Source organism: Leptospira hartskeerlii, assembly GCF_002811475.1.
Classification (GTDB): Bacteria; Spirochaetota; Leptospiria; order Leptospirales; family Leptospiraceae; genus Leptospira_B; species Leptospira_B hartskeerlii.
Genome location: NZ_NPDL01000005.1, coordinates 1 through 52812, shown reverse-complemented (window position 1 = coordinate 52812; position 52812 = coordinate 1). Strand labels below are relative to the sequence as shown.

47 protein-coding genes, 2 tRNA genes and 1 pseudogene are annotated in these 52812 nt (G+C 40.8%); 28 read left to right on the top strand and 22 right to left on the bottom strand.

Annotated features, from left to right (window positions below):
* Positions 1-48: 48 nt before the first annotated feature.
* A pseudogene (locus CH352_RS19150) lies at positions 49-780 on the bottom strand (diguanylate cyclase); the annotation flags it as partial.
* Between the two features lie 199 nt (positions 781-979).
* Here CH352_RS19150 and CH352_RS10260 point away from each other — a divergent pair.
* Positions 980-1052 (top strand) — tRNA-Met (locus CH352_RS10260).
* A gap of 119 nt (positions 1053-1171) precedes the next feature.
* Here the strand turns inward: CH352_RS10260 and proC are convergent.
* Genes proC through CH352_RS10245 form a run of 3 tightly spaced genes read right to left on the bottom strand, consistent with a single transcriptional unit; the run spans position 1172 to position 3308 of the window.
* A complete protein-coding gene (proC, locus tag CH352_RS10255; RefSeq protein ID WP_100707035.1) occupies positions 1172-1951 on the bottom strand; it encodes a pyrroline-5-carboxylate reductase in 780 nt (259 codons plus the stop codon).
* Entirely contained in the window at positions 1948-2613 is a 666-nt protein-coding gene (locus tag CH352_RS10250) for a YggS family pyridoxal phosphate-dependent enzyme (protein WP_100707034.1), read from the bottom strand. The genes proC and CH352_RS10250 overlap by 4 nt, the downstream gene beginning before the upstream one ends.
* A 14-nt stretch (positions 2614-2627) precedes the next feature.
* Positions 2628-3308: a hypothetical protein gene (locus CH352_RS10245; protein WP_243396344.1), complete on the bottom strand. Its 681-nt coding sequence runs from the start codon at positions 3306-3308 to the stop codon at positions 2628-2630.
* 99 nt (positions 3309-3407) lie between these two features.
* Here CH352_RS10245 and CH352_RS10240 point away from each other — a divergent pair, with 99 nt between their 5' ends.
* On the top strand, positions 3408-4148 hold the full coding sequence (locus CH352_RS10240) for a flagellar filament outer layer protein FlaA (protein WP_100707032.1): 741 nt from the start codon (positions 3408-3410) through the stop codon (positions 4146-4148).
* On the opposite strand, the gene CH352_RS10235 is transcribed toward CH352_RS10240, so the two are convergent.
* Positions 4120-4737, bottom strand: a complete 618-nt coding sequence (locus tag CH352_RS10235) for an HAD family hydrolase (RefSeq protein ID WP_100707031.1) — start codon at positions 4735-4737, stop codon at positions 4120-4122. The genes CH352_RS10240 and CH352_RS10235 overlap by 29 nt on opposite strands.
* A gap of 6 nt (positions 4738-4743) precedes the next feature.
* On the opposite strand from CH352_RS10235, the gene CH352_RS10230 reads away from it, so the two are divergent.
* Both CH352_RS10230 and nadE read left to right on the top strand, forming a co-directional pair.
* Positions 4744-5976, top strand: a complete 1233-nt coding sequence (locus CH352_RS10230; protein ID WP_100707030.1) for a 3-deoxy-D-manno-octulosonic acid transferase — start codon at positions 4744-4746, stop codon at positions 5974-5976.
* Positions 5977-6051: 75 nt separating this feature from the next.
* Entirely contained in the window at positions 6052-7941 is a 1890-nt protein-coding gene (gene nadE, locus CH352_RS10225; RefSeq protein ID WP_100707029.1) for an NAD(+) synthase, read from the top strand.
* Here nadE and CH352_RS10220 read toward each other — a convergent pair.
* Complete coding sequence (locus CH352_RS10220; protein ID WP_243396343.1) at positions 7938-8660, bottom strand: LIC_20245 family lipoprotein; 723 nt, start codon at positions 8658-8660, stop codon at positions 7938-7940. The two genes, nadE and CH352_RS10220, sit on opposite strands and share 4 nt — an antisense overlap.
* A 94-nt stretch (positions 8661-8754) precedes the next feature.
* Here CH352_RS10220 and CH352_RS10215 point away from each other — a divergent pair, with 94 nt between their 5' ends.
* The 6 genes from CH352_RS10215 to recJ all read left to right on the top strand — a co-directional run bounded on the left by CH352_RS10215 (position 8755) and on the right by recJ (position 14095).
* Positions 8755-9444, top strand: coding sequence for an LIC11073 family putative lipoprotein (locus CH352_RS10215; RefSeq protein ID WP_100707027.1), 690 nt, complete (start codon positions 8755-8757; stop codon positions 9442-9444).
* On the top strand, positions 9441-10190 hold the full coding sequence (gene rsmI / locus CH352_RS10210; RefSeq protein ID WP_100707026.1) for a 16S rRNA (cytidine(1402)-2'-O)-methyltransferase: 750 nt from the start codon (positions 9441-9443) through the stop codon (positions 10188-10190). The genes CH352_RS10215 and rsmI overlap by 4 nt, the downstream gene beginning before the upstream one ends.
* A 12-nt stretch (positions 10191-10202) precedes the next feature.
* Entirely contained in the window at positions 10203-10526 is a 324-nt protein-coding gene (locus CH352_RS10205) for a flagellar biosynthesis anti-sigma factor FlgM (RefSeq protein ID WP_008592868.1), read from the top strand.
* An 83-nt stretch (positions 10527-10609) separates the two neighbouring features.
* Positions 10610-11779: an iron-containing alcohol dehydrogenase gene (locus CH352_RS10200; protein WP_100707025.1), complete on the top strand. Its 1170-nt coding sequence runs from the start codon at positions 10610-10612 to the stop codon at positions 11777-11779.
* A gap of 73 nt (positions 11780-11852) precedes the next feature.
* Complete coding sequence (locus tag CH352_RS10195) at positions 11853-12173, top strand: bactofilin family protein (protein WP_010515397.1); 321 nt, start codon at positions 11853-11855, stop codon at positions 12171-12173.
* Positions 12174-12175: 2 nt separating this feature from the next.
* Positions 12176-14095, top strand: a complete 1920-nt coding sequence (recJ, locus tag CH352_RS10190) for a single-stranded-DNA-specific exonuclease RecJ (RefSeq protein ID WP_100707024.1) — start codon at positions 12176-12178, stop codon at positions 14093-14095.
* A gap of 5 nt (positions 14096-14100) precedes the next feature.
* Here recJ and pcnB read toward each other — a convergent pair whose 3' ends face one another.
* Complete coding sequence (pcnB, locus tag CH352_RS10185; RefSeq protein ID WP_100707023.1) at positions 14101-15582, bottom strand: polynucleotide adenylyltransferase PcnB; 1482 nt, start codon at positions 15580-15582, stop codon at positions 14101-14103.
* Between the two features lie 59 nt (positions 15583-15641).
* On the opposite strand from pcnB, the gene CH352_RS10180 reads away from it, so the two are divergent.
* A complete protein-coding gene (locus tag CH352_RS10180; RefSeq protein ID WP_100707022.1) occupies positions 15642-16658 on the top strand; it encodes a M23 family metallopeptidase in 1017 nt (338 codons plus the stop codon).
* 72 nt (positions 16659-16730) lie between these two features.
* Complete coding sequence (locus CH352_RS10175) at positions 16731-17693, top strand: prolipoprotein diacylglyceryl transferase (RefSeq protein ID WP_100707021.1); 963 nt, start codon at positions 16731-16733, stop codon at positions 17691-17693.
* Between the two features lie 21 nt (positions 17694-17714).
* On the opposite strand, the gene CH352_RS10170 is transcribed toward CH352_RS10175, so the two are convergent.
* Entirely contained in the window at positions 17715-19091 is a 1377-nt protein-coding gene (locus tag CH352_RS10170; RefSeq protein ID WP_423789703.1) for a cytochrome c biogenesis protein CcdA, read from the bottom strand.
* A 260-nt stretch (positions 19092-19351) separates the two neighbouring features.
* Positions 19352-21268: an alginate export family protein gene (locus CH352_RS10165; RefSeq protein ID WP_100707019.1), complete on the bottom strand. Its 1917-nt coding sequence runs from the start codon at positions 21266-21268 to the stop codon at positions 19352-19354.
* 236 nt (positions 21269-21504) lie between these two features.
* Here CH352_RS10165 and CH352_RS10160 point away from each other — a divergent pair, with 236 nt between their 5' ends.
* Positions 21505-22263 (top strand): hypothetical protein, encoded by a 759-nt coding sequence (locus CH352_RS10160; RefSeq protein ID WP_100707018.1) that lies wholly within the window; start codon positions 21505-21507, stop codon positions 22261-22263.
* 52 nt (positions 22264-22315) lie between these two features.
* Here the strand turns inward: CH352_RS10160 and glnA are convergent, their stop codons facing one another.
* Positions 22316-23737 carry a type I glutamate--ammonia ligase gene (gene glnA, locus CH352_RS10155; RefSeq protein WP_100707017.1) on the bottom strand — a complete coding sequence of 474 codons (1422 nt, stop codon included), beginning with the start codon at positions 23735-23737 and terminating at the stop codon, positions 22316-22318.
* Positions 23738-24056: 319 nt separating this feature from the next.
* Here glnA and CH352_RS10150 point away from each other — a divergent pair, with 319 nt between their 5' ends.
* The 3 genes from CH352_RS10150 to CH352_RS10140 all read left to right on the top strand — a co-directional run bounded on the left by CH352_RS10150 (position 24057) and on the right by CH352_RS10140 (position 25812).
* On the top strand, positions 24057-25304 hold the full coding sequence (locus tag CH352_RS10150; RefSeq protein ID WP_100707016.1) for a hypothetical protein: 1248 nt from the start codon (positions 24057-24059) through the stop codon (positions 25302-25304).
* A gap of 123 nt (positions 25305-25427) precedes the next feature.
* Positions 25428-25501 (top strand) — tRNA-Met (locus CH352_RS10145).
* Between the two features lie 23 nt (positions 25502-25524).
* Positions 25525-25812 carry a Cys-rich protein gene (locus CH352_RS10140; RefSeq protein WP_100707015.1) on the top strand — a complete coding sequence of 96 codons (288 nt, stop codon included), beginning with the start codon at positions 25525-25527 and terminating at the stop codon, positions 25810-25812.
* 2 nt (positions 25813-25814) lie between these two features.
* On the opposite strand, the gene thiH is transcribed toward CH352_RS10140, so the two are convergent.
* From thiH to CH352_RS10125, 3 genes are read right to left on the bottom strand one after another with little or no spacing between them, the layout of a single operon-like run.
* Positions 25815-26951, bottom strand: a complete 1137-nt coding sequence (gene thiH / locus CH352_RS10135) for a 2-iminoacetate synthase ThiH (RefSeq protein WP_100707014.1) — start codon at positions 26949-26951, stop codon at positions 25815-25817.
* Complete coding sequence (locus CH352_RS10130; RefSeq protein WP_100707013.1) at positions 26932-27744, bottom strand: thiazole synthase; 813 nt, start codon at positions 27742-27744, stop codon at positions 26932-26934. The genes thiH and CH352_RS10130 overlap by 20 nt, the downstream gene beginning before the upstream one ends.
* Positions 27745-27753: 9 nt before the next feature.
* Complete coding sequence (locus CH352_RS10125) at positions 27754-30537, bottom strand: chromosome segregation SMC family protein (RefSeq protein ID WP_100707012.1); 2784 nt, start codon at positions 30535-30537, stop codon at positions 27754-27756.
* Positions 30538-30614: 77 nt separating this feature from the next.
* Here CH352_RS10125 and CH352_RS10120 point away from each other — a divergent pair, with 77 nt between their 5' ends.
* From CH352_RS10120 to CH352_RS10080, 9 genes are all read left to right on the top strand, one after another.
* A complete protein-coding gene (locus CH352_RS10120) occupies positions 30615-32438 on the top strand; it encodes a motility associated factor glycosyltransferase family protein (protein WP_100707011.1) in 1824 nt (607 codons plus the stop codon).
* 5 nt (positions 32439-32443) lie between these two features.
* On the top strand, positions 32444-33496 hold the full coding sequence (locus CH352_RS10115) for a serine/threonine protein kinase (protein WP_100707010.1): 1053 nt from the start codon (positions 32444-32446) through the stop codon (positions 33494-33496).
* Positions 33497-33663: 167 nt separating this feature from the next.
* The gene (locus CH352_RS10110) at positions 33664-34344 is read left to right on the top strand and encodes a biliverdin-producing heme oxygenase (protein WP_100707009.1); all 681 of its coding nucleotides are present in this window, start codon (positions 33664-33666) and stop codon (positions 34342-34344) included.
* A gap of 3 nt (positions 34345-34347) precedes the next feature.
* The gene (locus CH352_RS10105; protein ID WP_100707008.1) at positions 34348-35610 is read left to right on the top strand and encodes an MFS transporter; all 1263 of its coding nucleotides are present in this window, start codon (positions 34348-34350) and stop codon (positions 35608-35610) included.
* 325 nt (positions 35611-35935) lie between these two features.
* Complete coding sequence (locus CH352_RS10100; protein ID WP_125169480.1) at positions 35936-37018, top strand: hypothetical protein; 1083 nt, start codon at positions 35936-35938, stop codon at positions 37016-37018.
* An 84-nt stretch (positions 37019-37102) separates the two neighbouring features.
* Positions 37103-38089, top strand: coding sequence for an outer membrane protein assembly factor BamD (locus CH352_RS10095; RefSeq protein ID WP_125169479.1), 987 nt, complete (start codon positions 37103-37105; stop codon positions 38087-38089).
* Between the two features lie 118 nt (positions 38090-38207).
* Positions 38208-38852 carry a hypothetical protein gene (locus CH352_RS10090; protein ID WP_100707005.1) on the top strand — a complete coding sequence of 215 codons (645 nt, stop codon included), beginning with the start codon at positions 38208-38210 and terminating at the stop codon, positions 38850-38852.
* Positions 38853-38956: 104 nt separating this feature from the next.
* Positions 38957-40168 carry an EAL domain-containing protein gene (locus CH352_RS10085; RefSeq protein ID WP_100707004.1) on the top strand — a complete coding sequence of 404 codons (1212 nt, stop codon included), beginning with the start codon at positions 38957-38959 and terminating at the stop codon, positions 40166-40168.
* A 12-nt stretch (positions 40169-40180) separates the two neighbouring features.
* The gene (locus CH352_RS10080) at positions 40181-40402 is read left to right on the top strand and encodes a hypothetical protein (protein WP_100707003.1); all 222 of its coding nucleotides are present in this window, start codon (positions 40181-40183) and stop codon (positions 40400-40402) included.
* On the opposite strand, the gene CH352_RS10075 is transcribed toward CH352_RS10080, so the two are convergent.
* The 7 genes from CH352_RS10075 to CH352_RS10045 all read right to left on the bottom strand — a co-directional run bounded on the left by CH352_RS10075 (position 40399) and on the right by CH352_RS10045 (position 48111).
* A complete protein-coding gene (locus CH352_RS10075; protein ID WP_100707002.1) occupies positions 40399-41331 on the bottom strand; it encodes a DMT family transporter in 933 nt (310 codons plus the stop codon). The two genes, CH352_RS10080 and CH352_RS10075, sit on opposite strands and share 4 nt — an antisense overlap.
* 112 nt (positions 41332-41443) lie before the next feature.
* A complete protein-coding gene (locus CH352_RS10070; protein ID WP_100707304.1) occupies positions 41444-41656 on the bottom strand; it encodes a hypothetical protein in 213 nt (70 codons plus the stop codon).
* 136 nt (positions 41657-41792) lie between these two features.
* Positions 41793-42479: a hypothetical protein gene (locus CH352_RS10065; RefSeq protein WP_100707001.1), complete on the bottom strand. Its 687-nt coding sequence runs from the start codon at positions 42477-42479 to the stop codon at positions 41793-41795.
* Positions 42480-42558: 79 nt separating this feature from the next.
* Positions 42559-43191 (bottom strand): glycerol-3-phosphate 1-O-acyltransferase PlsY, encoded by a 633-nt coding sequence (gene plsY / locus CH352_RS10060; protein ID WP_207766687.1) that lies wholly within the window; start codon positions 43189-43191, stop codon positions 42559-42561.
* Positions 43188-44564: a ribosome biogenesis GTPase Der gene (gene der / locus CH352_RS10055; RefSeq protein ID WP_100707000.1), complete on the bottom strand. Its 1377-nt coding sequence runs from the start codon at positions 44562-44564 to the stop codon at positions 43188-43190. Before der ends, plsY begins: the two co-directional genes overlap by 4 nt.
* On the bottom strand, positions 44565-45047 hold the full coding sequence (gene smpB, locus CH352_RS10050; protein WP_086446672.1) for an SsrA-binding protein: 483 nt from the start codon (positions 45045-45047) through the stop codon (positions 44565-44567).
* 34 nt (positions 45048-45081) lie between these two features.
* Positions 45082-48111, bottom strand: a complete 3030-nt coding sequence (locus CH352_RS10045; RefSeq protein ID WP_100706999.1) for an AAA family ATPase — start codon at positions 48109-48111, stop codon at positions 45082-45084.
* Between the two features lie 176 nt (positions 48112-48287).
* Between CH352_RS10045 and CH352_RS10040 the strand changes: the two genes are divergently transcribed.
* Genes CH352_RS10040 through pdxH form a run of 3 tightly spaced genes read left to right on the top strand, consistent with a single transcriptional unit; the run spans position 48288 to position 50905 of the window.
* On the top strand, positions 48288-49403 hold the full coding sequence (locus CH352_RS10040) for a pyridoxal phosphate-dependent aminotransferase (RefSeq protein ID WP_100706998.1): 1116 nt from the start codon (positions 48288-48290) through the stop codon (positions 49401-49403).
* A 9-nt stretch (positions 49404-49412) separates the two neighbouring features.
* Positions 49413-50258, top strand: coding sequence for a prepilin peptidase (locus CH352_RS10035; protein ID WP_100706997.1), 846 nt, complete (start codon positions 49413-49415; stop codon positions 50256-50258).
* A 5-nt stretch (positions 50259-50263) separates the two neighbouring features.
* Positions 50264-50905: a pyridoxamine 5'-phosphate oxidase gene (gene pdxH, locus CH352_RS10030; RefSeq protein ID WP_100706996.1), complete on the top strand. Its 642-nt coding sequence runs from the start codon at positions 50264-50266 to the stop codon at positions 50903-50905.
* Here pdxH and CH352_RS10025 read toward each other — a convergent pair.
* Positions 50902-52107: a bifunctional 3,4-dihydroxy-2-butanone-4-phosphate synthase/GTP cyclohydrolase II gene (locus CH352_RS10025; protein ID WP_100706995.1), complete on the bottom strand. Its 1206-nt coding sequence runs from the start codon at positions 52105-52107 to the stop codon at positions 50902-50904. The two genes, pdxH and CH352_RS10025, sit on opposite strands and share 4 nt — an antisense overlap.
* A gap of 119 nt (positions 52108-52226) precedes the next feature.
* Positions 52227-52812, bottom strand: a 586-nt coding sequence (locus tag CH352_RS10020; protein WP_100706994.1) for a riboflavin synthase, incomplete at its 5' end; no start/stop codon positions are given.

Sequence of the window (52812 nt, the reverse complement as noted above, 5' to 3'; positions counted from 1 at the left end):
TTCTATTACATTTTTGCGCGTAGATTTTATCTTTCTTGCTTCAACTTAGATCAACACCTGGTCCCCTGCTTGGTGCCCATGAGTATCATTGAACTTTTTGAAGTTGTCCACGTCGGTGAATAGAAGAGCAAGATTCGTTCTCTTTTTACGGCAACGTTCCATTTCTTCTTTGAGCTTGGTCTGGAAATAGTGATGCACTTTCAAACCTGTCATCATATCAACGGTAGCAAGTTCGTACAATCTAGAGTTCTCTACTGCAATTCCTGCAAGAGTAGAAAGAGTGGTGAGGAAGTCTCTGTCTTCTTCCATCCATTCTCCCATGGTAATCTTTTCACCCAAGAGAAGAAGTCCGTTCACTTTTCCTTTTGCATTCAAAGGAATGATCAGGTCTCCGCCGATTCTTCTTAAAAATTCCAGTTCAGGACTTAAACCCATAGACTCCTCTACTTGATCAGGAGTCATAGCTTTAAGTTTGGTTTCTAAAAAAGTAACCAAAGGCGCGTCTGTTTTGATTTTGAATCCTGCATCGTCTTCTGCAAGATCGAATCCTTTAAAGCTAGGTTCTAATTCGAAATAATTGGAGTCAGCTTCCGGTGCTAAAAAGATAGCCGCACTCAAAGTTTGAAGTTGAGCTAAACAAATATTTAAAATAGCATCAATTAGATACTTATAATCCAGTGTGGAATTAAGAGCCTTACTGATCTCGAGAAGTTGTTTCTGATCATAGATCTTCTTCTCATAATATTCGATCATCAATGGATCATTGTCTTTTCCGATCAACTGTGGAATCTCCCAATACAAAATTGAAAAGATAATTTATTTCGCTAATCCGTTTCTTCGCCTACGGACTTTGAACATTTTCCGTGAAGTCGATCCGCGAGAGGTAGTAGCATCAAAAAGCTTTCCTCCGGGAAATCAAACTCTTTTTGCTTTTTCGTTTGACTTTCAGCCTGGGTTAAGGAAACATGGTTTTAGACGCCGCGCGGTGGAGCAGCCGGTAGCTCGTTGGGCTCATAACCCAAAGGTCACAGGTTCGAATCCTGTCCGCGCTAGAGCGTTTTACATCAAATCAATATCCTCAAAAGTAGACAAAGAGACGTTTTATTTCTACCTTTTCTACTCTTTCCTTATAAAAAAGAAACAAATCCTTTTATTTGCTAATCCTTTCTATTTAGTTTCCTAACTCCTTAGAACGTTCAGTTGCTCTTTTCACTGCAGAGATAACAGCAAAGGGAAACTTATTCTTCTCCAACTCTTCCAAACCTGCAATTGTAGTTCCGCCAGGAGAAGTTACTTTATTTTTCAAAACTTCAGGATGAGTATCAGGATTCTTTTCCAATTCTTTTGCAAGTAATTCCGCACCACCTATCACAGTTTGTATGGAAAGCTCTAATGCTTGAGAGTATGTCAAACCGGAGGCAACTCCACCTTCTGCCAAACTTTGGATAAACCGAAGTACATAAGCAGGGCCCGAACCGGAGAGTCCAGTCACAGCATCCAATAGTTCTTCTTTAGAAAGTTCCAAACAATAAGAGATTGGTGAGAAAATCTCCTTTAGACTTTCGTATAGTTCCTTATCTCCGTAGTAACCCAACGCGCCCTTCCCTACGAGAATAGGGAGATTCGGCATGATACGTACTACCTTAGATCCAACAGGAGCAGAAGAAGAAAGTATCTTTGTGTCAATGCCTGCTGCCACAGATAGAATTGCTTTAGGAGCCTCTAAAGATCTAAGAGTTTTAGAAACCTCTGCAGGTTTTATTGCTAAGATAAGAAGATCCGCTTTCTTTTGGAAATTGGACCAATCAGATTCCAAAACCATTCCCTCTGCTTTTTTTGGATCTAGATAAGGATCATAACCGATCACATCAATTTTTCTAGATTGGAGAGAATGATAGATCGCTCCTCCCATATTCCCGCAGCCTATGATACCAATTTTATTATATTTCATGTTCTTTCTCCGAATATTGCGGTTCCGATCCTAAGATAATCGCTACCTTCTTCCAATGCAATCCTGTAATCGCCTGACATTCCCATGGATAACTTTCCTTGGGGGCAAAATTCTTTTCGAAGCTCGGCAATCTCTCTAAACACTTTGCGGGTTTCTTCCGGATCGCCTGAGCTTGGACCCATTGTCATAAAACCTTCTAATATACAGAACTCAGAGCTGAGAGTTTCTTTGTTTCGAAGAAGGCCCAAAACTTCTTCTTTCGAAAATCCTGATTTCGAATCTTCTTTTGTTAGATTGACTTGTAGGAAGTAACGTATCTTCCAGCGGTCCCCGTCCATTCTTCTTTTCAATTCCTCTAGGACTTTTTGCGAACCTACTCCATGAACGAATGAATAAAGTCCTGCATATTTTCGGATGTGAGAAGATTGTACGGGACCTATATGATGTAGTATAAAATCTTTTTCAGGTTTTCCCAAGTCGGAAAATTTTTCGATCCCTTCTTGGACTCTATTTTCGCCGAAATGGATTACTCCTCCGGCAATTGCTTCTTGGACTTTTTCTTTGGGTTGGAATTTAGAAACTGCGATGAGTGTTGGAGTTCCTACAGGTTTTAGGGACTCCAGTTCTTGAATGATCGTTTTATAATTTTCTGAAACTCCCACGACTTTCTAGGAAACTATTCTGACTTGGACTTTTTTTTCAGACCGGAAACTTCCTGTTCCAAGATTTCCACACGTTTACGTAAGGAGATCTTACTCTTCTTTTTAGGTGATCCGTTTTTCATTCCCAATTTTTTTTCTAAACGCCCTACTCTTTTTTCCAAAGAATATATCTTAGCATTTACTGAAGAATGAGCCATTCTTCTTTTCTTAATCTTTTTAGAATGACGTTTTTCTTTTTTGAGTTTAGGACCGTCGTCGTATTCCACTAAACTTTCGTCCCTAATTTTTGTTCTAGGACGATCCATCTCTTCTCTTTTAGGAAGATCAGTAGTTTCAGTAACCTTTGTCTCCGGTTTCTCAGAAGTTTTTGTAGAGAGTGGATCCTTCTTCTCTTTTCCTAAACCTGGCTCATAGTCTTTTGGCAAAGGTTGAGAAGAAGGTTCGGTGACAGTATCCTTAGGTTTGGAAAAATCAGAGTCAAAGTTTTGGTTCGGAGAAGATAGATCTTTTCCGTCAGGTACTTCTTCCGGAGTAAGAATGGTCCGCTCTGGCTGGGACTTCTCCTCTACTTGGACATTTTTGTCCTTATACCAAGCTGCGATCCGATCCCTTTCCACATATAAATAAAATGCAAGAGATCCAAGTAGCAGAATTAGAAGTCCGCTCAGTAGGATTTTGAGAATATCCCGGTTCATAAAATACCTTTTAGAATTATCGGCTTTGAAAACACCGGAATTCGGCAAAAAACCCGGCTTCTTATTAGGAGATCCACAAAATCTACCGAAAGATCTAGAGTGATCCGGACCGTTCTATTCTGCCTTTGCCTAAGTTTATGGATCCTTCCTAAACCGACCTGGGCACCTCCCGTCAAAAGAGACCAAGACGAGGCAAGCAGAGTCCTTCAATTAGAAAAAGTACTAATCGATTGGAAGCATTACAATCTTTTTCTAGTGGATTCTTTCGAAGGAGAAAGACCTTGGGAAGTTTATAGAGGAGTTTCCTTCTTAAATAGGATAGACTATGTTTCTCAGGTCCCGGACTCCCAAGCATTCCTAAAAGAAAGAGAATTATACAAGGCATCTCCCAAAGAAGAATACAGATCCATGATGGTCCAAACATTCTTCGAAAATCCTAAACATGAACATCTGGAGATTAGACCTAAGGAACCGATCCGTCTCCCGATCGGAATTCCAACAAGAGTGTTTTTCTGGGCTTACTCAAATAATCATAACGTGGTTTTAGAATTGGTATTTCATCAGAAAAAATCCAAAGAGATCGTCATTGAATTAGGAGATCTTAAGTTTGATGGTTGGAAAAGAATAGAGACCCAAATTGCAGTTCCCGCAAAAAATATCAGGCTAAACCAATCTCTTAGATTTCCTTTGGAGCTCGTTTCTATCCGGATCAAACCGAATCCTTTCCAACCAAAAGGTGAATTTTATTTTTATATGGATCGTTTAGGAATATTGATCGATAGCAGAGAAGAATCTTATCCTGGAGCAGAGGTCAAAGACAATTGGGGTACTGCTCTGTAAGGAACTCCTTCAGCTCTCCCGGTTTTTTAGGATTAAACTTAAATGCATTCCAGTTCATATAACCAGCGACTTCCACATTGGTCGGATTATCATCTATGAATACATAATCTTTTCCGGGAAAATCAGTCTCTATCCATTGGAAATATTCTTGGGCAGGTTTTCGGACACCCATCTCACAGGAAAAATACAAAGCATCCAAAGAATGCAAAAGTTCTCCTATCTCTGGAAATTTCATAACTTCTTTGTACCAGATCGAATAATTACTAGCGAGAATCACTGAAAAACCTTTGGACCTTAAACTTTTTACGATCTCCAAAGTTTCAGTGATAGGAGTGATCTTGGAAAACATCTTTTCCTTTAGATCCTTAGGATGAGGAAGTCCCTTATCCTTATGAGAATCCAAATAAAATCTCCGGAAAAAATCCTCTTCTTCAATTCTTCCCATTTCGAAATCTAAGAAGGCTTGCTTTTCCCGACCGTTCTTAAAATCTTCCCAATGTTCTCTGGGCAAAAGTTCTTTTAAGGCCAGATGGAATGGGTCCTGGATCAGGGTATCCATTAGGTCGAATACAAAAAGAGGAGATCTCATACCACTATGCTAATAACGTATCGGATTTTGACGATCCTTCTTTGGCCCTGGATTTTCATTTTCTCATTACTCATTCCGGGCGCAAAAAATTTTCTAAAAACCAGAAAGGAAGATAAAAGAAGGATACTCTCCTACCCATTCGCGCCCAAAGCCCAAAAAGTAATTTGGTTACACGCAGCCTCGGTTGGAGAACTGGACCAGTGCAAAGCGCTCGCTTTAGTATATAAGAAGAAGGAGCCGGAAACTTTTCTTCTTCAAAGTGTATTCTCCGATTCGGTTAGAGATTCTAGTCTGGAAGCTTTTCCTGCAGATCTGAAATTTCGTCTTCCTTTAGATTTTCCTTGGAGTTATGATTTTATCTTAGATAAATTTTCACCTCAAGTTTTAGTGTGTATGGCCTGGGATCGCTGGCCTAATTTACTTTTAGCTGCTAAAAGAAGAAGGATCCAAACTATCCTTGCTTCTGCAGTCATCACTCCTCCGAAAGGATTTCTAAAGAGAAAATTCTACAAGGCAGCATTTTCACTATTTGATAAAATTTTAACTTCTCATTCTTCCGGAGAAGAGAAGTTCAAAGAATTACTCGGTAAAAATTTCATCAAGACATTGGGAGATTCCAGATTCGATTCTGTGATCCAAAAAATAGAAACAAGCCAAAGAGAATTTAAAAGACCCAAAAATTATCCATTCTCTCCGGTATTTTTACTCGCCTCCACTTATGAGCCTTGTGAAAAATTGCTTCTTCCTCTTCTGAAAGAACCTTCTCTCAAAAACACTGCGTTTTGGATCTTCCCACATAAAACGGATCCTGCAAGGATCACTCAGTTAGAATCCAAGATCAGATCATTTACTGACGATTATACTTTGTATTCTCATGCTGAGTTTGATTCTATTTCTTCTAGAGTGATCTTATTCGATGTACTCGGGATATTGGCCCATGCATATAGAGCCGCAGATTTTGCATACGTAGGCGGGGCTTTACATAATAGAGTTCATAATGTTCTGGAACCTGCTTACTTCGGACTTCCACTTTTAAGCGGCCCAAGGATCACACATGCTCCGGAGGCAATAGAGCTAAATCATAGAGGCGGACTATTCATTATCCGTACCAAAGAAGAAGTTTTAGAAATACTGCAACTAAGCTCAGAAAGAAGAGAAGCAATTCGTTTTTCAAATCGCCAATTTGTGGAAACAGGCAGAGGAGCCGCAGAAAGGATTTACGAAGAGATTCGAAGATAGGCGGCCTATGTTGGAACTCCTACGTCGACGAAATATCCTTGTCTCTAAGTCCCAATTGAGGATACTAGGAGCGAAATGTCCGTCTATCGTTGCACAGCAGTAAGTTTAAAAACGACCGCCTTAGATTTTAAAGGAAATCGAGAGAAGATCCTGGCTGCAATCCAAGCCAACGAAAATTCTTCTTTGATCCTTTTTCCGGAACTCTGCATTTCAGGCTATGGTTGTGAGGACACTTTTTATTTTCCCTGGGTTTGGGAACAATCCTGGAAAAGTCTTTTGGAGATCGCAAAAGCGACATCCGGCAAAACTGTCATTGTTGGACTTCCATTCTTCCAAAGCCCTTATCTATTCAATGTATCCGCAGTTTTGCAAAATGGTAAAATACTAGGACTCGTCCCAAAACAAAACCTGGCTCAAACTGGAGTACATTACGAAAACAGATGGTTCACAAAAGGAGAAGAATCCAGAAATTATGCGATCACTCCTGACGGATCAGAACTTCCTTTCGGTTCCTTACTTTTTGAAAGTGCAGATTTCAATTTTGGAATTGAGATCTGCGAGGACTCCTGGGTCCAAACAAGACCCGGTCAATATTTGGTAGAAGCTGGAGCGGATCTCATCCTTTCTCCCGGAGCTTCCCACTTTGCTTTGGGAAAACAAGAGATCCGTAAAAAAATGTTCTCGGAGTCTTCTCGCAGTTCTTCCACTGCAATTCTTTATGCAAATTTGGATGGGAACGAATCAGGCCGTCTGATCTTCGAAGGCGGTTGTATGGGGATCGTAGACGGAAATGTAAAACAAGAAGGTCCCAAACTTCATTTTACGGATTTTGAAAGTACACATTTGGATCTAGACTCTACCGAACTTAGATCTAATCGTGCAAGAAATTTTAGATCGTCCGGCACAAGAGAATTTAGATCCAGAGGAAAAGGCCTGCAAAGAATAGAGATACTTCCTCTCAAAACCCAAAAGAATTTTAATAATTCAGTCCAAGTCTACAAATCGGATCTGTTCCAAGATTTCACCAGAGCAACTTCTCTTGGTCTATTTGATTATCTGATCAAATCCAAAACGAAAGGTTATACTTTATCACTTTCAGGAGGAGCGGACAGCGCTGCCTGCGCACTTCTTGTAAAGGCCGGAATTTTATTCTCTGAGAAAGAACTAGGATCCAAATATTTGGAATCCTTAGGCTTAGAGCCTAAAAATCTTCTATTCACTCTTTTCCAAGGAACGGAAAACAACTCGGAACAAACCAAAAATTCTGCAAAACAACTTTCTGAAGAATTAGGTTTTACTCATGCAGAGATCACAGTGGATTCGGAAGTAAAATCCATGTTGGAAAAAATTTCTTCAGTGAAGGGTTTGGTCCCGAATTGGAAAGATCATAATCTTGCACTCCAAAATATACAAGCAAGGGTCAGATCTCCCCTTGTCTGGTTGCTTGCTAACCTGAACGGGCATCTTCTACTTTCCACAGGAAATAGAAGTGAGGCAAGTGTAGGATATACCACAATGGACGGGGACTCTTCCGGATCTGTTGCACCTCTTACAGGTGTGAGTAAAGAATTTGTACTTTCTTGGCTAAAGAATATACACGAAGGAAAAGATATTATTCTTCCTAAGGTAAATGCACTGGAAGGAATTTTAAATTCTAAACCTACCGCCGAACTAAAACCACTTTCCGAAAAACAAGAAGACGAAAAGGACCTAATGCCTTATCCTCTTCTCCAAAAATTAGAAAGGAATTTTGTATTCCTCGGAAAATCTCCTGATAATCTTTTAGAGTCCCAGGAATGGTCCGACGCAAAAGAAGCAGAAGAAGGCAAAAAGAAATTTTTGAAATTATTCTCCGCAAGCCAATGGAAAAGAGAAAGGCTTCCACCTTCTTTTCATTTGGACGAATACGGTTTGGATCCTAAGTCCAGCTTCCGTTTTCCGATCTTGAGCGAGATTTCTTTTTAAAGCCCAGCTTGTTCGTAAGCTCTTTGCTTATCCTTTTGCACTTGTTCCAATTGTTGGATCATAGTTTGTTGGATGGTCTCTAATTTTTTCTCTTGTTCCGGATCTCCGGATCCTTTTTGCAGATCCACCAAATATTTTACGATCTCCAATCTATCCTTGGATTGTTTCTCCATATAATCGTAATATGTTACTGTTTGGTCCTTGGACGCTGTGCGGCTTAAAACTGCTCTAGTCGCTTCGGATACTCTTTGTTCGAAAACTTTTCTTTGTTCTTTTTCCGCTGGGCTCATGCGGCTTGGAAGAAGAGAGTTATTTGGAAACTTCTCCTTTAATTGGGCGAACCTTTCCATCTCTTCGTTTGTGTATGGTTTTCCAGTTTGAGGATTTACTGGGTTATTCGAATCAGCCGCCGGCGCTCCAGGTTTATTTTCGGAAGAAGGTTCCCCCCCTACCTCAGGTTCACGGTATTCCGCTTTACCGGCCTTATAAAAATCAGAATTGGAATCGAACAAGGAAGGATCGGCACCCGTTTTCCCGTTCCCGGAGCTTCCGGAACTAGATCCCATTCCTCCACCAAAAACGCTTGCAAGAGCTTCCGCTTCGCTTTGTTTATTTTTGGAGTCTAATTTGTCGTCATCGGTCCAAAATAAGATCACCAATAAGAAGATGAAGAATACTATAAAAACTACGGAAATTAATAATGTTCGAACTCTAGTCACGATGAGGGAGCCCCATTTTTTTAGTTGTAAGACCACTCCAAGGTCGAATTCTATCCTTGTGGGTTGTAAATTTAGAATCCAACATACCCTAAAGATGGGCAACCTAAAAACCCCTGTCGTTCAGGCGGTTTTATTCTCGTTTTTTTTGTTTTTTGCCTCTTGCGGAACGAATACTGAGGTGACCCAGTCCCCTTTTGTGTTCTTAACTCCGGTTGGAGTTCCCCAGATTTTTTCCATCACTGCTAAATACGACAATATTGATACTCATAAGCCAGAGTACGATCTAAAGTATTATATCACCAATATGGAACCTCAGTTCGTTGGTTATAATCTTTATATCACTTTTGCGATCCCTTCTGCGGGAGAAACTCTAAGTAACGCAAATCTTTATCTAGAAAACGGGGTCCAACCTTCTTTCCCTCAATTGGCGTTCCAGGCCTCTACTTCTAATGTAGTAACTCAAGGAATCGAAAATTACCAGCCATTCTCTCCAGTGCAGATGTTCCAAAAATGTGAGGTTTATACTTTCACGTTAAGAGCATTATTGAATACAGGCATCACTTCTAATATGTCCACTCCGATTACAAGATGTAGTTCTATCTATCCGGACCATTGCGGGACAAACACCAGTTGCAATCCTACTGCTTGCACAGTGGCGAGCTGCTCTACTTCTACACAATCTCTTTGCCCTGTCGGAACCGCTTGTAATCCCTGCACAAAGGGAGTTGCCGCAACAGGTTGCGCTTGCCCTGCGGGTCAATCTCCGCCGGGTTGCAATCTATGAGCGAAGCTCCTGCTTCTAAATTTACCGTCCAACCAGGGGCCGCTTACGTAGTCGCCACTCCCATAGGAAATTTAGAAGATATTACTTTTAGAGCAGTACAAGTGCTCAAGCAGGTAGATATCATCTATTGCGAAAATTCTTCTCATAGCAGAAGGCTTCTACAGACGTACGAAATTTCTACCCAAACTAGGACTCTATATAAAGACCAAGGTGCTGAACCTTATAAAGGGATTATAGAAGATCTGAAATCAGGAAAGACCTTGGCTCTAGTTTCGGATGCAGGAACTCCAGGAGTCTCAGACCCAGGCTCCCAACTGGTTCGGATCTTAAGAGAGGAGAATATTCCAATCGTTCCGATCCCGGGAGCAAGTGCACTTACTTCGATGCTTTCTGTCTCAGGTTGGCAGGTGCAACCTTCTCTCTTCTTAGGTTTTTTATCAGAGAAGAAGGGCAAAAAAAGAAACCAACTCAAGGAATGGGAGAACTTCGAAGGAGTGCTTACCATCTTCGAATCGGTCCATAGGATCAGAGATACTCTTTCTGCGATCAGGGAAATTTTTCCAAATTCTCCTATTCTTTTAGGGAGAGAATTGACCAAAATTCATGAGGAAATCCTGAAAATAGAACCCGCTGAGGACCTGGAATCCCTGAAATTCCCGGAAAAGGGCGAATTTGTAGTATTAATCTATACAAATCCTAAAAAAATGCTTAACGGACGTGTCGGATATGCCGATACTTTAGAGTGAGAGGGAAAACCCATGACTATCGACAAAATAGGCGGCATTGGCGGAGGATCTTACGAGCCACGTAAGTCGACTCCTGTACGCAAATCTGAATCTAAGGAATCATTCGACAATATTTCTATTTCCGACACTGCAAAACAAAAGGCTTCGGAAGCTCGTATCCAAGCGGAAGTGCAAACGATCGCACAAAAGATCGTAGCAAGTCCGGTAGATTCTGAGCGTTCTACCAAGCTGAAAGAAGTGAAGGAAAAACTTAAGAACGGAGATTACGATAATCTCAGCCCTGAGATCTTAAACGCAGTAGCTGATCGTATCGCAGAATCTTTTTTAGGCCGTTAATCCATAATTAAAATCCGGAATTGTTTCCCTTGGATTCCGGATTTTTCATACTTCCTCTCAATTAAAAGGGAGAACGACACACAATGCCGATACTCCCCGACTGGATCAATTTTAGTTTTCCCACCAAAATCCATTTTGAAGTCGATTGCGGCTTTAAAATGGGTAACTTCGTTAAGAATATCGGCAATCGTGCGGTCATTCTCTCCACTCAAAGTGAGTTGGAGAATATGGACGAGTTCTCCATCATCAAAACTTCTTTAGAGAAACATATAGATGGTGTCATTCTCTACGACAATATAGAAAAAGAACCTACATTAAAAGAGTTAGATACTGCCGCCTACTTCGCGAGGATCTCAAACGCAAACTGTATCATAGGTTACGGCTCTTACGAAAGTTTGAATACTGCAAAGTTAGTTGCACTTCTTGCGAATAACGACGCGTTCGCAGAAGATGTTTTTATTCTTAAAAAAAATCTAAGGCTCAAAAAACCTATCCCTCTTATTCTGATCCCTACTCATCCGGTCATGGGATTAGAATGTTCTCCTACTGCTACGGTTTACATGGATGACGATAGGACCGTTCGTTATTTTGCCAACGAGTTCCTTTTTCCTGAGATGGTGATCGCCGATGCTAAGATCAGCAGTTTTATGACTTCCGCAGACGTTGCGAAAGTTGGAGTGGGAATTTTAGCCGCCGCTGTGGATAGTATTCTTTCTAAATATTCGAACGAACTTACAAACTCTTCTTCTTTGAGAGCGATAGAGATTATTTATAAAAACTTGGTTCCCGCCATCAGGGATCCGAAAAACTTGCAGTATAAAAATGCGATCTTCGGCGCTAGTTTGCTTGTAGGAATGTCCCATTCTTCTAGTTCATTAGGACTTTGTTATGCACTTTCCTTGGCTGCTTCTAACCTGACAAACTTGGATGTTTTCCAGGCAATGTCCATTCTTCTTCCCCACGTAATGGAATATAACCTTACCTCCTCTGCAGGTAAGTATGTAATGATCGCAAAGGCCTTAGACGAGGACATCACAAATATCTCGGTGATCGAGGCTGCCATCAAAGCGGTAGAAGGGATCCGTAAAATTTATATAGAACTCAAGATCCCTCAAAGGCTTTCTGAATACGAAGTACGTAAGATAGATTTGCCAGGGATCGCAAGTCTTGCTTCTTCTTTTCCTTTCTTGGACTCACTCCCTCGGGAACTTCCTAAAAACGAGATCGAAACGATTCTAGTAGCTGCGTTTTAGTTTCGCAAAAAAACGGATTTATGCCTTTGAAAAACATTTGAAAGGCCTGGTTAGGGTCCAAGAATGGAGACTCATGAGCGAAGAATCCATAGACACGATTATCGGGGAAGACATCCAATTCCGAGGCAAACTACGTTTCAACAACGCGCTGAAGATCAAAGGCCAGTTCAAGGGCACCATTGAGACCACAGGATCTTTGATTGTTGGAGAGACAGGTAGAGTCGAGGCCGATATCGAAACAGGCACCTTGGAAATCGAGGGAGACCTAAAAGGAAATATTAGCGCTGCCTCTAAAGTTTCCGTTCGCAAGACCGGAAAGTTAGTTGGAGATGTTCGCACTCCGGATCTGGAAATAGAATCGGGAGCAAAATTCAGCGGAAATTGCATCATGTAATTATGCTCCAGCATGGACCGGATTTTCATAACCTACCAAATTCTTCCATCCAAGGCCTAACTCCCCTCCAATCCCATGTGTTCCGGACAAAGTTCGGAGGGGTTTTCAATCCCGGAGGGACTGATCCTTTTAAGATACTTAGCCAAAATATTGCAGATCTTCCTTCTCCGTTTTTATTACCGGACATGGATGATTCTATCCGCATTCTTCAAACTGCGGTTAAAGAAAATAAATCCATCTTACTTTATGGAGACAGAGACAGTGACGGAGTTTGCTCCACAAGTCTACTCGCCAATTTTTTAAGAGGAATTCATCCGGGAAAACTCACAGTAAAGACTTCCAGCGAAGAAGATTACGGGCTATGCGAACCTGCAATGAAATATGTGAGAGAAGTGGAACCGGACTTACTCGTGACCTTGGATTTCGGAACAAGCAATAGCGCCGAAATAGAAGAATTGAATGGGGAAGGAATGCAGGTAGTAGTCCTGGATCACCACGAGATCCCGGAAAGGATACCTTCTTCTTGTAAATTGATCTCTCCCAAAAGAGGTGATTCTCTCTACCCTACAGAAAAGATCTGCACTTCAGTTATCGCCTGGAAATTGATCACTGCTTGGCTTTATACTACATTAGAGAGTTATAATTCTTTGGTATGGATCCCGGACGGAGAAACATTTTTCAGCGGTTCTCTCGTAAAGAACGGGATTAAACTTTTTCAAGGTGATAAGTCGGAGGCGGAAAAACGTTTTGCAGGAAATTTTGTAGATTGGCCTACTACTTCTAAGACTCAATACCCTGAAAGAGAAGTTTTCTATTCTCAGATTTCTTCTTCTCCTGCGATCTGGGAACAGGTTCTTAAAAATCTAGACCTTGCTTCTATCGGCACGATCACGGATATGATGCCTCTTGTGGGAGAAAATAGGATCATAGTCAAAGAAGGTTGTTCGACTCTACAAAAGATCAAAACGGGAGAATTTTCTCATCGCCCAGGTTTGGAAAAACTTTTATCCCAATTAGATCTTAATAAGAAGAAGGTACTTTCCAGAGATTTAGGCTGGAGCATTGGTCCGGCATTGAACGCAGCAGGTAGAATGCAAAAAACGGAAGCAGCACTCGGGCTTCTTCTTTCCAACTCAGGGAAGGAGGCGGAGACTCTTGCAACGAACCTTCTAAAATTAAACGAAGAAAGAAGAGAGAGAACCAAAAGAAATTTATTCAGAGTAGAAGGTTTTCTAAAAAGAAAAAGGGAAAGAACGGAAAGGCCGATCCTTTTTTGCTACGAACCTGATTTTGAACCTGGTGTTTCAGGTATCGTCGCGACAAAACTCGTAGAACAATATAAAAGACCTGTTGTATTCATTGCACCCGACCATGGACACGCAAAAGGAAGTGTGAGAGCTTACGGACGTGAGAATGTTCTAAACCTTCTGAAAAAAGCTGAGAATATTTTTCACCAATTCGGTGGTCATAAAGAAGCGGGAGGATTTTCTCTTTCTATAGATCAGATCCCAAGACTTGCAGAAATACTTTTCCAAGAAGCAGGAAGTTGGCTGGAATCTGAAAAAGTTTCCGGCCTCCAAGAAGAGACTAAAAGTTTGGTGAGTCTCCGGCCACAAGAGTTGAGAGAAAATTTATACACAGAGCTTGGACTCTTCGAACCATTCGGTATGGAAAATCCCGCTCCGTTACTTTCCGTTAAAGGTGCAAAAATACTTTCGTATCGCCCTCTGTCGGACGGGAAACATGCAAGGTTCAAAATTTTGGCATCTTCCGAATCCATCCAAGCGATTATCTGGAATAAGGCGGAAGAATTTTCGGAAAGGTTAAGAGAAAAAGGTGAATTGGATCTTTGGGGGTGTTTGGAAGAAAACACGTTCAAAGGCAAGACAAGCCTTCAGTTCGTGATCCAATCTTTTACGTAATTCAATTAATCTTCCGATTCGTTAAAATCAGAATCTTCTGAACTTGATTCAGGTTGTGGCTTTGCACTTTCCCCGTTCTGGCGACCTCCCTTTCTGTTACGATCTTTAAATCGTCCACCGCCGCCTTCTTTCTCTTTACGGCCTCGGTTTGGACGTCCGCCCTGTTGTTGGCCGCCTTCTCTTCGGCCCCCGCCACCACCGATACTATTCGGTAGAACCGGTCTCTTGCGAAGAGAGATTTCCCAGAAGAATGCAGACTGTAGAGCCTTATCATTATTGTCCGCGATCGCATTGATCTTATACACATAAAATGCGTCGTAGAAGAAGTCTTTCTTGCGGAAAAAATTATTCTGGGAAGCTTTATCGTCTTCGATATGGGTGAATCTTTCCTGAGACGCGAATACCTTGATCAGTCTTTCTTTATCTTTTTTAGGAGTTCCTAATCTTTGGAAAATAGGCTCCAAAGATTGTTTTAAGGAAGCAACCAGGTGCCCCCCACTCTTCTTAGTTAAAGATTCTTCTGCAAGGTCGGAAAATAAAAGCGCATAAAATATTTGAGGAGTAAGCTCTTCTCTTTCGGAAAGAAGTTTGTCTGCGATTACTAAACGTTTTCCGACTCCGGTTTCCAGAAACTTGTCGCCGAAGTCCGGATTTTTACGGCGTTCTTTTTCGAATGCTTCTTTGAACAGAACTTCCAAAAGAGAATTTTGGGCCATTCCCTGGAAAATAAGAGAAGTTCTCCAGGTGCGGAAAATTTTATTATATTCTTCCAGCATACGAGAAGAAGAAGCTTTTTCAAGCTCATGTACATTCTTCTTAATAGATTTGGAAGTTCCCTTGTCTATTTTTAGACCTAAAAGTACGGCAAACTTTACTGCACGCAACATTCTGACCGGATCTTCTCTAAAGGAAATATCCGGATTTCCGATCACTCTGAGTTGTCTGCTCTGGATATCTTCGTATCCGCCCACATAATCCACGATGGAATCGTTACGAATATCATAGTATAACGCGTTGATGGTGAAGTCTCTTCTGGCGGCGTCTTCTTGTGGTGTTCCGAATTTGTTGTCTCTTTTGATCAGATAATCCTGATCTTCTACAGGTTTTCCGAAACGATGTTCAGGAAGAGAACGAAAAGTGCTGACCTCGATCACTTTTCCTTTGAAGAGAATATGAACGATCTTAAATCTGCGACCGATGATACGACAATTATTAAAGATTTTCTTAATTTGATTCGGAGTTGCGTTGGTGACTACGTCGAAATCTTTCGGTTTGCGCCCCAAAAGAAGATCTCGCACTCCCCCGCCTACGATGTAGGCCTTGTATCCGAATTTGTGAAGACGATGGATGATCTTTACAGCATCCTCGTCGATCATTGTCTTGCGGATCGGGTGCGCATCCCGGTAAAATCTCCGTCCCTCCGGATAAATAAGAATGTCGTCGACGGATCCTATTTTTTTCTTGAAGAGATTGGACAGAAATTTCATATGATGGGATAGTTAAGTCCTATAATCCCCGTCGGACCCCTACCTGCAAGTAAAAATCTATGAACAACGAGGCAAAGTTCGAAGACCGCCCCAGAGCCACAGAAAGGCTGAAGATCAAGTATCTTCGCTTCCGTTCTTCCTGGCTAAAAATCAAAGAAAAAGGCTCTCGCAAAATTTCTTTCCTACTCGTACCTCATGATCACGAAGCTGTGCTGAATGTAGAGCTAAGTGTTTTTATGGCCGCGTTTTTAGGAGTGCTCTCGGTTCTTCTTTTTCTGCTCGCGAGCGCATTTGTGGTCTACATGAACTTCTTCTTTGTACCAAATCGAGAGTTGATCCGAGAAACTGACAATAATGTTGGGCTATTTCTTTATTATAACTCTCTTCTCAAAGATGCTAAGAAAGAAATTTCCGGTCTAGAAAAAAAGACGGAACAGTTAAACCTAGTCGCTTGGGAAGAAGTTCCCTGGAAAAGAATTCTCACCTTCGATTATGTACCTGAGTTCAGCTTAAAGAAGAATGTTCCGGAATCTTCGACTAACATGGATCTATATTCTGATACAGTCGAAGGTTTCGCAGAAAGAAATATTGAATTATACAAGATCAAACATGCCTTCCAAAACGCATTCGATTACTTGGAGGAAAGAGAATCCATTTTATACGCAATGCCAAGAGGTCGCCCCTTAAAACCTGGAGTAGGATTTGTGACTTCTACCTTTGGAGGAAGGGTGGATCCATTCGGTCTAGTGGAGATGGGAGAGTTTCACTCAGGTATTGACTTTGCTGCTGGCGAAGGAATTCCGATCTATGCTACAGCTCCTGGCGTGATAGAAGATAATGGACAATCAGCGGGTGGGCTTGGAAAAAGTATTCGTATCAATCACTTGAACGGATTTTATACAGTGTACGGACACTGCTCAGTCGTCTTTGTAGAAAAGGGACAGTTAGTAACAAGAGGCCAACATATAGGCAATGTAGGCTCCACAGGAAAGGCCACAGGACCTCACGTGCATTACGAGGTCCATATAGGTTATGATCCTCCTATGGACCCTGCAGAATTTGTGAATATGGAATAAATTTTAATCTCTCCGAAACTTTCCCGATTCGGGGAACGAATATAAGGGAAAAAAGATCCAACAGAAGGAACCATGTATAAAGTCATAGATATTCCCGGACTAGTACCTTTCGTCCAGAAATACATCAGCAGCGGCTGGGAAGGAATTTCCACATTCAGTATTTTAGTAGTGATCGCCTTTTTGGCGGCTTCTTATTTTTTACCTAAAGAATTAGAAAGAAAACATCTGGATCCAACCCATGCGGATTGGCTTTTGATCTTAGGTGTTTTCGGAACATTCGTAGGCGCTAAGGTATTTTTTATCTTCGAAATTTGGGACCAAGTATTCGTGGATACTCCCGGTTTTGATGGAAAGTATTTATACCCGCTCACCCACTTCGATGGTTTTCCAGGTCGTCCAGGACTTTGGTCCAGTTTATTTTCCGGAAGCGGTCTGGTATTTTACGGAGGGTTCCTTTTCGGGATCTTATTCATCAGCTTATACATGATCCAAAACAAATTGGATGTAAAGGCATACTTGGACGCGGCAGTTCCGAGTATGGCATTGGGTTATGCGATCGGTAGATTAGGATGCTTTGTTTCCGGAGACGGTTGTTACGGATTTGCGACTCATGCGGACATTCCACTTTTAACATTCACCTATTGGCCAACGAGTGCAGTTCCAAGTGGTGTTCCGGTTTGGAATACACCGGTTATGGAATCAGCTATATCTTTTCTATTCTTCATCTACTTCCAGAAATGGGCAAGGTTCCAGAACTTCAAAAGATTTAGCTTGGGAGCTCAGTATCTAGTATTGCACGGGCTTGCAAGATTAGGAATAGAGTTCTTGAGAGTGAACAAGGCAGTGATCCCATTCTTCGATCCACCGGTTCAATCAAACATTCCTGGAGCGAGTGGAGAAACCACTACCTTCTTAAACGGATACTACTGGCACGGATTCTCTCAATCTCAGTATGTATCGATCGCGATCATTCTGGTTGGTATATACTTTGTAGTGAAATGGAAACTCTGGAAAAAGGAACCGGTCCCAGCTTAAAGAAAATTTAATTCGCGCGCCTCATTCTCCGGAGGCGTGGAACTTCTCCCCTTTGATCGTCCGGATCATATCCGCAGTATTTAGGTAATTCGTAGTTTTAAAAAGAACCTTCCCATCGGGTGAGAAGATCACAAAGAATGGAAGTCCAATTTTCAGTTCAGGAAATCTAGGATCGTTCTCATATATTAGAAAATCCTTATCATCGTCCCTGATTTTTAAAAGAATAGTTTTTCCGAGTGCCTGGTTCAAGTCCGTATCGGATAAAGTCAGATCTTCGAATGCTTTACAGTTAGAACACCAATCCGCATAAAAATCCGCAAACACCAAACGATCTTCAGTACGAGCTGTCTCGAATGCAGTATCGGAAATTCGATGCCACTCTAGATTTCCGTGTTCCTCTACCACATCCTTCTTTATACCTCCCGGAACAGTCCCCCATCCCGCGAGTCTGATAAGGATCGCGCTAGAACAAATAAGTCCTGTCAGAAGTAATGCCTTCTTCATTCTTTCCGTACGTAGAAGTGATGTCGGCTGGTAAAAATAAGCAGTGATCAAAACTCCAAGTGCAGCGGCCAAAATTCCAAGACTCAGATCAAACGGAACAGACCATAATTGCATTGCCTTGTTGTAATAAGACCAAGCAAAGTAGAAGACCACAAATCCCAGAACGATCTGTATCCATCTGGTCCATCTCCCGCCACGAGGAAGAGAAAGTCCGAACACTCCTAAAAATAAAAACGGTAACCCTAAACCAAGTCCGAACAATGCCATCTTGAATGCGGAAACCGCTAAAGAATAACCGCTAATACTTTGGACCCCAGCCGTCACTTGGATCAAGATCGCAACTACGATCGGGCCAACGCAAGGAGAAGAAAGAAAACCCGCTCCCATTCCCAAAAGGAAAGTCCCTTTCCAACCTTGGCAACCTTTCCACTCTTTCACAGGAAAAATCGGTAGATGCAAAATTCCTAATGAAGCAAGTCCCAATAAAAAAATAATTACGGCTAAGAATAGATTGGTTCCAGGATATCTTAAAACAGTATTGAATGCTCCACCCGAAATCCCTGCCACGAGTCCGAAGCAAAAATACATGGATGCGAGCCCGGCATAATACACAAGAGGATGGAACATTTTGTTCGTGGCAGTTTCTCCCCTTGCCTTAATGATCCCAACGGTGATCGGGTACAAAGGGTAAACGCAGGGAAGAAGGCTCGCACAAAGTCCTCCCAAAACCAGAAAGATCGCGGAGTGAAATCCAAACTCTGAACCGGAAATTCCCGTCTCCAACCATCTGTTGATGGAAGAAATCCAGGATTCCGAAACTACCTGGGATTGAGCTTGTAAGGAACTAGTAAGAAAAAGGAAGAATATTAGAAGTCCGGCTCTTTGGCCAAACATTGAGGAGAGAAGGTTCCGAATTTTCTTCATGAGATGGACGATTAGACCCTAACAGGATTTGTCTTTCTCCTAAGTTTCATTATCGGCTCCATAATCTCGAAACCAAATTGCGATTTCTAAAACTATGGTCAATCCTGAATTCCCAGATCGGTGACACCTTGGATTTGGTCCGTACTTGTTTGGACGAGGCGGAACGAGAGAAAGGAAAGAAAAAGCCCGATCCTTTTCTAAAAAAAGACCGGGCCTGAAGCTTTTACACTTTAGATGGCGAACTGAAGTGTGAGTGAGAAATAGGTACTATTTCTATCGATATTGAATTGTTTTTGGTTTTTGATCGCGTCTCCCGCATAAAGAACGGTAGCTCCCGCCCAGATCGAGAAGTAATCGTTAATCTTCTTGATATATATCAGATCATATTCTAATAAAAGTCTGTGTCCAGGTTGCCAATTTTTCAGGAAAGGATTGTTGGCATAGTTTTCGGTGCTTCCTGTAACAGTCTTGTTCGCGAGAAAATCTCCATTAGCGTCGAATCCAGTATTTCCAGTAACTGCGTTTCTGTTACCGTCATACCAAGCATCTTGGACTTTATCCTTGCGAATATCGTAAACAGCGAAAATGAATCTTCCCCAAGTATCATCATAGTATTGGATATGAATAGAAGAAGTTCTTACGTTCGCCCAGAAGGCAGCGTTTGCGATACCATTCCCTGAATCGAAATAAGGGAATCCACCGGATCTTGTAGCAAATAAAGGATCCCAGGTTGCAGATTTTCCGTCAGCTCTGTTCGGGTCACCGGAAGCTCTCGCGAATTGAGCTCCCACACGGAAACCTTTATATGTATAACCTGTTTGAGCCAGAAAGAAGGAAGCGTCATGCTGGACAGTTTCCTTGTAAGCAGCATGTTTGTTTGTTCCGGATCCGATTTGAGTATTCAAAGTATCCCAAGAGGCATCTATTGTTTGGCCAGTACTTCCTGTTTGGGCTGCGTATTCTAATCCCCAGTCCCAAGATTTTCCTGCGGGAAGACTTCTTCCCGAGGCAGTCCTGTTGCTCAAACGAATACCTGTGGTGAATAGATTATCTCTGCCGTTCGTTCTTTCGTTCGGATCCACAAGAGCGCCCGTTGCCGTAGTAGTATTATACTTTTTGATAACACCGATCTCGTAAAGATCTACTACTAACTCTTCCGAAGGTTTCCAAGTATTGTATAAGAAAGCCAGGTATGTATCGTTAAGAGCTTTTGCTCCACCGACTTTCTGGTTGTTTGCAGTTACAAATCCGTTCGGACCATTACTTTCTTCTGCGAGAACAGTATAACCGGCATGAGTGGACCAGGTTTTAGTATCGAACGCTACTCTAATTCCGTCAAAAGAGTTACCGATCTGGCTATCATTACGAGCACCAATGATCCTGGAATCTCCGTAAGAGAAAGTCTGACGGCCTAAATACATTTTTGTATAAGGAAGAAAATCCTTCCAGATCACATAAGCTTCTCGGATATCCGTATTATTTTTTACCGGGATCGTGCTTCCGGGCGCATACGCAGTCCCGATAGAATTCGTAAAAGAAGTAGGCCCATATCCTGTTCCACTTGGATCTTTATACTGCCCGTACAGACGAGTGTCTTGGATGGTCAATTTTACGGCGAAGGATTCGTTGATATCCAAAAGAGTCCAGAATTGGCTATTTTGCGTAACGTAGTTTTTAGAATCGCTCGTAGATTTATCGAAATCTTGATTATTAAAATTTTCGAATCTAGGACGGATCTGCAAACCGAAACGAAGGTTATCAGTGATCCAAAGATTGGGACTTTTTCTAACCGTATCTTGGTGTTCCGGAGTTAATAACAAAGTTCCGAGCAATTCCCCATCTAACTTAGCTTTCCAAGGACTTTTATAAGGAACCGCAGGAGCCTTATCTTTTTCCTTAACTTCCGCATTAGTAGTAGCAGTGGCTGCAGGAGTTTGGGCAGAAGGAGTAACAGTTTTCTCCTCGGAAGCCGGAGGCTTAGCTGGAGTTGTTTCTGCCTGAGTCACTGTTTCTTGCTTAGGAGGCTCTACGCCTTGGGCCCAAAGAGTCCCCATTCCAAAAAATCCGAAAAACAAAAAGAGTCGGACTGGTAAGAGTGAATATTTTTTGTTCCGACTCGGTCGGCTCATAATTGTATTTTTTAACATAATAGGGAGTCCCTTATTTTGGATTAAAATCCAATATAGCGGATATAAATCAGAGTTTAGCAGATTTTGTAAACAATTTATTTGATATTTTCTTAGATTTTTCGACCTTCAGTCGCTTTTTTGAACCTTAAATTACCCGATAAGCCTGACAAATCGTCATTATCTCTGCTAAAGTAGAATATGCTAAGCTTCTTTTCCATCCAGGATTGCGCGGAAAGGCCGATGATTAAAATAGAATGCTTAGAAAGACAAAATGCATAGCCAGAGCGAGTATCCTAGTCTTTCTACTATTTTCTCCTACATTACAAAAATTGAATCCAATCCCAGTCTCTATCAGCACAGAGCCGGACTTGGATTATAATTACGAATATGAGAAGAATGGTGTATATACCAAGTTCTCCGACTGGGTACCTTATAAACTCCATAAATGGGAGCCGAAGTTTTTAGAAGACTATTATGAGATGTATGGGCTCAAACTTCATTACAAAGAGAATGAACTCAGAAGGAATATATTCTTCCTAAAAGCAGGCTTACAAAAAAGATTCAGACATCCTAGAAACGCGCTCTGCAGGGTAACGAACGAAGAAGAATATCATAAATACAGACTTCTGATCTTCATGCATATGAATCTGCAGATCATGAGATCCTATATGAGGATCGCTTCTCAATTCGATAAAAGGCATTTATATTTTTATAATTTAGATTTTGCTCACGAGCTAAAGCAATCCTTCGAAGTAGCTGATTCATTCTACAAGGAAGCTATTCCTTATTGGGAAGCCTCCAGAAAATACGCCGATCAGGCTTCTGAGATAGATTACGATCTGGATCTAGGCACTATAGAAACGGAAAGATACGAGATTATCACAGGTAAGCTGGACTTCGGGCAGATCATTTCGGACCATAGAGAAAGGCTAACTAAAAAGAGAGAAACCGTTGGCGCATATCTGGCTAAATACCCTGAGGCGGATAAGCCGAATCTAGATCAGATCCCATAAAAAAACCCCGAGAAAATCTCGGGGTTTTTTAATCCATACTGCAATCTTACGATTAGCAAGAATAAGTAGTAAGGAACTCGAATGGGTGAGGACGTCCTTCCCAAGGCCAAATTTCGGTTTCAAATTTGTATGCTTTGTAGGTTTGGATGAAGTCTTCAGTAAATACATTTCCTTTTTTGAAAATTTCTTTACCAGCCAACATATGCTCAACTGCTTCTCTAAGAGTGTGAGGCATTTGTTGGATTCCCTTCTCACGGATCTCATCTAGAGAAAGTTCGAACAAGTCTTCTTCCCGAGGAGGTCCCGGATCGATTTTGTTTTGGATCCCGTCAAGTCCTGCCATAAGCAACGCTGCAAATGCAAGATAAGGGTTCGCAGAAGAATCTGGGAAGCGGAACTCAACACGTTTAGCTTTTTCACCGCTAACGAACGGAATTCTCGCGCAAGCGGAACGGTTCTGAGCAGAGTAAGCTAAGATCGCAGGAGCTTCGAATCCTGGAAGAAGTCTTTTATAAGAGTTAGTGGAAGCGTTAGTGAAAGCAGCTACAGTTTTTCCGTGCTTCAATACACCACCGGTATAGTTAAGAGCAAGCTCGCTTAAACCTTGGTATCCGTTTCCAGCAAATAAGTTTTTGCCGTCTTTCCAAATGGATTGGTGGCAGTGCATACCGTTACCGTTGTCTCCGTAAAGAGGTTTAGGCATAAAGGTTGCAGTTTTTCCCCATTTATGAGCAACGTTCTTAACAACATATTTCAGTTTTTGAACGTTATCTGCTGCTTCAATAAGAGTTCCGAATTTAACTCCGATCTCTCCTTGAGCCTGAGCAACCTCGTGGTGAACCACGAAAGTTTCCATTCCGATCTTGTGAAGGGTTTTAACGATATCTGCACGAAGATCCACTTGTGAATCCACAGGAGCTACTGGGAAGTAACCACCTTTGGTTCCTGGACGGTGTCCGGTGTTGATGGAACCTGGCATATCAGTGTGAGAGTTCCAAATACCTTCGGAAGATTCTAACTCATAATATTGGATATTGATCGCGTCTCTTACTTTCAAACCATCGAAAAGGAAGAATTCATTTTCTGGTCCAAAATATACGGTATCGCCGATCCCGGTATCTTTCAGGTATTTCACCGCATTTTTAGCGATGGAACGAGGGCATTTTTCGTAAGCTTGGTTTTTATAGATGTCCCAAACATCGCAGAATACTACAAGAGTAGGATCTGCAGTGAACGGATCCAAAAAGATGGAAGTCGGGTCAGGGATCAACTGCATGTCCGATTTATGGATCGGCTGCCAAGCAGGGATGGAAGAACCGTCGAAAGGAAGTCCTTTAAGAGTAGTTTCGTCTACGGAATCTACGTGGTAAGAAACGTGGTGCCAAGCTCCTTTAATATCCGTAAAACGGAAATCATAGAAAAGAACCTTGTTCGCTTTCGCGAAAGCGATCACTTCTGCGGCATTTTTCGCCATTGATACTTATCTCCTATATGTTTGTACTAGGGGTCTCTAATTCGCACGCGAAAAGCGTGTCCTGCTTATGTTTATGCAAGAGATGTGCCAAATCCTAATACCCATCTTGCAAGTATCGTCCCTCCCTATAAAAAAAGAAGGAGCCCCTAGAAAAGCAGTCCATGCTCAGGCTAAAAATCCTTGAACCTGAGGCAATCAGTAAAAAACTCCGATTGAATGGATTCGATAGAATTTTAAACCCCAAGGTTTTGGATCTATCTGTCATTTGCCATGCGCTAGTTTGGTACACTACGCTCAAAATATAATCATGGGAGAAACCATGCAGACCCTTGCCAAATGGCCTAGTCCATCAGAGCTTTCTTTTTCAGACGGAAGAGATGCCCAATCAGAAATTCCAAACTCCAAGGAATATTTTCAATCCGTATTGGCATGGGCAAAGGAGAATGGAGCGGAAGAATACTTTCTAGTTCCGTTGGAAGAATGGGTCCCTTCTTCCGAGGTTCTCTCCTCCCTTCCCTCTTATCCTGTCCGCACACAAATGGACATTCCGGATTCAGTGACCTTCTCCTATGCAATCCCACCTGTATTATTCGGGAATAAACTTTGCTTCTGGACCTCTGAAGGAAATAGCTTAACTGATTCATATATTCGTGTTTTAGGAAAAATGGAAAGATCCGAAGAACAACTTAGCAAAATTTTCGAGACAAAGATCCGTTCTATTCCTGAGATCATTTGGAAAGAAGAAGAGAAACATTCAAATTCTCTTCTACTGGAAAGAAAATTATGGGGAAGAAAGGAAAATGGAAAAAGATATTCTTCTTCCTTCTCCTTAGCTAAGGCGTTTTTTGTAGGATCTTTGACGGATATCAGAGAGATAGACGAATACGAATTAGTCTTTGGATCTTCTTCCGATTTAGAAGCTGCAATCCAAAAGTTTTTATACAAGAGAGCAGATTCCAAATACTTCTCCCTTTTATCCGCTTTAGGAAAAAGTGGATCTGAAAATGGATCCGTATTCAAACCTAAGATCTATTTTTCATTCGGACTACAACTTCTGATCCTTTCATGCGTTCTTGCAGAAGCCTACGATGAATTAGTTTCTAGATGGATAGAAGAAAGACCGGTGCTCAAAGACGCGATCGACAAATTGGAAGAATGGACTGAAAAGGAATTTCATCCTAAAACGGACGCCGGAATGGACGCGATCTTTGAAGAAAAGGTCATCCATTTATTGGATAAATATTCGGATAGAACGGATAGATTCCTTCTTAAAAGATTAGAAGAAGAATACCAAAATTCTCAGAAGGACTTATCTCTGCATTTCCAACTCAGGAAGAAGGAGATAGAAGAAAAATTGATCCCAGACCTTCTCTCTCAAGTAGAATCTCATTCTAAATTTTCCTTTCCGGAAGAATTAAAAACAGAGTGGGAAAATTTAGGAAAAACATTACAGTATCGTCTAGAAAATCTTCTCTTAGAAAGAAAAAATTTACCAAATCCGGAACAAAAAGGGAACGGAAAAACGCCCGAAAGCTGGAACATTCTAATCGGGCATAGGTCAGATTAAAGAATATAGGCCCAGTTTATTCTAGGAAAGGTTTCGAATCACCCGGAGAGAAATCTTTGACAAGGCCGGTATTTCAAAAAAAATGACCGGTAAATACCTTTTAAGGTATTTCCTAGGAATAACGGCGACGTAGCTCAGCTGGTTAGAGCAACGGAATCATAATCCGCAGGTCCGGGGTTCGAATCCCTGCGTCGCTAGGTCCTTTGGAGAAAACACACCCATGAAAAAAACAATCCTCGCAACCCTAATCTTGCTCGCCACGGTTTTCGCCGGATTCTCCTCCGTTTCCGCTCAAAGCCAAGCATGCAATCAGATCTGTGATTTTTACACAACTTGTGTAGAAGGTCAAAAAAAGCTTAGTGCTGCAGAAAAACAAAAAGTGGGAGCCGGTTGTTTAAATACCTGCCGTAAAAATTACGCAGCAGTTACTTCTTGTTATGAGACTCATTCAGGTCAATGTACAGCTTTTAATAGCTGCTTGATGGACAGTTATAAAGGTAAAAAGTAATTTTAACTCATTCGATCGGGCACCTGAAAAAATGCCCGGTCGAAATCCTTAAAGACTGGATCCAGTCCCTTCTTCTTTAACATCTCCGTAAATTCTTCGATCTTTCTAGTATCTTCTATCTCGAATTGTTTTAATTCTTCTCCACCCGAATATCCTCCGGGATCTGTCCTGGATTCCACAGACATATGAGTAATCGGCATTCCAGCCAGATGATTTCTCATCTGTGTAGATTCTCTTGTGGATTGCACAAGTCCGCTATCCGTTAGAAAAAGACGAAGCGCAAATAAGAATCGAACATACTCTCTGTCAGAAACATAGATGGCCTTATCGAACTCACCTTCTGCCGGTCTCATGCGAGGAAGAGAGATTTGGACCGTAGTTCTCCAATATTTTTTAGAAAGATAATGCGCATGTTCTCCTAATCGGAACATTTCTCCATACGGATCGGAAAGTCCAAGAAGTGCACCTACTCCGATACGTCTGAAACCGGCCAGTCCCCCTCTATCAGGAGCATCTAGTCTGTATCTCATATTCTTTTTCATCCCGCGTAGATGATACTTGGAATATGTTTCCGGATCATAGGTTTCTTGGTAAACTACCAGACCTTCTACTCCTTCTTCGATCAATACTTCGTATTTTTCTTTATCCATTGGATAAATTTCTATGGAGATAGAATCGAAATAGGATTTTAAGATACGGACTGCGGATCTCAAATATTCTAAATTTGTGATAGAATAATCTTCGCCTGTTAGAATGAGAACATGTCTGATCCCTTTCGAATGTAGGACTTCCGACTCTGCTTGGATCTCAGACCTATTTAATGTTTTTCTTGGAATCTTATTTTCGAAACTGAATCCACAATAAACGCAGGAAGATCTGCATTCGTTCGAAAGATACATCGGCATATAAAGAGAAATCGTATTGCCGAATCTTTTTTTGGTCCAACCCAAAGAATATTCTGCCATTTCTTCTAAATAAGTATCAGCAGAAGGATGTAATAAAGAGAGGTACTCCTCGAAATTTACCGCTTTTCCGGAATGCGAAGTATGAAGAGCAGATTCTATATCTAATTTAGATTTAGATAATACTCTGTCCTTCGCTTCTGAGAAAGAGATTTTATCAAATAACTCCGTGTACATTTCTAGATTCTTCTTCTAAAAATCCTGTGAGAGGACTGGAAGCGGATGCTTTTTTTGATGTGGAAGTTCCAGAATTAGAATACAATCTGGAAATCCTTCCTGCTTCTGTCGCGAGCTTGAATGCATATGCGGTTTTTGCAGGATCTTTTGCGATCGCAATCGCAGTATTTACAAGAACTGCATCGGCTCCTAATTCCATCGCTTGCGCAGCATGAGAAGGAAGCCCGAGCCCTGCATCCACGACAACCGGAATATTGGATTGTTCTATGATAATTTCTAAATTTGCCAAGGTACGGATCCCTTGGTTAGTCCCGATCGGAGAACCTAAAGGCATCACAGTAGCACAGCCGACTTCTTCTAAATGTTTACAAAGAATAGGGTCTGCGTTTATATAAGGAAGTACATGAAATCCTTCTTTTACGAGGATCTCTGCTGCCTTCAAAGTTTCGATCGGGTCAGGAAGAAGGTAAACCGGATCAGGAGTTACCTCTAATTTTACCCAATCACCTCCGCCTAGTTCTCTGGAAAGTCTCGCAAGGCGGATTGCTTCTTCTGCGTCTCTTGCGCCACTTGTATTAGGCAAAAGCAATATTCTTTCCCTGTCTATCCTGGTAAGAATATCGTCTTCCCCAGAATTCAGATCCACTCTGCGTAGAGCCACAGTCACTACTTCCGTTTCGGAAGAATGGATCGCCTGCCCCAAAGCGGCACCGGAAGAGAACTTGCCAGTACCCAAAAACAGCCTGGATTTGAACCTTCTGCCTGCGATGATTAGATCGTCTGATTCTGTCACAATTCCAGATTATACTGCTTCGATCGCTCTTCCAGCAAAATCTCTGGCTTCATCCAGTCTCAGACTAATAATTTTGGAAATTCCAGGTTCTTCGTTTGTGACTCCGAAAATGGAATTTGCCCTGTGTATCGTAGACTGGGCGTGAGTGATCACTACAAACTGGGACTTGTCCTTGAACTTATCTAAGATCTGACAGAAACGAAGTTTATTCGCTTCGTCAAGTGCGGCATCTATCTCATCCAAGAAACAGAATGGAGAAGGTTTTACCATATAGATCGCGAATAGTAGCGCGATTGCGGTTAAGGACTTTTCGCCACCGGACAGTAGTCTCAAGTTTTGGACATGTTTACCGGGAGGTTCTGCCATAATTTCGATACCGGCGTTTAAGCTGTCTTCTCCATCCACCAGTTCGAGTATCGCTTTTCCCCCATTGAACAAAGTGGAGAATGTCTCCTGGAAATTTTCTCGGATCCTTTCGAATGTTTCTCTGAAAAGTTTTTCAGACTCTTCGTTGATATTTTTCAGGATCTCAGTGATATCGTTTTTCGATCTTTCGATATCTTCTTTTTGAGTGCGATGATGTTCGTAGATCTCTTTAACGTTTCTGTATTCTTCGATCGAGAGAGGATTGATGGAACCTAACATCTGGATATCAGATTTCAAACGTTTGAGTTTTGTCTCACTCTCCCCTTTTTCAGGTTTCCTATCCTTGAATTCGTCCGCAAGTTCCTGCTCGGAGATAGAATAATCATTGTACAATTCTTCCGAGAAAGATTCCAGTTGGACCTTATAAACAGAAACTGCCTTTTCCTTTTCGGTTAAGATTGGGAATAAGTTCTTATAATCTTCTTGGTTTTTCTGGATCTCGTTTTTAAGACCTTGGATCTCTTTTACAATATTTCGAAGAGCTTCTTTTTCGGAATCAAGTGCGCGGCTCATTTCCAAAAATTCGTTATATCTGTTCTCGATCTGTTGTTCCAGTTCGATCACTTCTTTTTCGAATTCAGTTTTTTTGGCACCTAAAGTTTTGATGGATTCTTGAGCAGCCAAGATCCTTTTTTGGGTCTCTTCTATCCGTACGGAAAGTGATTTTGCAGATTCTAATTTAGCGTTCTTCTCGGAATTTAATTCTAAGATACGTTTTTCTAAATAAACGATCTTCTCACGAATATTCTCCGCTTCTTCTCTCAAAGATTCGATAGCCAATCCGGATTCTTTGATAGAACGGGTTAGATTTTCATTCTCCAAGATCAGATCTTCAATCTCTTGGTCTAAACCTTCTTTTTGGGATAAAAATCCATCTCTATCGAATAATAAACTACGGATGCTATCTTCTAAGGAAAAATATTCTCCCAGTTGAGATCTGAACTTTTCAGTCTCGAGTTTCCCGGCCAAGTAAGAGATCTTATCTTTGGTTTCTTCTCCGTGATAAGAATCCAAGGCGATTTTGAGTTCTGTTTCTACAGAAAGGATCCTATCCGCTTCTCCGAGTAAGAGTTCCTTCAGACGGTTTCTTTCGGCTTCGGTAGATTGAGCTTCTTTTTTGCGGGACTCTAATTGAGAGATCAGATCGAAGATGACTTCTTTTAGTCTTTCTCTGAGTTCCACATGTCGTTTGTCATTGGATTGGATCTTTGCTTCCTTCTCTTGGATGGAAGTATTCTCCGCTTCTATCTTGGCTTCGATCTCTGTCTTATTTTTACGAAGATCTTCAATTCCGAGTTCCAGAGATTTACTTTCTCCATCCAGATCGATCGCTTCTTTTTCTAACTTTTCCCTATCGATCTGTAGAAGGCTTTGAGCGGATTCTTCCTTAGTTAAGGATTCTCTAATATCGGAAATACGATCAGAATAATCTAGGATGATACCTTTATTACTTTCTACCTTGTCTTTCTGGATTTGGGTCTGGGTGAGATGGTCCAAAAGTTTTTTGTCAATCTCTGCGACCTTTTTTTCCAAATCGGATTTTTGATGATCTAACTCTTCGATCCTTCCGGTCTCTGCCGAGATTCTTTCAAGTAGTACCTGATTCTTTTCTTTGATTTCTTTTAATTCATTTTCAGAAGTTTCATGTTTCTTAGTCAAAGTGGAGAATTTGATATATCGGATGATCTTATCAGTCTCATCCAACTCTTGTTTGAGTTTAAAATATTCTTCCGCCTTCTCCGCCTGTTTTTCCTTAACTTCCATTTCCTTCTTCATGGTGTTCATGATATCTTGGATACGAAGAAGGTTCTGGTTTGTGTCGGAAAGTTTTTTGAGTGCTTCTTGTCTTTCCATCTTGAATCTGGAAATACCTGCGGCCTCTTCGAAGATCAGCCTTCTCTCTTCCGGTTTAGAGTGAAGGATACGATCTACCTTTCCCTGTTCCATGATAGAGTAACTTGATTTTCCGATACCGGTATCGAGTAAGATCTTTTCGATCTCTTTACGTTGTACACGAGAATCGTTTATTAGATATTCGTTATTTCCATCCGCATATAATCTACGGGTCAATTTGATGGTTGGATAATCCATCTTGATCAGTTTGGAAGAATTATCGAAAACTACGCTGACTTCCGCGAAACCAGCAGGCTTACGAGCTTCAGAACCGTGGAAGATGACATCATCCATCTTATCACCGCGAAGACCCTTGGCTGATTTTTCGCCGAAGACCCATTTTAAAGCGTCGACTATATTCGATTTTCCGGAACCGTTAGGTCCTACAACTGCGGTAAATCCCGGATCGAGAAGAACTTCTGTCTCGTCCGCAAAGGTCTTGAATCCAACAATATTCAGGCTTTTGAGATACATATGTATTTTTGTGTTTCTTTGGGAAATTGATTGCAAGTGACCAGAATCGGGCGGACTCTGGAATGCTTAGGAGTATTATGTCGCACGATCTCCCGGAAAAGACAAGAGAAATATTCGGGAAAAAACCCTATCTCAGCCTGTATTTCCAAAATCCTCCAACCGAAATGTTGGAGTTCCGACTGGAAGCGGCTAAAAACCAAAATGAGTTCTTTCTCTCCAAAAAAGGAAGAGCATTAGCAAGTTCGGTTTCTCCTTTTACCCAAGCAAAACGACAATTAGATTCGGTATCCATACAATCCACGGATCTCGTAGCAGTTTTAGGTCTCGGAAATCCACATTTGATCCGGGAAGTAGAATCCAAATTAGAACCTGGGCAAATTTTAATCCTTATAGACAAGGACAAAGATCTACTTTTTCCACTTTGGGAAGAATGGTTGGAACCTGTGATGGAAATCCCAGGAAGACATTTATTCTTAGGGGAAAATTCACTTTCTCTTCTCTGGAATTATTTGGAGTCGCTTCCTGTAGAAAGAGTTTCCGGCATCAGAATACTAAGGAACGCGGCAAGTGTCTCCTTAGAAGAGATGTTTTATGCAGAGACCGATATAAGACTTCGGAAAATTTTATCCTCTAAAATGAGCGATCTACTTACCAAATTCGAATTCGAAAGAATTTGGGTGAGAAACTCACTTGTAAACACTGCAAATTTTTTATCACCTCCAAGTCCTCGGACCAAAATAGAATCCTTAAAGGAAAAATTTAACGGAACACCTTCCTTGCTTGTATCCGCGGGGCCAAATCTGCGTAGACAATGCGAATGGATCAAAAGTATCAGAGACAAGGTTTTTGTAATGTCATGCGATACTTCCCTTAAAGTCTTACTCAAATACGAGATCATACCTGATGGAGTAATGACGTTAGATGCACAAACACATTCAGTATTCCATTTTTTAGGAGAAGATACTTCCGAAATACCATTATTCGCAGACCTGGTCAGTTCTCCTCCTATATTAAGAAATTTGAAATTTAAGTCAGTGGTCCATAGTATCACGGCAAAGTATCTGGTTGATGCCTCAGGAGAATTAAAAAGAGAAGCAACTGCAGGAAGTTCCAGTGCAGAATCATTGCTCGGCCCGATCGGAGACGTTCAATCCGGGGGAAGTGTTGCTACAACGGCGTTCGACCTACTCAGAAGCCTAGGGTGCAAACCTTGCTTTTTAGTAGGCCAAGACCTTGCCTATTCAGGAAGAGAGATCCATTCTACCGGAACACACCATAATGAAAAATGGCTTACACTACTTACCAGAAAAACAAGTTTAGAAAAAATTAATGAAGCTGTAGTCCGAAAAAGGGACACAAGATATGTTCCATCTATCACAGGCGGAGAAGTATTAACCGATTATGTATTAGACTTATACAGACATTGGTTTGAAGAATCTTCCAAATCCTTGGACTTTCCTGTATATAATGTAAACACACAAGGTGCAAAAATAGAAAATGCCCGAAACATAGGACCGGAAGAAGCCACTCAGATCCTAAACGAATTCCAGAGCCACCAATACTTCTGGAAAGAATTCCCAGCCTGGAAACCTGAATTGATCCAAGAGACCCTGGTAGGATCTCCAGCAGATTTCAAAAAAGAACTCTTAGAAACAATAGATAAGATCAAAGACGAATTTTCTAAATCGGAAAAAAAAGAAGAAGCTTATGCAGATCTACTTTCTCTCTTTCGAGATACACTCGGCAAATGGGAAGATCTAAGATATTTGATCCGAAAAACGGAAGTGTATATTCTTCGCCATAAAGATAAACTGGACGAGGCCCGCAAAAGGGAATTATTCTTAGGAGCAATCCTAAAAGAATTTACCGGCTTGAGAAGAAAGCTCCTCGCGGGAGATTAGCAATCATGGAAATTCCAGGTAAAGAATTCTATAACAGACTCGATATAGATTCGGTCCTATCAGCCGTAGAAGACGCAGGATTCTCAGTTTCAGGACATTGTCTTGCATTAAACAGTTTAGAGAACAGGGTCTATGATGTTGGCTTAGAAGAAGGTGGAAGACTCGTAGTAAAATTCTACCGCCCAGGACGCTGGACTCTCGATCAAATATTAGAAGAACATTCTTTTCTTAAAGAGTTAGAAGAAGGAGAGATCCCGGTTGTTGCTCCTTTAGCTTTGGAAAACGGAATCACTGTCAGAGAAACAAAAGGAATTTATTATACGATCTGGCCTCTTCAAAAAGGAAGATTAGTAGAAGAATTAGACAAAAACAATTTAGTCCAAACAGGAAGACTACTCGCCAGGATCCACAATATAGGGGCCTCTAAACCAGCAAAACATAGGATACAATACAATCTGAAAAATTTCGGAGAGGACCCTTTGCGATTTTTGAAAGAGAAGGAGTTCCTACCCACTCATCTTTGGAAAAGATACGAAGAAGCGGCAACCAGAATTTTTAACTCATTCTCCGAAGCATCCAAAGATATGCCATTCCATCGGATCCATGGAGATTGCCATAAAGGAAATTTAATACAAACAGCAGACGGACTTTGTTTTATAGACTTTGATGATTTTGTGACCGGACCTGCAGTCCAAGATTTTTGGATGCTTCTCCCCTTTGGCGATTCTGCGTCGGAGTATGAAAGAGAGATTTTTTTAGAAGGTTATAGAGAGTTCCGTGAATTTCGCAATTCTTGGTTCGATTTGGTAGAACCATTGCGGGGCTTGCGCTATATTCATTATTCTGCATGGATCGCTAAACGTTGGGAAGATCCTTCATTCCCGAATGCGTTTCCTCACTTCGGGACGGAAGAATATTGGGAAAGAGAAACCCAGGATTTGGAAAGGCTTGGCTCGGATCTTCCGATCTCTTCCGAGCCGGATGGTAGGAACTCCTTTCAAAAAACAGAAGATTCTGAACTTACAAATAAGGACTTTTTCTGGGATATGGAAGACTAGTCCCAGGCATTCGAACCAGATAATTCTCCGCCTTCTCCCCTTTTGTCGAAGATACTACAAAAATCCCCAAATTTCAAGATTGCCAATCTTTTCCAAAATTATATTTTTGAGATTGACTCTCAGCCCTAGAATCACAGATTTGTCACAGTATTGTCAGGAGAACCCCCATGAGCCTTGCCCAATTATTAAGAGACGGAACCTCCGAATCTCATACCATCGCGGAAAACAACGCATTCATTCGCTGCTTTATGAAAGGAGTATTGGAACCCAAAAGTTACGCCAAACATTTGGAATCTTTTTATTTCGTATATGGAGCAATGGAAGAAGAGTTGGAAAATAAGAAAGACCATCCAGTCGTAGGAAAGATCAGATTCCCTGAATTATACAGAAAAGGGATGATCGAAAAAGACCTGGCACATTTTTTCCAACCAGGACATTCTCCGAATATTACCCCCGCAACAGAAGCTTACGTAAAACATATTAGAGAAATTGCAAATACTTTCCCTGAATTATTGGTAGCCCACAGTTATGTTCGTTATTTGGGAGATCTTTCCGGCGGTCAGATCCTGAAAAGAGTAGCCGCTAAAGCTTTGGGGATAGAAGGAACATTAGGCCTGGACTTTTATAAATTCCCTGAAATTTCCAGTCCGAAAGATTTTAAAGATAAATACAGAAACACGTTGGATTCCCTTTCTCTCTCCGATTCCGAAAAAGAAAAAATCGTAAAAGAGGCAAACGAAGTATTCAAATTGAACGGAAAAATTTTCGATGAGTTGGAAGAAACGTTGGTCTCCTCTATAGGTAAAGCCAAGTTCGATGAAGTTCTGGCAAGTCCCGCGAGGCACTAATTTTTGTTAGAAGTATCTACCCAAAAAGAATCCTCCTCCTCCTTTGGGGTGGATTCTTTTCCCTGGATCATATTATCCTTCATCTTTTTAGCTATGCTTCCGGTTACTATGATTGTACCGGTATATAAAGAAATCGTTAAAGATAGATTGGGAGGCACCGGATATGGAGTCGCTTGGTTCCAAAGTTCGGCTATGCTCGGCTCTTTTTTATTTTCTCCGATTGCCGGTTGGATTTCCGATAAATTAGGGACCAGAAAAAAACTGATCGGGATCTTTGCTATTATAGATGCATTCTTACTAGTTGCACTTCCATTTATACCGAATATTTTTTTTCTTTTCTTGATTCGGTTTTTAGAAGGAGGAGCGCATATTTTTGTGATCGGCCTGCTTCTCACTTGTATTTCGGATAAGGAGAAAGACCAAACATCTAGTTTTTATAATAAAGGAATTTTGTTCGGATTAGGCGGAACTCTTCTCACATTAGGAGGAGGTGTAGGCCAATCTCTCGGCTTTTTAGGAAACAAAAATCCACTCTTTCCTTTTTTTGTAGGAGGATTCATTCTTTTGGCTTTGGGAATTTTATCTTTTTTCTTTCTGAAAGAAGGTAATCTCAAAAAAATAGAATGGGAAGGTTGGCAAAAAACTAAAACTGCTCTATCACTTTCTCCTTTGTTACTCGTGCCCATCGCTTTTCACTTTGTGGATCGATTTACTGTAGGTTATTTTCTAAGTTCCTTAAATTTACATTTGAGAGAAGATCTTGGATTTTCTCCGGGACAAGTAGGTGGACTTTTCGGGGTCATGTTCCTACTCATGAGCGTGTTATCTCTACCTTCCGCACTTCTTTCCAGAAAATGGAATTCTATCTCTTTAGTTTGGATCGGTTCCTTCATTTACGGGGTGGCACAGGCAAGCACTGGTTTTTTAAACACTTCTTCCGGACTATATTTGTCTATGATTGCGTGTGGAATAGGCGCTGGGATCATGTATGTCCCTGCAATGAGACTCGCTTCTTCGCTTGCACCCGGAGGTTTTAATGCAGTGGTTATGACTGTATTTACAGGTATTGGATCTTTGGGATTTCTTTTGGGACCTTTAGTTTCAATCTCCTCTCAGGAATTTTTTAGTTATCTTTACGACAAAACCTTGGGCTTGGAATTTACAGGGATCTTGTATGGAACCTTGGAGGTTCTCCTGGTTTTAGGCACCCTTCCCCTATTATCTAAAATTTTAGAGAAAGAAAAAAGACAAGATGGAACGAGTTGAACTTGGTTTTAACTTCTTCCACAAGAGCAGTCTTCAAACGGAAAATACTTTTGTCGAATGATAAGATTGCCTGCTAAGCAAGCATTGATTGGATCTTATAGATCTGAGACGGAAGGTCCTGCGAAATTTTTGGAAGTTCTTAAATAGAAAGTATTTATATAGCAGCCTTACCTAAATTGAAGATGCCCAACATATCCCGTTTGAGGTAATTTAGATTTTTTTACGCTGATTTTCATATAAATGATTGAGGTAAAAATCGAATTCTGAAATTAATTTCATAGTATAACGTCATTCGCTTTCAAGAAGACGATCTGAGGTGTTTCTTTTGAAATATATTAATATTTGGATCTTACTCAGCCTACTCTTACTGAGCACTTCCTTATATTCAAAAGATAAGGACCAAACGACAGAAGGATATACAATCTCTAAAATTAGAATTACAAATATATCTATCCATTCGGCCACTGCTAGTAATGCGATGAATATTGTGAATTCAAGAGGATTAAATCAGATAGGCTCCGATTCGAAAGAAATTGTAAAATCTTCTATTTCTAATTTCCAAGGGCAAGGTTTGGAATGGGAAACGGATATTAGGCATAGTAATTTCATTCGTACGAATTATTTCCTTTCTCACGCTAGTTTAAGCTCCGGGAATAATAAACTAAATGATCTATCGACTTTGAATTATAGCGCTTCCGGCTCTCCAGTAAGTCTGAACGATCTATCGTTCAAAACTTTTTCGAATAATACACTTATAACTTCCAGGATCGCATTCTTGACGGATTTTTTCTTTTTTGAAAATTCCTCAAATAAACTTCTAGAAAATTTAGCTTTGCGTATCGGATTTGAGACTTATGGAAACACATTCACTGCCTCATCAAAGCCGTATCCTTATGTAGGAACTTCGAACGGGACTCCTTATTCGGGAATTGATTCGACCTATTTAGAAAAAGTTAAATTTTCTGAAGTTTTCGGGAATGCTGTCATTGGGCTAAACTATAAATTCAATCTTACTCCCTTATCTAGTTTAGATTTTGGTTTAGAATATTTTCAGAGTTTTGCAAATGATTCTAGATATGAGAACCGCTCTATTACCTTATATATCTCTCCATCTATCAGTTTTCCCGGAGGCAGTAAAATTGGCGGCATAGTAAAAAGCGAATTAGAAGGTTTTAGGACTTCTTTAGGATATAGATACGATTTTAGTGAAATTACGTTCTTTAGAATATCATTCGCGTATCAAGAATCTGTTCAAAAAATTAAAGAAACGAATTTACCTGATTCGAGTGGTTTCCTTTCTAATAATGCTTTGCAATTTGTTTCCACTGTAATTCCTCCTATGGGTCCTTTTCCAACTGCAAGAGACACTAGATCCCAAATTGGGATCGAATTCGGATACAAATATTAAAAGCGGAGTTATTAAGTTTTGGAATCTGGAAAATTTTATAAATCACCAAAAAGCTGCTTCAAATTTAATATGAAAGCAAACAAAATGAATCCCAAAAAGATTCAGGCATATTTTATAATTATAATATTCTTCTATCTGACCACCTCCATTTTAAATTGTGCATCTGTACCGGCATATAAAGATGTAAATACATCTGTGAAATATTTATTAAACGACGCAGAACGTTTGATTGAAGGGAAAAAATATGGAGAAGCTTCTGAATCCTTAAGAGCAGTTTTTAGGATTTATCCGGAAAATGAAAAAGCGGAGCTTCTCTGGGAACAATTACCGGATATTTGGCAAAAAAGGACTAAATATGATAATGCGCTCGGGCAAGGATTTTCTAAGAGATCTCCGGAAGAGAATAGTTTTTGGGAGAAATTAGCATGGTATATTCCGGATCGTATATTAGATTTACTAGATATATATAGCATTAACGTAATGATAGGCCCTCAAATCGGAGCAAGCGCTTGGTATACACGCGCTGTTCAGGTAACCTTATACGCTGGAAAAACAGTATCTGCGGGATGGTCCCAAAAAAGAAATCTAGGAATAACGGAAGAATCTTCGGCCGAATATGCATTTTTAGGATTTGGTGGATCCGCAATTCATGGAAGAAGGATTGGAACGGGAAGAAGAGCCTATGCAGGAATTTGGGACGGTTTCTTTGTACATATGCCGAGTAATCCGCTTTACGTAAATTATCGTGATTATTGGAGTACCGGGGCTAAACTAGGAGTAGTCTTAATAGGTGCGGAACTAGAATGTCATTATGCAGAGGTAGCAGATTTCTTAGCAGGATTCTTTCTCGTCGATTTTATGGGAGATGATTTTGCCACTACTGGTTCGATTTACTTTAATAGAGAGCAAGAAGATCATTTATATAGGGTTATTAATGCAGCTGATAGATATAATGAAAAACAAATGGATGAATTTCATACTACCTTTCCTGCACCATTTAGAATGAATGAAACAGATAATCCGGATCCTCAACCTATTACACCGAAAGGAAAAAATAGAAAGCCAAACTAAATGAATAGATTATTTAGTAGAAAATGAAGAATTAAGATCTCATCGAATGTTTGTTAAAGGATTTCATTCCTTAATCTTTCTAATTATATTTATGAATCATGGATGCATTTATAGGTCCATGGTATCTCCCCTCTCTGTCAGTCCAAAACCGGATCAAACCAAATCACTTAAGCCGATCAAATTACAAATTTTCTTAGTTGGAGATCGATGTGTAGAATTTTGTAAAAAAGGAGATCCATCTTCTTTTTGTGTAGATAATGATAAGACGAACACATGCAAGCTTTGGATAAAAGATTGGATGCCCGCTGACTTTGCATCAGAGAACGGAGTAAGCTCTGCATTCAAATATTACCCTCCAAGAAAAAGGAAATTTATAGAGCAAATTTCACTCATTGCTTCTGAGTTATGCAAAGATAGAAAGAGCTGGAATTGTTTTTATGATTCCATTGGCCCATCTAACGATCAAAATTTCTCATCTGCAATAATCATTAAAATCGGTAGTTTTCATCGCAAAATACATTGGTCTCTGTATCTATCTTCGTTTTCTCTTTTATTATTCCCTGGATTTTTTAAAGAAGAATGGAATATGGAGATTTCAAACGTAGATCAAAAGAACAAAACCCAACAAATACAGATCCCAGCTATAGAAATAAAAAATTGGTTTGGATGGCCTTTTGTATTATGGGGACCAGCTTTTGCATTCTCTGATGAAAAGGCCTTAGCCGAGATCATTAAATATTCGATTCATCATGCCTCTCGTTAATTATATTAAACTAATTTAATAATATTAACTAATTTCCTTCTAAAACAAACTCATTTCGGGATTTATGTTTGCTATAACGATAATATCATTCGATATAACGAAAGGTGATCCTCCAAGCCGAAGAAACGGAAATTATACCATTCTTCCAACCAATCTTATCGGTTGAAGACGGGCGAATTTTCGCTCATGAAGTTTTGGCTCGCAAAAAGACAGCAGACGGTATCGTTTCTGCTGGGTATTTATTCTCTTCGGAAACCGGTTTATCCGATTCTGAACTGGGAAAATTAGAAGATGAGATCTGGAGAAAAGCATTAGAAAAACTTAAAGTTCATCCAGACCATTCTAAATTGTTCCTAAATATCTCTCCGAACCGTCTTTATAGGGAATTGGAGAATGAAAGGATAGACTCTTTCAGATTATTACGCTTAACTAGAGAATACGGAATAGAGCCGAATCGTATCATACTAGAAGTCACCGAAGAAGAATTTTCCGGTAGTTTGGATTCCTTAAGGATCGCAGTGGACCTTCTCCGTGCATACGGATTTAAGATCGCATTGGACGATTTAGGATCGGAGGCTTCCGGAATAGAAAGAGTGGGACTTCTCCGCCCGGACTTTTTAAAATTAGATCTCAGATTGATCAGAGCCTCTTCTCGTTCTCCTTCTGTCAGGAAAGTTTTGGAACACATAAGAGACCTAGCATTCTCTTTAGGCGCTTCCGTCTTATACGAAGGGCTGGAAACCCAAGAGGAATTATACTTTGCATTAGAAGGAGGGGCGAGATTCCTACAGGGATTTTTACTTTTGAAACCGGGAGCAGAACTTTCCACAGGCAAGGAACCTTCTCTCTCCATCAAAGAAATGGTGAAATTTTTTCATCAGAAAAAAATGGAAGCACTTCGCCAGGAATTAAATTTCGAAAATAAGATCAGATTGACTTTAGGAGAACTTCTGAATCCTTTCCCTATATTAAAAATAGCTAATAGGTATTTGATAGATGCTTATACAGTTTTCCAATCTTCCAAAGAGATCCATAGAGTGTATATCACCGATTCTAAGGGAACTCAATTGTCTCCATATTACATGAGAACAGGTGAGGATTCCTTTAGGGAAACAAGCCATGGGATCGGTAAAAATTGGTCTTATCTTCCGTATTTCTATAGGCAGCTTAGGGACTCTATGAGAAAGCCTGATGATTGGGGAATGAGTGAGCGTTACTTTGATAGCGACGCGGTCAAAGATCTGATCGTTTTTAGTAGAGAAGTAGAGTCAGGGGCTTATGTATTTTTGGACGTGACCGCTCCTCGACTGTATTAAAAAACGGTTTCAATGAGCGGTATTGAAAATCAAATCCTACAAGATATTTATAGGGCGTCTTCCGAAGGAGGATTTCTTACGATGAGGGATTTGGAACTGAATACTTCCTTTACCGAATGGAAGCTGAGACCTCATTTAGAGGATCTAAAAGAAGCAAGTCTGATCGTGGAGCACCCGGAAGGTTTCCAGGTGGCTCCTAAAGGCAGACATTTTTATAAAAGTAATTGGGGTTAATTCGGGACTTCTAACTCTTCCTCCGTCTCCGAAACTTCTTCTTTTTTTCCTTGAGTTCTATTCAGTATGATCACTGAAGAGATCGCAAACATCCCACCTAGTAATGTGCTCAATTTAGGCTCTTCTCCCAGAAAGATCCAACTTCCAAAAAGTGCCGTGACTGGAACTAAGAATATAAAGGAACTCGCCGTCCTGGAACCTAATCTACTTGAAGCGTAAAAATACACTGTGGTACCGAACGTTGTAGATATTACGGAAAGATAAAGTAGTTGAGCCCAAAAATTCCAATTATTATCCATTACTCCGCTTAAGTCATATGGAAATGCAAGAAATAGATCAAGCACTGTTCCGATACTAAACACATAAAAGCTGTATACCATAGGAGAAATTCTTTGTCCGGTGCTATGGCTGTTCATGCTTAGAATTGCCCAACTGAACGCGCAAAGTAAAAAGTAAACGTTTCCCGATTGGAACAGTTGCGTCCAATCTCCTTCCCAAATTTTTAAGAGTAAAAATCCGCCAGTTAATCCGATGAACAAACCTATAAATTCTTTTCCGGAAGGGAGTTTTCTTTGGAAGGTGTGGACCAAGATATAGGTAAAGATCGGATTCATTGTGGTGACTAAAACCCCACCGGCTCCGGCTAATCCTTGCGTAAGTCCCAATAAGAAGAATTGATTGTAGATTGTGTATAATACGGCGCCTGTTGCAACCTGTACTAATCCTTTTTTATCAGGCAAAGCGATTGATTCTTTTCTCAAGATCAAGATCGGAACCAAAGAAAGTGCAGTCGCTAAAAATCTCCAGAACACGATTACGATAGGAGGTTCAGTGCCCACAATCGATTTTGCAGAAGGCCAAGCGAATCCCCAACTCACCATGGCGATTACAAGAAGGATAAAGAATTTTATAGATTGATTTTGGAACATTCCTAGTTCTGCCTCATTACCAGTTTTTTTGTTTTCTCCTTGAAGAGGAGTATAATAAAAAACCCGGCCTTAGTGCCGGGTTTTCCTTTCGATTTAGCCTGTATCTGAAAGATCATGCATTTAGATCGATTAGATAACCCCTGCGTGTCATTTGATCGTCGGTATTTACGCCTACCTTGGCGAGACTCTTCGGTGCTGTAACAACTGTATCCATGTTGCTCAGCGGGTGAAGACGATCCGGCATATTGCGGATAGTGAATTCGGATTGGGAGAATTGTTGAGCTGCTCGGTTATTGCTTCCAGCTGCATTGATTTCTTGTAACATAACTGCGAATCCTATTTTTACAAAATTTAGACTATTCAGCAAGTTTTGTAAAGAAAGAAATTTCTGGGAAAAAAGCGTCTTTTGTGTCGCGTGGTAGGAACTCCAACAGACGGGTCAAAGAGGATTGTAGGTTTCACTACAATGCCTCACCTTCCCAGCGCGGATAAACCATTTCTTCCTCCTCTTCCGGAATAGAAGAACCAGCCTCGTCCTCGAGTAACGTAAATCCCCTCGGTTCTCCTATAAATTCCGGGAAATATTCGAAGAATAATTTGCCTGCGATAATCCTTTTGGCTGCCGGATAATTTTGTTTGAATGTATCCGAGAAGTCCAGCTCAGGCAATTGATGGAACTGGATCCTATCTTCAAAATTGATAAAGTCTTGTTTGGAGAAGCCAATATTGCGGGAGACTATCTCGTCCTTGAGTAAGATCCAATCTAGTTTGAATCTCATTCTATATCCTTGGAAAGCAGAAGACCTTTGGATTAGATTAACCACTCTCATCAGAGGATATTCCATATTGTAATATGGTGTAAGATAGACCATAAGATATCTTTGCGAAAAACCAAGAGGTTCCCAAACATTTTCAGGAGAAATATTATTGTCCGCGTCGAATCTTAACTCTTCCAACATAGAGTGAAGAGCAGGAGCATTCTTTTTTTCGGTATAAAATTCTTGGATGGCGATCTCTCCGAATTCTCCGTAATAGAGCCATTTGTACAGATCTTGGATTTCCGCCAAAGGATGAGCTTGCAAGAATCGATTCAGACTCTCGATCTTCTCTTCCCTGGTACGATTTTCGTCTATCTCCTTGTGAATCATAAACCTTAAGGAAGATTTTTAGATCGGACTCTCTTTCAGTTCAAGCCTAAAACTGAAATTTGGAAATTTTAGAAAAAGTTTATTCTTGGTCTTTATACTTCTCTTTATCGGAAGCAAACTCTTGGCCTTTGATCAACCGGATCAAATTGGTTCTGTGTAAAACCAAGATCGTAGAACTGATACATATGATTGCCCAAAAGATAGGTGTATTAAAACTTTTGCCTTCTATTAAAGAAAGTAGATAATACGAAATAGGTAGGGTGACCGCTCCTCCTATAGAACCAATAGATACGAAACCAAAAATCTTTTTCAAACTTAAGAATACAATTAATGTAATTAGAGTTGGGCCTGGAGCAAGCACTGCAAATACTCCGAAACTAGTCGCCACTCCTTTGCCCCCTTTAAATTTTAAGAAGGGAGAAAACATATGACCTAGAACCGCGACAACTCCGCAAAAAAGGGAAAGTAATTCTTGGGAATCCCCATATACCAATCTGACAGTGAGCGGAAAAACTGCACCCTTAGCGATATCTAAAAGTAAAACAGGTAGTCCAATCTTCCATCCAAGTAAACGGGTTACGTTGGTAGCACCGATATTCCCGCTTCCTTTTTGTCGAATATCTATCCCTTTTAATTTCGCTGCCAAAAAACCAAAAGGAATAGAACCTAATAGAAAAGATGCAGGCAAGAAGTATGGATACAGCTCGTTCATTTTCGATCAGATCTCAATTCCAAACGGATCGGGATCCCTTTCAAATTATACTTTTCAGTCAATTTCTTCTTAATGAATGTTAATAGGTTGGATTTAAAATAATCTACATGATTTACGAATAAGATCAAATGAAACGGAGAAACAGAAACTTGTGTACAATACAACATCTTAGGAGGTTTGTTTGCGGAGAAGGACCTACCCGCTTCCGCCATCCAAGCTCTAAGAGATTGATTCAATTCGGAAGTGGAGATCTTTTTCTTAGAACGGGACGCAAGATCGATGGTCATCTCCATCATCTTATGGATCCTCTGTTTTTCCTTAGCACTTAAAGTGATGATTTGTATCTCTTTTAAGAGAGGAAATCTGGAATACAAACGCTCTTGGTAGTTTTTAAAGGAATCATTATCCTTATCTTCTATTGCGTCCCATTTATTTACAGCGAGTAAGAATGGTTTCCCTTCTTCCTGGAGCATTCCAACGATCTTTTTATCGAATTCTCCAAAACCTTTAAGTGCATCCAAAAGATGAATGACTACATCGGAATTTTGGATGGTTCTTTTTGTTCTTTGGTAGGAATAAAATTCCAAGGCTTCTGCCTTATCCGATTTCCTTCGGATGCCTGCAGTGTCAGTGATACGGATTTTTTTGCCGTCAAAGGTAACGGTTGTATCCACGGAATCTCGAGTTGTTCCGGCAACTTCGCTCACGACAGCTCTATCATATCCGCAAAGTGCATTTAATAAACTGGATTTTCCAGCATTCGGTTTTCCTACGATTGCGAGACTGAAGTCCTCGTTAGAAACAGAAGGAGTTTCCCCTTCTTCCGTGGTTTGGTTTCTTCTTTTTGCATTTGGAAGTAAGAATGCGATCTTTTCCAAAAGAAGAGGAAGATTCCTTCTTCCAATAGCGGAAATCGGTAGGATCTCCGACAAACCCATTTTATAAAAAGAATCCAGATCTTCTTCGTCTTCCGGATGATCCACTTTGTTTACACAGTATAATACTGGGATCTGATTCAATTCCGGATCTTTTCTAAATTTATCGATCAGTCTGGAATCGTATGAAGTGACCTCATGAAGATCTAAAAGAAAAACTACAAGGTCGGATTCGGCTACTTGTCTGAAAGCATTTTCGAGAACTGCTTCTTCTAGACTTTCCGGTCTTTCTATATCCAAGCCAGGAGTATCGCATAGAATAAAGTCCAGTCCCTTCTCCGGATTTAAAACACGAGCACGAAGGACATCGCGCGTCACACCTGGATAATCCTCGGTGATCGCTAATTTCTTTTTAAGAAGTGCGTTGAATAATGTGGACTTACCAACATTCTGGCGTCCTACGATGCTAATAATTGGAACTCTTTTTTTAGAGGACATTTAGGAGTAATTCTTGGTCTTCATCGCTCTCGCGATTTCCAGTTTTGCGTCGCTTTTTTTCATATCTTCCCGTTTATCGTAGAGTTTTTTAGGTTTTCCTAATGCTAACTCCACCTTGGCCCAACGGTTGTCTTTAAAATATACTTTAGTAGCGACAAGCACCAATCCCTTTTCTTTGATCTGTTTATCTAACTTATCTATCTCTTTTCTATTCAGTAGAAGTTTACGCGGGCGGATATCCGGATGGTTTGAATATCCCCCGTTCTTGTACGGAGTAATGGAAAAACTATCCAGGTAAACTTCTCCGTTCTTTATCTTAGCAAACGCGTCAGTCAGATTTGCTTTTTTTTCTCGGAGACTTTTGACTTCCGATCCGGACAAAACGATGCCTGCTTCGATGAATGAGATCAACTCGAAGTTAAACTTGGCTTTTTTATTCACCAGAGGTTGAGGGCTATTGTCTTTTTCCTTTTTAGTTGCCATAGTTCCCAAGGAGCGGGGTTTGTCCCGCTTGCCGTTATCGAGAAGAATGGTGAGTGAGGATCAATCTTCCCAGTTCTGCTCCGATTAAATTCGGCATATTATAAAAGTTTTCGGAAGTGATTTGGATAGAATCCGGAAATAAATGCTCCGCAATATATCTGCGTCCTAGTCCCACGCCCAAAAACACGTAATTTTTATTCGAATGTTTTAAGATCTCTGCCTTTAGACGTTTATTATCTCGGGATTGGATCTCCTGTTCGATCTCCGTTTTACCCCTTTGTCCCCTAAAGTCCGAAATCATAACCAGTATTTTCGTCTGGGCCTCCGGGGAAAAGTAGGATTCTATCTGCTCAAGGAGCTGGTATTCTTCAATTGAATCCCCTTGCCAGTCGGAACGCAGAGAATCGAACATCTCTTCTTCCTTTTTGGAATCAAAGTATTCGTCCATTCGTTTCACTTGGACCAGATCGATCCTATCTTTTCGGTTCATTCTATCCGAATAAGCCGTTACGGAGAAGTTTACGTCATGTTCGTCCAGGATATGGGCGCTAGAAAGCATTGCGGATAATGTAGCAACGGAATATTCGAAGTTGAAGATCCTACGAGATTTCGAGACGAGAAAGGCGACTTCTACACCTTTCAGTTTTTCTTCGTCCTTATCGATTGTGGTCTTATCGAATACCTTAGAGTCCCCTTTTCCGGAGAGGAAGGATATATATTTTCGAGTGTCGATACGTGAACCTTCACTTCTATACATCCGGTTGATATCTATCTCCGGATCAAAAAGTCTTTCCAAATTCAGTTCTACTTCTTCTAAACTGCGTCCGAATACTTCCTTAAATTCTTTGATGCTTGTTTGGATTGTGTATTCCCAAAGTATCCTGCGTTTTGCTAAGAATGCTTTGTATAATTCTTCAGTGCGATAACCCCAGGCTCCGCCTCCGCCTGCAGGTTCGCCTTGGCCCATGTTTCCTCTGGTCTCTTGTCCGTACCAGGCGTCGGGTCCTTCTTTTCTTTGACCGCCCGTTTCTGGAGTATTGATCTCCAGGCCTTCTCTTAATTCTCTTCCTGAATTTTTAAGTTCTGCCTTTCCGGTAAGAGGTTCTCTCTTATGAAGTTCGGGATCCCACCAACGTTTCTTTTCGATTTCGGTAGAAGGGGTCAGAGTTTTTTTTTTCTTATCCTCCAAGGTTTGGAAGAAGTCGGATACAATCTCGATTCCTGATAAGGAGAATTCTAAAATTCTCTCTAATTCTTTTCTTTCTCCAGGATCTGAAACCTGATTGGAATAAGCGATCTTTCCGCCTCGGAGAGCGATCTCTCTCAATCCTTCTTTTCCGAGTGATTCATCCGCATAACGCAAGATATGATCCTTCCATTGCAGAAGATTAGAAAGTCCGAATGTATAAGGCATCAGATTTGCAGAACCGATCGTTCTCTTTTTGGAAAGATCCTTAATCTTAATATGGAACTCCGCCATTTTAGAGACAAGATCTCCTTCGGGCAGATAGAAGTTTAGAATTTCTTGAAGTGTTGCGTTATCTTCCAGTTCAGGAAATAGAACGGAAGTAAACCTGTTACGGAACGCCCTCGAAATTGTAGGAGTAGACTTTGTTTTTCTGAATAATTTGAGTGCGAAAATCCTAGAATCTTCCTTCAAAGAAAGAGGTTTATCTTCTGAACTTTCCGGAGGAAGAACAAGTGCTCTTGCATCATCGGTAAGCATATTTAATTTTTCTACGAGTTCCGCGCCTGCCGCTTCCAGATTAGTGATCAGGATATTCCCACCTTCTCGGATCCCTTTTGTAAGAGGGCCATCTACCCAACCTACTTGAGAACCGGCGATCGGCTTTAGAGCACCAATAATATCAGCAGTATGGATTCCTTTACACAGATGCACAGCTTCCAAAGGAACACCACTGATCTCAGTAAACAATGGCAGAATGAGCTGAGGATCTTGTTCTTCAGAATACTCGATCAGAACGTTTTCTTTGAATTGAACTGCAGAATAAACCTTCTCCGCAAACTCTCTTAGTTTTAAAGGCATTGGAACAGAAGATAGAATTTCTTTTGCAGTATTTTCGTTGGTAACATGGATTTCTTTATCGTTACAGAATAAGGAGCCCTTATGTATTTCAAATTTAGGCTCTGGAAGATTCGGTTTGGATTTTAGTCCGGTTTCTTTAAGTAGAAGTTCTATTTGAGAATTTCGATCATCTTCTTTGCGGAATGGTTCCACGTAAAAATTCCAGAGTTCTCTGAATCTAAGCTCAGGTTGATCCGCTTTTAAAGCAAGGATACGATTACAAAGTTTTTTAAGATTTCGGATATTGAAGTGATATTTTTCTAAATCACCTTTTCCTAAATTACCGGAAACTACTTTGTTCTCGGTCTCGAGCGAAATACGGATACAGGATTTCAGAATATCAGCGTTCATGTTCGGATACAATTTACCCAAGATGAACAAGATCTCGTCAGGAGTATGTGGATCTATAAATACAGTAGAGTAATATCTGGTGATATCGAAAGGAAGAGGTTTACGTCCCTCGAATCCTTCCGAAGGATTTTGGGTCCCTATAAAATTGAAACCTTCCGCACCATGGATACGAGTTCCATCACCTTCTATCAATTCCAGATAATTGGATTCGTAGACTGTAGAAAAACGTTTGATGATATGTGGAGGACAAAGGTTCATCTCATCCGCCACAAAACTCGCACCAGTTCTAACTGCCGAAGTCAACGGACCGTCACCCCAAGCGAATCCTTTTCCATCCAAAAGTAAACGATAAGAACCGATCAGATCTTCCGGAAGAGTATCTTCGTTAAAACTGAATCTTGCAGTAGGATGATTTCTCTTGAAGTTGATATAATAGATAAGTGCGTTTTTACCGACCCCAGCATCTCCAACAAGAAGCACTGGACGAGATTCCAAAAGAGGATACAGAATATTTTGCAAATTCCGAATCGTGGAATCCGTTTCCACCAGATCAGAACCTAAAGAGCCGGAGTTATTTCCTAATTTAGACTTAGGTACTTTGATGCCGGCGATTGAAATTGTATCCATGTCCCCAAGATCCGGAAAGTGGAATTCCGAGGCAATCTCATTTCGTTATTTCTGAGAACGATTGGTTGGGAACTCCAACTGTTCAGCGGAGGTATGCATGAGTATGATGTAGGAACTCCAACAGTTCTGGCGAAACCAGTTTGACGAACAAATGGCTTTCACATTAGCGTATTTATATGAGCCAAAGTACCCTTGATTATGTACTAGCGCAAAGAATCCAAGGTTTGGATTCCTCAGCCATCCGAAAAGCATTCGAACTTGCCGGGACCTTAAAAGACCCGATCAATCTTTCCATTGGACAACCTCATTTTCCTTGTCCTCCAAATATTGTAGAAGCTGGAGTAAAAGCGCTACGTGACGGAAAAACTGCTTATACCTTAACTGCAGGAATTCCCGAACTGAAAGAAGCTCTTTCCCAAAAATACAAACAGGAAAACCAGATCGATTATGCAAGTCCTGATCGTATTTTGGTCACTTCAGGGATCAGCTCTGCGTTTTTATTACTTTTCAATTCTCTTTTGGACGAAGGAGACGAGTGTCTTGTAGTAACTCCTCACTTCTTAATGTATCCTGCTTATATCAAAATTTACGGTGGGAAGATGCATACAGTGTCTGAAGATTTTCAACCGGAAGATCTGAATGCGTTCAAGGATAAGAAACTCAAGATCATTATCTTCTCCACTCCTTCCAATCCTACCGGAACAGTTTTAACCAAAAAACAACTGACTGCGCTTGCGGAACTTGCGGAAAAAACGGGAGCTTATCTGATCTCCGACGAGATCTATGAGAAGTTTGATTACGATAAATCCTTCTTATCTGTAGGATCTTTTTATGAAAGAGCAATCACTCTTTCAGGATTCTCCAAAACGTATAGTATGACCGGGCTTAGACTTGCTTCGATTGTTGCTCCCGCTCCCATTATAAAAACATTAACTACCTTACAACAATACACTTTGGTTTGTGCGCCTTCCGTCACCCAGTGGATGGGAATAGAAGCTCTAAAAACCGAGATGCAACCTTATATAGATGATTATAAGGAAAAGAGGGATTTTGTTTACGAAAATCTGAAAGACCATTATCAACTGAAAAAAAGCGGGGGCGCATTCTACTTCTTCTTAAAAATAAAAGAGAAGGACGATGATTTTGTCGTAAGAGCTGTAAAAGAAAAAGGTCTGATCTTAGTCCCAGGCTATATATTCGTAGATTCCAAAGAATATATCCGTATCAGTTTTGCTTCCGAATGGGAGAATCTGAAACGAGGCGTTCAAGCCTTAAAAGAACTGGCGTCTTAAGAGAAAATTTTGGCGGAGTACTATTCCGAATTCCCAAGTTTGGTCTTCATTATATGGATAGGAGGCGTGTTAGTCTCCTTTTCCATGGGAAGTTTTTATTCTACCTTGGCTTATAGAATCCTCAGATTCTATTACGGAAAGGAAAGAAAGATCGGCTCCAAACTTTTCAGACTTAAAAAAATCTTAATAGAACCTTCTGCCTGCGAATCCTGCGGAGCACCGATCAAAGGTATCGCGATCATTCCAGTATTCGGATACTGGATCTCTAAAAAAGAATGCTCGAACTGCAAAGCCCAGATCAATCCAATCTACTCACTATGTGAGGCTGTATTCGGATTACTATTTGTAGTCTCCTTTCTTCTTTCCGGAAAATTACTCGGAAGTTTTGCATTCGTAGCTTTATGCGGGCATTTGTTAGTCGCCGCAAGCACTGACTTCAAAAAGTTTTCTTTGGACTACGAAAATTTGCCTTTCATTCTTCTGTTTGGAGCATTGGCGAATTATCTATTATTCGATTCTATCCCGGGTAAAGCCGAGTTGATCGTTTATGTTTCTTTTTCCGCCGTATTTTTCTTAATATATTTTATATTTCCTGCGAGTATGGGATTTGCAGACGCAATATTCGCTCCCGCCTTTGCATTTTTATGCATGCATCCTTGGTGGATCTTCTTCTTAAATTCTTCTTATGGGATTGCGGTCATAGTCACAGTACTAAAAAGAAAAAAAGGAGAAAGCTTACGACAAGTTCCGATCCCGATGGGAGTATATTTCTCGATCGGTCTGGCATTGACATTTATAGCTAGAATGCTCTCAAATTCAGGTTTACTTCCCAACTGGGCAGATCTCATTCTATAAGCAATATGCAAAAAAATATCTCTGATATCCGTAACGAATATAGCAAAGCTTCTCTGGACGAAAAAGATATCGGAGATTCTCCCATCGATTTTTTCAAAATCTGGTTCGATCAGGCTGTCCATTCTGAAGTAACAGAACCGACTGCGATGACATTGGCGACTGTTCGAAAAGACGGAATGCCGGACGCAAGGATCGTTCTACTCAAAGGAATCGAAAATGAAGGATTCCAATTTTATACGAATTACGCAAGCGCCAAGGGAAAAGAATTAGACTCGAATCCGAATGCCTGCCTGGTATTTTTCTGGGCAGAATTAGAAAGACAGGTCCGCGTTAGAGGAAAGATCTCCAAAGTTTCCAGAAAAAGTTCCGAAGACTATTTTCATTCCAGACCGTTCGCAAGCCAAATAGGTGCGCTCGCTTCTTCCCAAAGCGATCCTGTAGCCGACAGATCTATTTTAGATAAACATTATGAAGAACTAAAACTAAAATACGAAGGCAAGACTGTTCCTCTACCGGAAAATTGGGGAGGATATATATTAGAAGCTTCTGAAATAGAATTTTGGCAGGGACGAAGAAGCCGCTTACACGATCGGATCTTGTTCCGAAAAGAAAGCGGCTCCTGGGCAAAAACCAGACTACAACCTTAGTTCAGTCCGAGTAAATGCCCCATTCTCATTTTTTTAGTGAATAGATAGTGATGGTTATTCCCTGTAGGTTTTATCTCTATAGGAATACGATCTGTAACTTCCAAACCATAACCTTCCAGACCTACGATCTTACGAGGGTTATTGGTAAGAAGTTTCATCTTCCCAACTCCTATGTCCTTCAGGATTTGAGCGCCGACTCCATACTCTCTTAGGTCGGGAGCAAATCCTAATTTCTCGTTAGCTTCTACAGTATCCAAACCTTGGTCCTGCATATTATAAGCCTTGAGTTTATTGATGAGACCGATCCCTCTACCTTCTTGCCTCATATAGAGAAGGATACCCTTCCCTTCTTGAGCGATCATAGAAAGAGCAGAATGGAGTTGAGGTCCACAATCACAACGCCCGCTTCCGAAAATATCCCCGGTAAAACACTCGGAATGTACGCGGACCATTATAGGTTCGTTCTTATCAATTTTACCTTTTACTAATGCAACATGGACTTTATCGTCGATGATGGTAGAATAGGCTCTGACAGTAAAATCCCCATACTCAGTAGGAAGACTAGTTTCAACTTCCAGATGGATGAGATTTTCTTTTTTCCTTCTGTAACGGATCAGATCTTCGATTGTGTAAATATTGAGTCCGTGTTTTTCTGCGAATTTTTCCAGATCAGGAAGACGGGACATGGTTCCATCGTCGTTCATGATCTCGCAAATGACGGCAGCAGGATAAAGTCCCGCGAGTTTTGATAGATCAACAGACGCCTCAGTATGGCCCGCTCTTCTGAGCACTCCGCCAGAAACCGCTTGGAGAGGAAACAAATGACCAGGCTTCATCAGGTCACCCGGAGTAGTTTTAGGATCTATAAGTACTTGGATGGTGGTCGCCCTGTCCTGAGCGGAAATCCCGGTAGTGGTTCCGTGCTTTGCGTCTACGGAAACTGTGAATGCGGTCCCGTGTTTGTCACCCAAACTCAGGTCGTCCACCATTCTATTCAGACCGAGTTGTCTGAGCCTGTCTCCCTCCATAGGAAAACAAATTAAGCCCCTTCCATAGGTGGCCATAAAATTCACCTTTTCTTTGTCAGTGAATTGGGCGGCACAAACCAGATCCCCCTCGTTTTCCCGGTCTTCGGAATCCACGAGAATGATCATCTTCCCCGCTTTTATATCTTCGATTGCCTGTTCAATGGAGCCGATCATGATTCCACCTCATTTCTTGGACTGTTTTTTTTCCATGATAAATCCTAACCAGTTCGGAAAAGTGAGACTGATAGTTGGTAATTCGAACCAAGGATACTATTTCAGGAACGAGCCAGGCCCTATTTATATTTGCCGAGTTGCTCTAAATATCTGGCGATCAGGTCCACTTCTAAGTTTACCTTGGCTCCTATTTTCCATGCTTCGGAGGCGTTGGTAACAATAAGAGTTTCCGGGATCAAAACTAGCTCAAACTCTCCAGGTCTGGAATCTACAATAGTGAGTGAAATTCCGTCCACAGTCACACTACCCCGGACCGCAAAATATTTGGTGAAAGAAGGATCATGTGAAATTACAAACCTTCTTACTTTTCCAGAATCTTTTTCTTCTGAAATTGAAATAGTCCCAGTCAAGTCTACGTGGCCGGTCACAAAATGACCACCCATTCTAGTATGAGGAAGAACGGATCTTTCTAAATTAATCTTAGTTCCGATTTGGAAATTTCCAAAATTCGTTAGCTCCAAAGTTTTATAAGAAGAATAAAATTCGAATTCGTTTCCTTTCTCTTGGAAAGAAGTAACAGTGTGACAAGCGCCATTGACCGAAATGGAGTCTCCATTTTTTAGATCAGGATCTTTCCAAGTAGTGGAAACCTTAAAAATTTTACCGTCTCCAGTGTCTTTGACGGATTCAATTTTCCCGGTGCAT

Bases quoted from the DNA above. Each gene is read 5' to 3' on its own strand.
- nadE (WP_100707029.1), top strand. From the start codon at position 6,052: ATGTCCGTCTATCGTTGCACAGCAGTAAGTTTAAAAACGACCGCCTTA.
- CH352_RS10195 (WP_010515397.1), top strand. From the start codon at position 11,853: ATGAGCGAAGAATCCATAGACACGATTATCGGGGAAGACATCCAATTC.
- CH352_RS10065 (WP_100707001.1), bottom strand. From the start codon at position 42,479: ATGATTCACAAGGAGATAGACGAAAATCGTACCAGGGAAGAGAAGATC.
- CH352_RS10095 (WP_125169479.1), top strand. From the start codon at position 37,103: ATGAATCCCAAAAAGATTCAGGCATATTTTATAATTATAATATTCTTC.
- CH352_RS10070 (WP_100707304.1), bottom strand. From the start codon at position 41,656: ATGTTACAAGAAATCAATGCAGCTGGAAGCAATAACCGAGCAGCTCAA.
- CH352_RS10125 (WP_100707012.1), bottom strand. From the start codon at position 30,537: ATGTATCTCAAAAGCCTGAATATTGTTGGATTCAAGACCTTTGCGGAC.
- CH352_RS10180 (WP_100707022.1), top strand. From the start codon at position 15,642: ATGAACAACGAGGCAAAGTTCGAAGACCGCCCCAGAGCCACAGAAAGG.
- CH352_RS10080 (WP_100707003.1), top strand. From the start codon at position 40,181: ATGAGCGGTATTGAAAATCAAATCCTACAAGATATTTATAGGGCGTCT.
- CH352_RS10140 (WP_100707015.1), top strand. From the start codon at position 25,525: ATGAAAAAAACAATCCTCGCAACCCTAATCTTGCTCGCCACGGTTTTC.
- CH352_RS10110 (WP_100707009.1), top strand. From the start codon at position 33,664: ATGAGCCTTGCCCAATTATTAAGAGACGGAACCTCCGAATCTCATACC.
- proC (WP_100707035.1), bottom strand. From the start codon at position 1,951: ATGAAATATAATAAAATTGGTATCATAGGCTGCGGGAATATGGGAGGA.
- CH352_RS10075 (WP_100707002.1), bottom strand. From the start codon at position 41,331: ATGTTCCAAAATCAATCTATAAAATTCTTTATCCTTCTTGTAATCGCC.
- plsY (WP_207766687.1), bottom strand. From the start codon at position 43,191: ATGAACGAGCTGTATCCATACTTCTTGCCTGCATCTTTTCTATTAGGT.
- glnA (WP_100707017.1), bottom strand. From the start codon at position 23,737: ATGGCGAAAAATGCCGCAGAAGTGATCGCTTTCGCGAAAGCGAACAAG.
- CH352_RS10120 (WP_100707011.1), top strand. From the start codon at position 30,615: ATGTCGCACGATCTCCCGGAAAAGACAAGAGAAATATTCGGGAAAAAA.
- CH352_RS10045 (WP_100706999.1), bottom strand. From the start codon at position 48,111: ATGGATACAATTTCAATCGCCGGCATCAAAGTACCTAAGTCTAAATTA.
- CH352_RS10230 (WP_100707030.1), top strand. From the start codon at position 4,744: ATGCTAATAACGTATCGGATTTTGACGATCCTTCTTTGGCCCTGGATT.
- CH352_RS10160 (WP_100707018.1), top strand. From the start codon at position 21,505: ATGCTTAGAAAGACAAAATGCATAGCCAGAGCGAGTATCCTAGTCTTT.
- CH352_RS10025 (WP_100706995.1), bottom strand. From the start codon at position 52,107: ATGATCGGCTCCATTGAACAGGCAATCGAAGATATAAAAGCGGGGAAG.
- CH352_RS10215 (WP_100707027.1), top strand. From the start codon at position 8,755: ATGGGCAACCTAAAAACCCCTGTCGTTCAGGCGGTTTTATTCTCGTTT.
- CH352_RS10175 (WP_100707021.1), top strand. From the start codon at position 16,731: ATGTATAAAGTCATAGATATTCCCGGACTAGTACCTTTCGTCCAGAAA.
- CH352_RS10040 (WP_100706998.1), top strand. From the start codon at position 48,288: ATGAGCCAAAGTACCCTTGATTATGTACTAGCGCAAAGAATCCAAGGT.
- CH352_RS10150 (WP_100707016.1), top strand. From the start codon at position 24,057: ATGCAGACCCTTGCCAAATGGCCTAGTCCATCAGAGCTTTCTTTTTCA.
- CH352_RS10115 (WP_100707010.1), top strand. From the start codon at position 32,444: ATGGAAATTCCAGGTAAAGAATTCTATAACAGACTCGATATAGATTCG.
- CH352_RS10200 (WP_100707025.1), top strand. From the start codon at position 10,610: ATGCCGATACTCCCCGACTGGATCAATTTTAGTTTTCCCACCAAAATC.
- der (WP_100707000.1), bottom strand. From the start codon at position 44,564: ATGTCCTCTAAAAAAAGAGTTCCAATTATTAGCATCGTAGGACGCCAG.
- recJ (WP_100707024.1), top strand. From the start codon at position 12,176: ATGCTCCAGCATGGACCGGATTTTCATAACCTACCAAATTCTTCCATC.
- CH352_RS10235 (WP_100707031.1), bottom strand. From the start codon at position 4,737: ATGAGATCTCCTCTTTTTGTATTCGACCTAATGGATACCCTGATCCAG.
- CH352_RS10090 (WP_100707005.1), top strand. From the start codon at position 38,208: ATGGTATCTCCCCTCTCTGTCAGTCCAAAACCGGATCAAACCAAATCA.
- pcnB (WP_100707023.1), bottom strand. From the start codon at position 15,582: ATGAAATTTCTGTCCAATCTCTTCAAGAAAAAAATAGGATCCGTCGAC.
- CH352_RS10170 (WP_423789703.1), bottom strand. From the start codon at position 19,091: ATGTTTGGCCAAAGAGCCGGACTTCTAATATTCTTCCTTTTTCTTACT.
- CH352_RS10165 (WP_100707019.1), bottom strand. From the start codon at position 21,268: ATGTTAAAAAATACAATTATGAGCCGACCGAGTCGGAACAAAAAATAT.
- smpB (WP_086446672.1), bottom strand. From the start codon at position 45,047: ATGGCAACTAAAAAGGAAAAAGACAATAGCCCTCAACCTCTGGTGAAT.
- thiH (WP_100707014.1), bottom strand. From the start codon at position 26,951: ATGTACACGGAGTTATTTGATAAAATCTCTTTCTCAGAAGCGAAGGAC.
- pdxH (WP_100706996.1), top strand. From the start codon at position 50,264: ATGCAAAAAAATATCTCTGATATCCGTAACGAATATAGCAAAGCTTCT.
- rsmI (WP_100707026.1), top strand. From the start codon at position 9,441: ATGAGCGAAGCTCCTGCTTCTAAATTTACCGTCCAACCAGGGGCCGCT.
- CH352_RS10245 (WP_243396344.1), bottom strand. From the start codon at position 3,308: ATGAACCGGGATATTCTCAAAATCCTACTGAGCGGACTTCTAATTCTG.
- CH352_RS10205 (WP_008592868.1), top strand. From the start codon at position 10,203: ATGACTATCGACAAAATAGGCGGCATTGGCGGAGGATCTTACGAGCCA.